50 protein-coding genes (2 of these 50 cut by a window edge) are annotated in these 57,671 nt (G+C 68.2%); 31 read left to right on the top strand and 19 right to left on the bottom strand.

What is annotated here, in order from left to right; all coding sequences use genetic code 11:
• Window positions 1–2: a 2-nt sliver of an MFS transporter gene (locus AB4Y75_RS09345; RefSeq protein WP_441435589.1), read on the bottom strand. It extends 1,255 nt beyond the left edge of the window; only 2 of the gene's 1,257 nt are visible here; the start codon is cut by the window's left edge — 2 of its three bases fall inside, at window positions 1–2; its stop codon lies beyond the left edge, outside the window.
• A gap of 157 nt (window positions 3–159) precedes the next feature.
• Between AB4Y75_RS09345 and AB4Y75_RS09340 the strand changes: the two genes are divergently transcribed.
• The 9 genes from AB4Y75_RS09340 (at window position 160) to AB4Y75_RS09300 (ending at window position 7,792) form a co-directional block, all read left to right on the top strand.
• Complete coding sequence (locus tag AB4Y75_RS09340) at window positions 160–555, top strand: hypothetical protein (RefSeq protein WP_441435588.1); 396 nt, start codon at window positions 160–162, stop codon at window positions 553–555.
• Between the two features lie 147 nt (window positions 556–702).
• Complete coding sequence (locus AB4Y75_RS09335) at window positions 703–1,323, top strand: ParB/RepB/Spo0J family partition protein (RefSeq protein ID WP_441435587.1); 621 nt, start codon at window positions 703–705, stop codon at window positions 1,321–1,323.
• Window positions 1,324–1,488: 165 nt separating this feature from the next.
• Entirely contained in the window at window positions 1,489–2,760 is a 1,272-nt protein-coding gene (locus AB4Y75_RS09330; protein WP_441435586.1) for an MFS transporter, read from the top strand.
• Window positions 2,761–2,786: 26 nt separating this feature from the next.
• On the top strand, window positions 2,787–2,972 hold the full coding sequence (locus AB4Y75_RS09325) for a hypothetical protein (protein ID WP_441435585.1): 186 nt from the start codon (window positions 2,787–2,789) through the stop codon (window positions 2,970–2,972).
• Between the two features lie 281 nt (window positions 2,973–3,253).
• Window positions 3,254–4,411 (top strand): hypothetical protein, encoded by a 1,158-nt coding sequence (locus AB4Y75_RS09320; protein ID WP_441435584.1) that lies wholly within the window; start codon window positions 3,254–3,256, stop codon window positions 4,409–4,411.
• Complete coding sequence (locus tag AB4Y75_RS09315) at window positions 4,408–4,995, top strand: hypothetical protein (protein ID WP_441435583.1); 588 nt, start codon at window positions 4,408–4,410, stop codon at window positions 4,993–4,995. The genes AB4Y75_RS09320 and AB4Y75_RS09315 overlap by 4 nt, the downstream gene beginning before the upstream one ends.
• Window positions 4,996–5,292: 297 nt before the next feature.
• Entirely contained in the window at window positions 5,293–5,748 is a 456-nt protein-coding gene (locus tag AB4Y75_RS09310) for a hypothetical protein (protein WP_441435582.1), read from the top strand.
• A gap of 471 nt (window positions 5,749–6,219) precedes the next feature.
• Window positions 6,220–6,687: a DUF4265 domain-containing protein gene (locus AB4Y75_RS09305; protein ID WP_441435581.1), complete on the top strand. Its 468-nt coding sequence runs from the start codon at window positions 6,220–6,222 to the stop codon at window positions 6,685–6,687.
• A 787-nt stretch (window positions 6,688–7,474) separates the two neighbouring features.
• Window positions 7,475–7,792 (top strand): hypothetical protein, encoded by a 318-nt coding sequence (locus AB4Y75_RS09300; RefSeq protein ID WP_441435580.1) that lies wholly within the window; start codon window positions 7,475–7,477, stop codon window positions 7,790–7,792.
• A gap of 102 nt (window positions 7,793–7,894) precedes the next feature.
• Here the strand turns inward: AB4Y75_RS09300 and trhA are convergent, their stop codons facing one another.
• A complete protein-coding gene (gene trhA, locus AB4Y75_RS09295) occupies window positions 7,895–8,590 on the bottom strand; it encodes a PAQR family membrane homeostasis protein TrhA (protein WP_441435579.1) in 696 nt (231 codons plus the stop codon).
• Window positions 8,591–8,729: 139 nt separating this feature from the next.
• Here trhA and AB4Y75_RS09290 point away from each other — a divergent pair, with 139 nt between their 5' ends.
• Window positions 8,730–9,491, top strand: a complete 762-nt coding sequence (locus tag AB4Y75_RS09290) for an isoprenyl transferase (RefSeq protein ID WP_441435578.1) — start codon at window positions 8,730–8,732, stop codon at window positions 9,489–9,491.
• Between the two features lie 102 nt (window positions 9,492–9,593).
• Here the strand turns inward: AB4Y75_RS09290 and AB4Y75_RS09285 are convergent, their stop codons facing one another.
• The gene (locus AB4Y75_RS09285; RefSeq protein WP_441435577.1) at window positions 9,594–10,196 is read right to left on the bottom strand and encodes a GNAT family N-acetyltransferase; all 603 of its coding nucleotides are present in this window, start codon (window positions 10,194–10,196) and stop codon (window positions 9,594–9,596) included.
• Window positions 10,197–10,469: 273 nt separating this feature from the next.
• Between AB4Y75_RS09285 and AB4Y75_RS09280 the strand changes: the two genes are divergently transcribed.
• Window positions 10,470–11,879: a PhoH family protein gene (locus AB4Y75_RS09280; RefSeq protein WP_441435778.1), complete on the top strand. Its 1,410-nt coding sequence runs from the start codon at window positions 10,470–10,472 to the stop codon at window positions 11,877–11,879.
• A 129-nt stretch (window positions 11,880–12,008) separates the two neighbouring features.
• On the opposite strand, the gene AB4Y75_RS09275 is transcribed toward AB4Y75_RS09280, so the two are convergent.
• Window positions 12,009–12,659 carry a GNAT family N-acetyltransferase gene (locus AB4Y75_RS09275; protein WP_441435576.1) on the bottom strand — a complete coding sequence of 217 codons (651 nt, stop codon included), beginning with the start codon at window positions 12,657–12,659 and terminating at the stop codon, window positions 12,009–12,011.
• Between the two features lie 117 nt (window positions 12,660–12,776).
• On the opposite strand from AB4Y75_RS09275, the gene AB4Y75_RS09270 reads away from it, so the two are divergent.
• Window positions 12,777–13,445: a prepilin peptidase gene (locus AB4Y75_RS09270; RefSeq protein WP_441435575.1), complete on the top strand. Its 669-nt coding sequence runs from the start codon at window positions 12,777–12,779 to the stop codon at window positions 13,443–13,445.
• Between the two features lie 110 nt (window positions 13,446–13,555).
• Here AB4Y75_RS09270 and AB4Y75_RS09265 read toward each other — a convergent pair whose 3' ends face one another.
• From AB4Y75_RS09265 to AB4Y75_RS09255, 3 genes are all read right to left on the bottom strand, one after another.
• Window positions 13,556–14,977 (bottom strand): class II fumarate hydratase, encoded by a 1,422-nt coding sequence (locus AB4Y75_RS09265; RefSeq protein WP_441435574.1) that lies wholly within the window; start codon window positions 14,975–14,977, stop codon window positions 13,556–13,558.
• Window positions 14,978–15,088: 111 nt separating this feature from the next.
• The gene (locus AB4Y75_RS09260; protein WP_441435573.1) at window positions 15,089–15,709 is read right to left on the bottom strand and encodes a carbonic anhydrase; all 621 of its coding nucleotides are present in this window, start codon (window positions 15,707–15,709) and stop codon (window positions 15,089–15,091) included.
• Window positions 15,710–15,719: 10 nt separating this feature from the next.
• Complete coding sequence (locus AB4Y75_RS09255; protein ID WP_441435572.1) at window positions 15,720–16,418, bottom strand: DUF4245 domain-containing protein; 699 nt, start codon at window positions 16,416–16,418, stop codon at window positions 15,720–15,722.
• Window positions 16,419–16,614: 196 nt separating this feature from the next.
• Between AB4Y75_RS09255 and glpX the strand changes: the two genes are divergently transcribed.
• The 3 genes from glpX to AB4Y75_RS09240 all read left to right on the top strand — a co-directional run bounded on the left by glpX (window position 16,615) and on the right by AB4Y75_RS09240 (window position 20,314).
• The gene (gene glpX / locus AB4Y75_RS09250) at window positions 16,615–17,649 is read left to right on the top strand and encodes a class II fructose-bisphosphatase (protein WP_307496213.1); all 1,035 of its coding nucleotides are present in this window, start codon (window positions 16,615–16,617) and stop codon (window positions 17,647–17,649) included.
• Between the two features lie 149 nt (window positions 17,650–17,798).
• Window positions 17,799–19,136 (top strand): variant leucine-rich repeat-containing protein, encoded by a 1,338-nt coding sequence (locus AB4Y75_RS09245; protein ID WP_441435571.1) that lies wholly within the window; start codon window positions 17,799–17,801, stop codon window positions 19,134–19,136.
• 152 nt (window positions 19,137–19,288) lie between these two features.
• Window positions 19,289–20,314, top strand: coding sequence for a lipid II:glycine glycyltransferase FemX (locus tag AB4Y75_RS09240; protein ID WP_441435570.1), 1,026 nt, complete (start codon window positions 19,289–19,291; stop codon window positions 20,312–20,314).
• Window positions 20,315–20,488: 174 nt separating this feature from the next.
• On the opposite strand, the gene manA is transcribed toward AB4Y75_RS09240, so the two are convergent.
• Genes manA through AB4Y75_RS09220 form a run of 4 tightly spaced genes read right to left on the bottom strand, consistent with a single transcriptional unit; the run spans window position 20,489 to window position 25,221 of the window.
• Window positions 20,489–21,745 carry a mannose-6-phosphate isomerase, class I gene (manA, locus tag AB4Y75_RS09235; RefSeq protein WP_441435569.1) on the bottom strand — a complete coding sequence of 419 codons (1,257 nt, stop codon included), beginning with the start codon at window positions 21,743–21,745 and terminating at the stop codon, window positions 20,489–20,491.
• Window positions 21,746–21,787: 42 nt separating this feature from the next.
• On the bottom strand, window positions 21,788–23,428 hold the full coding sequence (locus AB4Y75_RS09230) for an LCP family protein (protein WP_441435568.1): 1,641 nt from the start codon (window positions 23,426–23,428) through the stop codon (window positions 21,788–21,790).
• 7 nt (window positions 23,429–23,435) lie between these two features.
• Window positions 23,436–24,011 (bottom strand): 5-(carboxyamino)imidazole ribonucleotide mutase, encoded by a 576-nt coding sequence (gene purE, locus AB4Y75_RS09225; RefSeq protein WP_441435567.1) that lies wholly within the window; start codon window positions 24,009–24,011, stop codon window positions 23,436–23,438.
• 49 nt (window positions 24,012–24,060) lie between these two features.
• A complete protein-coding gene (locus AB4Y75_RS09220; RefSeq protein ID WP_441435566.1) occupies window positions 24,061–25,221 on the bottom strand; it encodes a 5-(carboxyamino)imidazole ribonucleotide synthase in 1,161 nt (386 codons plus the stop codon).
• 241 nt (window positions 25,222–25,462) lie between these two features.
• Here AB4Y75_RS09220 and AB4Y75_RS09215 point away from each other — a divergent pair, with 241 nt between their 5' ends.
• Window positions 25,463–25,969 (top strand): GtrA family protein, encoded by a 507-nt coding sequence (locus AB4Y75_RS09215; RefSeq protein ID WP_441435777.1) that lies wholly within the window; start codon window positions 25,463–25,465, stop codon window positions 25,967–25,969.
• A gap of 101 nt (window positions 25,970–26,070) precedes the next feature.
• Here the strand turns inward: AB4Y75_RS09215 and AB4Y75_RS09210 are convergent, their stop codons facing one another.
• A complete protein-coding gene (locus AB4Y75_RS09210; protein ID WP_441435565.1) occupies window positions 26,071–26,820 on the bottom strand; it encodes a TIGR03089 family protein in 750 nt (249 codons plus the stop codon).
• Window positions 26,821–27,040: 220 nt separating this feature from the next.
• Here AB4Y75_RS09210 and AB4Y75_RS09205 point away from each other — a divergent pair, with 220 nt between their 5' ends.
• Genes AB4Y75_RS09205 through AB4Y75_RS09195 form a run of 3 tightly spaced genes read left to right on the top strand, consistent with a single transcriptional unit; the run spans window position 27,041 to window position 33,061 of the window.
• Entirely contained in the window at window positions 27,041–27,577 is a 537-nt protein-coding gene (locus AB4Y75_RS09205; protein ID WP_441435564.1) for a WhiB family transcriptional regulator, read from the top strand.
• Between the two features lie 26 nt (window positions 27,578–27,603).
• Window positions 27,604–30,894 (top strand): glycosyltransferase, encoded by a 3,291-nt coding sequence (locus AB4Y75_RS09200; protein WP_441435563.1) that lies wholly within the window; start codon window positions 27,604–27,606, stop codon window positions 30,892–30,894.
• Entirely contained in the window at window positions 30,887–33,061 is a 2,175-nt protein-coding gene (locus tag AB4Y75_RS09195; protein WP_441435562.1) for a DUF5719 family protein, read from the top strand. The genes AB4Y75_RS09200 and AB4Y75_RS09195 overlap by 8 nt, the downstream gene beginning before the upstream one ends.
• Before the next feature lie 81 nt (window positions 33,062–33,142).
• Here AB4Y75_RS09195 and AB4Y75_RS09190 read toward each other — a convergent pair whose 3' ends face one another.
• Together AB4Y75_RS09190 and AB4Y75_RS09185 are read right to left on the bottom strand one after the other, a co-directional pair.
• Window positions 33,143–33,376: a hypothetical protein gene (locus tag AB4Y75_RS09190; RefSeq protein WP_441435561.1), complete on the bottom strand. Its 234-nt coding sequence runs from the start codon at window positions 33,374–33,376 to the stop codon at window positions 33,143–33,145.
• A gap of 439 nt (window positions 33,377–33,815) precedes the next feature.
• Entirely contained in the window at window positions 33,816–34,313 is a 498-nt protein-coding gene (locus tag AB4Y75_RS09185; protein WP_441435560.1) for a metallopeptidase family protein, read from the bottom strand.
• 68 nt (window positions 34,314–34,381) lie between these two features.
• Between AB4Y75_RS09185 and AB4Y75_RS09180 the strand changes: the two genes are divergently transcribed.
• From AB4Y75_RS09180 to AB4Y75_RS09160, 5 genes are all read left to right on the top strand, one after another.
• Window positions 34,382–34,792 (top strand): DUF3499 domain-containing protein, encoded by a 411-nt coding sequence (locus AB4Y75_RS09180; protein WP_441435559.1) that lies wholly within the window; start codon window positions 34,382–34,384, stop codon window positions 34,790–34,792.
• Between the two features lie 87 nt (window positions 34,793–34,879).
• Complete coding sequence (locus AB4Y75_RS09175; RefSeq protein ID WP_441435558.1) at window positions 34,880–35,065, top strand: Trm112 family protein; 186 nt, start codon at window positions 34,880–34,882, stop codon at window positions 35,063–35,065.
• 39 nt (window positions 35,066–35,104) lie between these two features.
• Complete coding sequence (gene ahcY / locus AB4Y75_RS09170) at window positions 35,105–36,583, top strand: adenosylhomocysteinase (protein ID WP_441435557.1); 1,479 nt, start codon at window positions 35,105–35,107, stop codon at window positions 36,581–36,583.
• A 153-nt stretch (window positions 36,584–36,736) separates the two neighbouring features.
• On the top strand, window positions 36,737–37,972 hold the full coding sequence (locus AB4Y75_RS09165; protein WP_441435556.1) for an Ig-like domain-containing protein: 1,236 nt from the start codon (window positions 36,737–36,739) through the stop codon (window positions 37,970–37,972).
• A gap of 176 nt (window positions 37,973–38,148) precedes the next feature.
• A complete protein-coding gene (locus AB4Y75_RS09160) occupies window positions 38,149–39,537 on the top strand; it encodes a TIGR01906 family membrane protein (RefSeq protein WP_441435555.1) in 1,389 nt (462 codons plus the stop codon).
• Between the two features lie 113 nt (window positions 39,538–39,650).
• On the opposite strand, the gene AB4Y75_RS09155 is transcribed toward AB4Y75_RS09160, so the two are convergent.
• Together AB4Y75_RS09155 and AB4Y75_RS09150 are read right to left on the bottom strand one after the other, a co-directional pair.
• A complete protein-coding gene (locus AB4Y75_RS09155; protein ID WP_441435776.1) occupies window positions 39,651–41,540 on the bottom strand; it encodes an AMP-dependent synthetase/ligase in 1,890 nt (629 codons plus the stop codon).
• A 50-nt stretch (window positions 41,541–41,590) separates the two neighbouring features.
• A complete protein-coding gene (locus AB4Y75_RS09150; protein WP_441435554.1) occupies window positions 41,591–43,333 on the bottom strand; it encodes a dolichyl-phosphate-mannose--protein mannosyltransferase in 1,743 nt (580 codons plus the stop codon).
• 60 nt (window positions 43,334–43,393) lie between these two features.
• Here AB4Y75_RS09150 and rsmI point away from each other — a divergent pair, with 60 nt between their 5' ends.
• Window positions 43,394–44,251 (top strand): 16S rRNA (cytidine(1402)-2'-O)-methyltransferase, encoded by an 858-nt coding sequence (gene rsmI / locus AB4Y75_RS09145; protein ID WP_441435553.1) that lies wholly within the window; start codon window positions 43,394–43,396, stop codon window positions 44,249–44,251.
• Window positions 44,252–44,473: 222 nt separating this feature from the next.
• Window positions 44,474–45,961, top strand: coding sequence for an NAD-dependent succinate-semialdehyde dehydrogenase (locus tag AB4Y75_RS09140; RefSeq protein WP_441435552.1), 1,488 nt, complete (start codon window positions 44,474–44,476; stop codon window positions 45,959–45,961).
• A 131-nt stretch (window positions 45,962–46,092) separates the two neighbouring features.
• Here the strand turns inward: AB4Y75_RS09140 and AB4Y75_RS09135 are convergent, their stop codons facing one another.
• The 3 genes from AB4Y75_RS09135 to AB4Y75_RS09125 are packed head-to-tail and all read right to left on the bottom strand — an operon-like array spanning window position 46,093 to window position 51,064.
• Window positions 46,093–48,468 carry a transglutaminase TgpA family protein gene (locus AB4Y75_RS09135; RefSeq protein WP_441435551.1) on the bottom strand — a complete coding sequence of 792 codons (2,376 nt, stop codon included), beginning with the start codon at window positions 48,466–48,468 and terminating at the stop codon, window positions 46,093–46,095.
• Window positions 48,465–49,934, bottom strand: a complete 1,470-nt coding sequence (locus tag AB4Y75_RS09130; RefSeq protein WP_441435550.1) for a DUF58 domain-containing protein — start codon at window positions 49,932–49,934, stop codon at window positions 48,465–48,467. Before AB4Y75_RS09130 ends, AB4Y75_RS09135 begins: the two co-directional genes overlap by 4 nt.
• A complete protein-coding gene (locus AB4Y75_RS09125) occupies window positions 49,931–51,064 on the bottom strand; it encodes an AAA family ATPase (RefSeq protein WP_441435549.1) in 1,134 nt (377 codons plus the stop codon). Before AB4Y75_RS09125 ends, AB4Y75_RS09130 begins: the two co-directional genes overlap by 4 nt.
• A gap of 321 nt (window positions 51,065–51,385) precedes the next feature.
• Here AB4Y75_RS09125 and AB4Y75_RS09120 point away from each other — a divergent pair, with 321 nt between their 5' ends.
• The 5 genes from AB4Y75_RS09120 to AB4Y75_RS09100 form a co-directional block, all read left to right on the top strand.
• A complete protein-coding gene (locus AB4Y75_RS09120; protein WP_441435548.1) occupies window positions 51,386–52,336 on the top strand; it encodes a TatD family hydrolase in 951 nt (316 codons plus the stop codon).
• 308 nt (window positions 52,337–52,644) lie between these two features.
• Entirely contained in the window at window positions 52,645–53,811 is a 1,167-nt protein-coding gene (locus AB4Y75_RS09115; protein ID WP_441435547.1) for a transglycosylase family protein, read from the top strand.
• A gap of 220 nt (window positions 53,812–54,031) precedes the next feature.
• Window positions 54,032–54,925, top strand: coding sequence for a 16S rRNA (adenine(1518)-N(6)/adenine(1519)-N(6))-dimethyltransferase RsmA (gene rsmA / locus AB4Y75_RS09110; RefSeq protein WP_441435546.1), 894 nt, complete (start codon window positions 54,032–54,034; stop codon window positions 54,923–54,925).
• A 2-nt stretch (window positions 54,926–54,927) separates the two neighbouring features.
• A complete protein-coding gene (locus AB4Y75_RS09105) occupies window positions 54,928–55,860 on the top strand; it encodes a 4-(cytidine 5'-diphospho)-2-C-methyl-D-erythritol kinase (protein ID WP_441435545.1) in 933 nt (310 codons plus the stop codon).
• Window positions 55,861–56,007: 147 nt separating this feature from the next.
• Window positions 56,008–57,671, top strand: partial view of an ABC-F family ATP-binding cassette domain-containing protein gene (locus AB4Y75_RS09100; protein ID WP_441435544.1) — the 5' portion only. The gene runs 196 nt beyond the window's last position; only the first 1,664 of its 1,860 coding nucleotides appear in the window; it begins with the start codon at window positions 56,008–56,010; its stop codon lies beyond the right edge, outside the window.

Here is a 57,671-nt window from a genome sequence, read left to right as displayed (position 1 = left end):
ATTTCAGACCTTCCATCGGGACGAACCTTGCCGCACATTACACGACGTCCAATTTATTTACATGTCACTCCGTAATGTATTGTCAGGCTCTTCCTGTCTCTGTAGGTTGAGGATCGAACCGATGGTTCATACCCGTTTGCTGACCTGAAGGAGTAGGACATGACCGCTGTTGCCGAACCTCTCGTGAAGCGTGAACTGATTTCGATGGCCGGATCCGTGCCGTCTCGCATGCGTGGCCGCAAGCCGATCGCGCACTCCACCGTGACGATGAAGCTGACCTCCGACGATGCCGTGGAAAAGTGCCTGCGTCAGCTCCAGGCCTCCGACGACCGTCTGGCAGCGACCCCGCAGGCTTATGACTGGTCTCCGGTCACCAACGAAACTACCGAGGGTGTCCCCGGTGGCACCGTGGAATTCGGCGTCTACTGGTACGACCAGACCTTCTTCAACGAGAAGAAGGACATCTACCTGGACAAGAAGCACGTAAGCATGTTCACCGCCTTCGACGCCGACGATTCGGCGATCGAGGTCACGCACTACGCTCGCGTGAACTGACCCGGTACTCAACAAAGAGGGGCTCCCACCGCGTGGTGGGAGCCCCTCTTGCGTTGGCGCGTCAGGTGCTAATGCTCGAGCGGTGAGTGGTCCGCGCCGGCTCGCTGAATGGCCCGGTAGACGGTTGAGCGTGCGACGCCGAAGTTCGTGAAGAACATCGGCGAGCTGGGAGTGCTCCAGCCGCCCATCGTCCACAAGTCTGAGGACGGCCTGCGCGTGGTGATGGGGCACCGCCGCACCCTCGCCGCTGTCGAGGCCAAGCTGGCGGAGATTCCCGTGCTCCTGGCGGACTCCGTGGAAGAGGCTGACCGGCTGGCCCAGCAGGTCAGCGATAACGACCTCCGCGAGGGTCTGACCGACGCCGAGCGCGGGACCGCGTTCGGGCGAATGGCCCTGCGGGGTGTCACCCCGGCGCAGATCGCCAAGCGTGCCGGGGCCGGTGACGCCGAGGCCGTGAAGCGTGCCCTGGCGGCGAAGAAGGACCCGAAGGCGGCCGAGGCACTGAACGCCGGGTATATGTCCGAGGAATCCCTCGCCATGGAAGAGCTCGACAGCGGACGAAGGAGCTACCGAACTCTTCGAGAGGACCATCGAAAGGAACTCGGGCACGCCAGCACATGCGGTCCAGTAGATCCGCGGCGCGTGCATCCGAGCGCTCCAGGTCAGGAGCGGTGGGGTGGTGTGGGTCAAGACCCGGGATGGTGTGGTGATGTGACCGGAACTGTACCCTGTGCGGCACCCCGCCGCGCTGTTAGGCTGTGCCCGTGATGAGAGTTCTCGACGTCGTAGCCGGCGAGGGTGAAATACGCGGGACGCATGACCCGTTCATGCGTCCCAACTCCTGACAACTGACTCCAGCCTGCCGACGGCAGGCCTGTCGGCATTCCCTGGGGCGGACGCCTTTTTCAGACGTCCCATCAGGAAGACTCTTTCATGCATGCACAGCACCGACGGTTGATCGCCGTCACCTTCTCTCTTCTCGGCCTCCAGGTGGGGGTGCGGGCCGTTCAATGGGCCGACGTCGCTGTCGTCCTTCGCCTCAGCCCGGAGCAGCTCGGCATCAGCGCGGGCGTCGGCGCCGCCGCCGGGATCCTTACTCTGACCACGGGCGCGTTCCTCATCGACCGGGTGGGCCGCCGTCCCCTGCTCCTGGTGGGGCTCGTGGGCGCCGGTGTCAGCTTCATCGCCAATGCCCTGGTCACGGACTACGTCCAGTTTCTCCTGGCGTGTGTGGCCTACGGGCTGCTCATCAGTTTTCTCGACCTCGCGGCCAACGCCATCGGCTCGGATTTCGAACGATTCGCCGGAGAGGAATCCATGGTCGGATTCCATTCCTGGTTCAGCCTGGCGGCTGCGGTCGGCGCGTCGCTGAGCGCCGTGGGAAGCGTGGTGGGCGCGGGCTTCCGGCCGGCTTCTGCACTCCTTGGCGTCGCCCTGATCGTCGCGGGTCTGTGGACTCTGCGGCAGGCCCTGCCGCCCGTCGCGCGGGCGGACTCCACCGACGGACGCCTTCCGGGGCCCAGCGGCGTGCGGCTTCCGGCGACGGTGCTGATCGCGGTGGAGATCGTCTTCCTGTGCTTCTTCGGCGACGGCATCCTGGAGACGTTCCTTGCCGTCCTGGTGCGGCACGAGGCCGGCACACAGGTGTGGCTCGCCGGAGTGACGATCGCGGTGTTTCACTTCTCGTCCTGGCTGGGCCGGTCGATCTCACAGCGCGCGGTGACGCGCTGGGGTGCCTGGGCGGTGCTCCTCGGCGCAGGCGCGATCTCCGCGTTGCTCACGGTGGCCTCCCTGTGGCTGACCGGAGACTGGATCGCGACGCTCGGGTTCGGTCTGGTCGGATTCGCCCTGTCGCCGATCGTGCCCCTCGGCATGTCGCTGGCGGGCCGGTCGGCGCCGGCCGGAACCGAAGGGCGAGCCATCGGTCTCACGAACGGGGTCGGCTACACCGCGTTCATCGCCAGTCCGGTCGTGGCCGGCTGGGTCGCCGAGCAGACCTCGATGCCGTGGGGAGTAGGGTTGGCGGCACTGACCATGGCCGGTGTTTCGCTGGCGGCGCTGGCCCTGCCCGGCCGGTCCGGCGTCAAGGAGAGGGGGCCGTGTCCGAGGTGCCTGAGCGGCCCGAGATCGTGTGCCTCTGCGGCTCAATGCGGTTCGCAGAGGAATTCCGGGCCGCGCAGCGGGAGCTGGGCCTCGCCGGGATGATCGTCCTGGCGCCGGTTGAGTCTGGCTTGTCCGGCGACGCCCTCAGCGAGGAACGGAAGGCGTTTCTGGGCGAGCTTCACCTCCGGAAGATCGACCTGGCGGATCGCGTCGTGGTCATCAGCCCCGGCGGCTACATCGGCGAATCGACCAAGCGCGAGATCGTCTATGCGCGAGCGGTGGGAAAGCCGGTGGCGTTCACTCATCCTGGCTGAGCGGCAGTCACGCTGATATGGACTCCTGCGTGATTTTCGATATCCAGGAGTTTACCACCGACAGCCCGGCCGGGGTGCTGCAGAGGATGTCCGTGGCGCTGGGGAGGTCCCGGCGCTCTGAGGGTACCTGGCCGGAATCGACCGGCGATTCCTTTTCGACTTGCACTGTAAAGTCTGATGGCCGTACGGTGCCATCGCATGTTCGATGTAGTGGCGAGTTTCGTCAGCCATTGCCGATGCACCCAAACTTTCGATGCGGAGCAATGAAGGGGCATTTTACGATGGCGTACGAATTGAATGTATATTCACGCTGGGCGGTCAGTGGCGATGAACTCTGCCGGATTGTCGAACGAGATGCAGCGCTGGGGGTTGGGGACGTGGCGTCCGACTTTCTGCAGGTGACTCGTGGAGTAAGCCGGCGTAGGTCGTTCTCGATTGACGGTCCAGAGAACCTCAGTACCGAGGACGTCCCCGAGGGCATCGTCGCAGTGGTATTGGGAGCGCGATTTTTGTACTCGATCCTGGCTGACGGATCGTCCTCTGCTGATGTGCAGGCCGCAATTCGATTCTCGCGGCGCCTTGCAAGGGCTACTGATGGAGCCGTGGTCGACGACCAGATGGGGGAGGTGTGGTCCCGATCTTCGTCGAGACGGGTTCAGCGGCCAGAGCGCTCAACCCGTGTATCGACCATCGATATGAGGTGGTTTGCGCTCCGCGAAAATCTGCGAGCAGACGTGGTGGACGACTTCCTGAAAATCGCTCGGCGGGAGCTTCCCGAGGCGCTCCCACGGCGATACGGAGAGTACGAGCCATTTCAGGGGAGGGCTTCCGAACCCGGCGACGACGGATTTGTGAAGGCCTGGAAGGCGGCGACAGGAAGCCTCTACTTCACTGGTTCTGGCCCCTGCGTCGGAGGGCATATTGATGAGGGTCCGCAGGCGAGATTTCCCGATAAGTTTTGGTCTGTCTCGCTGACTTTCTTGGTGGACCCGATCCTCGGATCGGGCTGGGTCGAGGCACTCCGAAGGCTATTTGTGAAAGTCGCAGAGGATCTCCCGGCTTTCTACTCTTCTGCAGAAGTGACCGGTGGGCACATCTGGTCCGGGCGTTCCCTCTCGGGGGACACCAGAACGGAACCCTGCATCGTTCCGGTGAGGCACCGCAAAGGGTGGATGGGCTTGCCCCCGAAACCGGTCTCGTGGGCCTGGCTCGGGCAACCGTTTGAGACCTACTTCGGCCAGTTGCCAACGGATCGAACCACGACGACGGGTGGCGGTATGTTCTATGCATCGACCGAGGGTCTTGCTGAGGTGCAAGACCACGTGCCTTTGAGCCGGTGGCTGCCATCTGAGTTGTTCGCTGAGTACGCGCCGAATCCCTATGGGAGCCTTCCGGTTCCGCTCATCCGCGCCAGGGAAATTCCTTCTGGCCTTGAATGATCTTTGATGTGGAGATTGCGGGAATGAGAGCTCGAAGGATGGTCCGAACCTCATGCCCTGATGAGCTCACTCTTGCCGAAACCTATCGGGTTATGCTTCGTTTCGTCGCCGATTACCGGGGTCGGGCTGGAAATGATCTGGTGACCCTGCTCGGAGGGACAGGTCCTATGGGTCACGGAGTTCCGGGCGATCCTGCATCACCTGATGATTGGAGAAACGCGATCAGGGAGGAATTCGAGTGTCTCGACGTTGGGGACATTGAGTGGCCGTCGTCTGCTGAGAACTTTCGGCCTGATGCGTACGGGCGGTGGTTTCCGTTCTGGGCGATTCCGAAAGATCGGCTCAGGGTCGATGGTGACGTTGCGTACCTGACCCTTAGGGATGCGTTCGCATTGGCGGCCGATTTTGTATGGCGTTTCGAAGATCGTCCCATGGACTATCTGGATGAGTTCATCGTGAGATCGGAGCTCGGTTCTGACGGCAGACCACTCGACCCGAAGTATGAACATGACTGGGGTGAGTCGCTGGGCGATCTGCTCGATGAATCTCCGGATGTACTCCGCCGCACCATTCGATTCTTCTGACGAGATAGCCTGGTCCCTCCCTTCAAGCGATGCTTCAAATACTGGTCGATGTGTGGTATGTGCAACAGCAAGTTCGGAGCACGTCAGATTCACGATAATTTTCCCGAAATTCTCAAGGCCCTGGGGTTGAAATAAATGAAAGATTTTGTGTCGCTTACGTGGAAGCGAAACCGAGGATGGCCGTGGCCTGAGGAATCGGCCGGGTTCGATCGGATGTACGGCAAGGACGGCTGGTGCCACTCCTGTGGCATGCCTCGTCACGAACAGACGGGGTCGTTGGTCCTGCAAAGGCGGAATATGACAGTCACCGGCGCCTGGATGCCGTATTGGACAGGTGATGTGATCTGTATGGAGGCGTCGCTTGCGGACGAGCTGTCGCGCACGTTCGACCTGGCGTTCAGGCCTGTGGAGTGGCCAAAGTCCGAGAACAGTGATGCCGTCCAACTTGTTATTCCGGCTGTGGGAGAGAAGTGGTATGACCCGAATCTCCTTGAGAAGGCTGGGGTGGAACGCCATGGTACTCAGGGCGCACTGTGCTCTGAATGTGGCCGCTGGCGTTGGATGCCGCTAGGGCGCGAGTTCCGGCCGCCTCTGTTGAAATTCGAGGGGTTGGGCGATGTCGATATTGCTGCAAGTCCTGAGTGGTTCGGCGATGGCCAGCTTTGCTTCCGGCACCTCCTATTTCGGCGTGAGCTCGCTGAGGCGATCTCCCTAGCAAGTCCGCGTGACTTCAAACTGGTGGAAGCCGAGTAGCCTCTGGTCGTCGCCCCTTGTCGAGGGACATCAGAGGATCGCCACATCACTTCCTGGAAGGTGCCTGGCACGGTGTGAGGCGCGGAGTGGATGCGGCAGCAGTCAGCAACGAAGTGTTGCCGGATGCATGCCGGATTCTCCTCGGGGACGAACGTAATGGGAGGGTGCCGTAGATACCGGTGGGGATTACTTGTGGTCGGACCCGCCGACCGTCCCAGGCGGCCCGCTCAGTGGCGCCAGGAACGCAGGGGACGAGCTTGTACCTGAATACCTGCGTTGCTGCAGGATGAGGACTGACCGACCACACGTCCATCACGCCATACCAAAATCAAGGGGAAGAAATGCTTGGCCCTAGAATGCGCAGACAACTTGTCAGTGGTGTGGCGCCTCGAAGGGAGCGAAGAACTTCCCGGTTAATGCTCCGCCTGGATTCAGAGGGACTTGGCCCCCTGAGTGGTGGGGGATCCTGCCATGATGCATAGACCAGAGCTATATAAACTTCATGACGAACCAATTTGGAGAGCTAAATCAAATTATATTATAAATGCGGCAATACCCGATTCGGAGTACTTTGAGCAGCTGTATGTGAGGAATATCGATGGAGAATCGTATGAGGTTTGCTGTATTCCATTTTTTCTCTATAACGTCTCCCTCGGGGATACTGTGACGACACGCGTCGAAGGGCCGCAGCGTTACCTCCTTAATGAGGTGACTGAACAGTCTAGCCGCTATGTTTACCGCGCATATTTCTCGGAAGAAAACCTTCCAAATCGAGGTAAATTGATGGATAGACTGCGTGATCTGGACTGCGGATATGAGTGGTTCTCCCGTAGCCTTGTCGCTATCGATTCACGCGGATCTGTTGCTCAAGAGGCCGCCAATCGACTGATGGAGCTCGAGAATCTCGGGGTTCTCATCTACGAAACCGGCCGCCTTTGAGTAGAGATACCTGGAGTATGGTTTGTCTCTCGTGTGGCTTGGTCGACAGGGGCTTTCCGTTTCGTTGGGTGGGGGCGCAGTGAGTCTGAAAACCAAGTGGGGAATGAAGCCCGGAAGGAAATCGATCAGTGACACGGATAGATAAGAGCCTGTTGAATGAGGCCTTTCAGATCCTCATTGAGCATGTCGCAGATGGGTCGCAATCGGTGGATATCGATGGAGACTACTTCTGGTCAGTGCCTCCTAGTGTTCAAGGGGACATGAACTCCGACCCCGAGCTGACTGTCGCTCAGTATTCGGAGTGTCTTGAACATCTGGAGTCTGTCGTGGAAGATCCAGAGAATGCTGTCGGTTATGCACTCGTGTGGCTTGCGGATGTGCTGAGAGCTGTCGGCGCTCGCGAAGTAGGGTGATGAATGCCTTCTGCGATCTGCCGTGCACGCTTTCCGTGCACGTCTCATGGGCGCCGCCCGACGGCGTGTCATGGACGGAGCATTTCCCGCTCCGAGCGAACTGATCAGGCAACCCATTTGGAATTCGCCTACGCACTCCCGAGGACCTGAGCCGGGGCCTCGCCGAGCCGGCCGTACGCCCCGTCCTGCAGGTCGGAGACGGTGCAGCGCAGGGGACTTGGCTGGATCTCTTCAGTGCGGCTTGGCCGCGGACGCTTTCCCACCCTGGGGAGTAGGGTTGGCGGCACTGACCATGGCCGGTGTTTCACTGGCCGCGCTGGGGCTGCCGACGAGTTCCGGCAGCAGAGGAGTAAACGCCAGCAGAGGAGGAAACCGTGTCCGAGGTGGCTGAACGGCCCGAGATCGTATGTCTCTGCGGGTCGATGCGATTCGTGGAGGAGTTCCGTGCCGCGCAGCGGGAGCTCGGCCTCGCCGGGGTGATCGTCCTGGCGCCGGTCGAGTCTGGCTTGTCCGGCGACGCCCTCAGCGAGGAGCGGAAGGCTCTCCTGGGCGCGCTTCACCTCCGCAAGATCGACCTGGCGGACCGCGTCGTGGCCATCAACCCCGGCGGCTACGTCGGCGAGTCGACGAAGCGCGAGATCGCCTACGCGCGAGCGGCGGGAAAGCCGGTGACGTTCACTCACCCTTCGTGAGTGGCTGCCCCGCTGAAGCGAGCGACTGCGGCCGACGACGCCGGGCGGCACCTGCCGGCCGCCGGGCACCGGGTGCCGCCCCCGGCGTCGTCGGCCCCCGACTCAGCTCAGAACACTGAAGAAGATCGCGATCAGGTGGCAGGTGAAACCGAGCACCGTGAAGGCGTGGAAGAGCTCGTGGAAGCCGAAGAACTGGTAGCTGAAGTTCGGGCGCTTGAGGCCGTAGAACACGGCGCCGGCGATGTAGAACGCGCCGCCGCAGCAGATCAGGATCGCGGCCGGGACGCTCGCGGCGAAGAACTGGGGGAGGAAGAGCAGCGCCGCGCAACCGAGGGCCACGTAGATGGGGACGTAGAGCCAGCGGGGCGCGTGGAGCCAGAGCAGCCGGAACGCGACGCCGGCCAGCGCGCCGCCCCAGATGAGCCAGAGGACGAGCGTCGCCGTCGGGCGGTCCAGCAGCGTCCACGCCAGCGGCGTGTAGCTGCCGGCGATGACCAGCATGATGTTCGTGTGATCGAGGCGCTTCAGGATGGCCTTGACTTTGGGGCTCCAGTTGCCGCGGTGGTAGACGGCGCTGACCGTGAAGAGCATCAGGCCCGTGAGGGCGTACACGGCGGAGACGATCTTCCGGTCCGGCGTGGGGGCGAGGCAGATCAGGATGATGCTCGCCGCCAGGGCGAGTGGGGCCGCCACCGCATGGATCCATCCCCGCCAGGCGGGTTTGATGGCCAGCATTTCGGCACGGGCCGCCAGGCGGTCGGCGGGGGACGAGGGCTGCTGTGGAGCTGCTGACTGCATGGTCCCATGCTAACTTACGCTTCCGTAGGTTACTGCCGGGTAACCTGTGAGCTGCCCCGGAGCGGCGTCCTCAGGCGGTAGCCTTGGACACGGAAGTCCCGCGGCGCGGGTACGCGCGAACGGGAAGAGGTGGGACTTGATGAGCATTCAGGATTTCCTCTACGGCATGTACGAACGCCGCCTGGAACATGGGCTGGCCAAGGACCGGATCCCGGGTCACATCGGGGTCATGGTGGACGGCAACCGGCGCTGGGCCAAGCAGTTCAACGCGCCCTCCAGCCGAGGCCACCAGGCCGGCGCGGACAAGATCCTCGAGTTCCTGCACTGGTGCCAGGAGCTCGGCGTCAAAGTGGTCACGCTGTACATGCTCTCCACGGACAACATGAGCCGCTCGTCCGAGGAGCTGGACGAACTCATGACGATCATCGCGGACACCCTGGACCGCCTGGACGAGGACGAGAACATCTCCGTCCACGCGATGGGCGCCCCGGAACTGCTCCCCGACTACCTCGCCGAACGCCTCAACCGGCTGACCCACAAGACGCCTGTCCAGGAGGCGGTGCACGTCAACGTGGCGGTCGGCTACGGCGGACGGCGTGAAATCGTCGACGCCGTGCGGTCCCTGATGAAGGACGCCGCTGGACGGGGCGAAACCCTGGAGACCCTGTCCACCTCGCTGACGGTGGAGGACATCTCGCGCTTCCTCTACACCGCGGGCCAGCCGGACCCGGATCTCGTGATCCGGACCTCGGGGGAGCAGCGTCTGTCAGGGTTCCTGATGTGGCAGAGCGCCTATAGCGAGTTCTACTTCTGTGAGGCCCTCTGGCCGGCGTTCCGCAAGGTGGACTTCCTGCGCGCCCTCCGCGACTACGCCGGACGGCAGCGCCGCTTCGGCACCTGACCGCCGTCGTCGAGTGCTCAGTTGTGTTGACTGCTCAGTTGTTGCGGGTGATTCCGCGGAACACCCGCAACAACTGAGCACACAACGACGACGGCGCGTCGCCTAGTCGCGGTAGCGCTCGCGGTACTCGGACTCGAGCATGCCGAGATGCACCTTGTCGTGGAACTCGCCCCGGTGGAAGACGGCATCACGTTCCCGGCCCTCCTCGACGAACCCCAACGACCGGTACAGCCGCAGGGCACGGTCGTTGAAGGACCAGGTGTCCAAGGCGGCTTTGTGAGCGGCCATCTCGTCGAAGACCACCCGCAGCATGACGCGCAGGGCGTCGCCACCGAAGCCCTGCCCCTGGTACCGGGGCCCGATCATGATGGACAGCCGTGCCGTCCGGACCCGGGGATTGATGCCCCACGCGGTCACATGCCCCACCAGCTCGCCGCCTTGGGACATCTCGCCACTCTGGGCCACGATGCTGAATCCTGCGGCCTGCATGGTGTCGTTCCGGCTCCACTGCTGGAACAGCTCGGTGATGCTCTCGGTGGGAAGAGGCGAGGTCATGTAGCGCTGCATCACGGCCAGTCCGGGGTCGTTCCACCAGCCCGTCAGCTCCGGGAGATCCTCGGGGAGCAGACCCCTCAACACCGTCAGCTCACCCGTGTGGAGCTCGCTCGCCCATTCCTGCATCGTCGTCACCGTCGTCATCGCCATGCTTCCAGCCTATCGGGGTGTCCTGGGCGCTCCCTCAGGCCGCCGTTCACGGAAAATTAACGTCGTGCTTGCCGTGGCGGCTGTCGCGGCCGAGCGGCCGGGGTTAGCGTGGTCCTAACGCCGGGGAACCCTCCCGGCGCCACGGGAGGCCATCCATGGAGCGAGGAATCGCACCAGCAGCGGGGAGGCCGGAACCGGCCTCCGGGCCGACCGCCTCACCTAGAGAAATCCGGGCGTGAGTCCGGGGCTGGAGTTGATGTGGCTATTTCCGATGTGACCACCGCGAACGACACGGCGCAGGGCACCGGTGCCAAGAAGAGCACCGCGAAGAAAGCTACCTCTCGCACCACGCGGGGGCGTTCCACGACCGGGACGGGCCCGGATCCGGCGCCCACGGGCCGCAGTTTCGTGATCGACACCTCCGTTCTGCTCTCCGATCCGCGGGCCCTGCTCCGTTTCGCCGAGCACGAGGTGATCGTCCCGGTGGTGGTGATCGCCGAGCTGGAGGGCAAGCGCCACGATCCGGAGCTGGGCTATTTCGCCCGCAAGGCGCTGCGGCTGCTCGATGACCTGCGCGTGGAGCACGGCAGCCTCAACCGGCCCATCCCGCTCGGGACCGACGGCGGCACGCTGCGGGTGGAACTGAACCACATCAGCGCCGAGGTGCTTCCCGCGGGCTTCCGTTCCGGTGACAACGACGCGCGCATCCTGGCCGTCGCCAAGAACCTGGCCGACGAAGGCCATGACGTCACCGTGGTGTCGAAGGACCTCCCCATGCGCGTCAAGGCGTCCGCCATGGGCCTGGCCGCCGACGAATACCGGAACGAACTCGTCAAGGACACCGGCTGGACCGGTCTCTCGGAGCTCGATGTCACCGAGGAAGAGGTCTCGACCCTCTACGGCCACGAGCCCGTGCTGATCCCGGCGGCGGCCGAGCTTCCGGTGAACACCGGCCTGGTCCTGCTCTCGCCGCGTGGCTCGGCGCTCGGCCGGGTCGGCGCCGACAAGCAGGTGCGGCTCGTCAAGGGTGACCGCGACGTCTTCGGGCTGCACGGCCGGTCCGCGGAGCAGCGCCTGGCCATCGACATGCTGATGGACCCCACGGTGGGCATCGTCTCCCTGGGCGGCCGGGCGGGCACCGGCAAGTCCGCGCTGGCCCTGTGCGCCGGCCTGGAAGCGGTCCTGGAACGTCAGGAGCACCGGAAGGTGGTGGTCTTCCGGCCGCTGTACGCCGTGGGCGGTCAGGAACTCGGGTACCTCCCCGGTTCCGAGGCGGAGAAGATGAACCCGTGGGCGCAGGCCGTGTTCGACACCCTCGGGGCCCTGGTCTCCCAGGAGGTCGTGGAGGAGGTCATGGATCGCGGCATGCTGGAGGTCCTGCCGCTCACGCACATCCGTGGACGCTCGCTGCACGATTCCTTCGTGATCGTGGACGAGGCCCAGTCCCTGGAGAAGAACGTGCTGCTGACCGTGATGAGCCGTATGGGACAGAACTCGAAGATCGTCCTGACGCACGACGTCGCGCAGCGCGACAATCTGCGCGTCGGACGGCACGACGGCATCGCCGCCGTCGTCGAGACGCTCAAGGGTCATCCGCTCTTTGCTCACATGACCCTGACCCGGAGCGAGCGCTCGCCGATCGCGGCCCTCGTCACGGAGCTGCTGGAGGGCGCGGAGATCTGATCCGGACCTCCGCTCACACACGCACCACGCGAACCGCCAGTAGACGCCCGTATGCGAAGGGTATTCGGGCATCTACTGGCGGTTCGCGTGATCCGGGAGGGCGCGACGGCGGCGGGACGGTGGGGTGGGTCAGGCCTTCAGGCCGATGTAGCGGGCGAACGCCTCGTGACCCTCGACCTCCAGTTCCCAGCTGGGACGGCGGAAGTCCGCGGCCTCCAACCGGAGCTGCTGGATCTCGGCAGGGCCCTGGGCCGTGGGCTCGCGGTGCAGGCCGTTGTCCCGGTACCCCAGGGCGTGCGAGACCCCGAGGGAGCGTTGGTTCCACACCGCGGCAGCGGATTCGGCGACCTCGGCGCCCAGGAAATCGAAGGCGTAGAACAGGATCGCCGCCCGCATCTCCTTCCCCAGGCCCTGCCCCTGGGACGCTCTCCTGATCCAGGACCCGCTCTTCACCACTTTGAAGGCTGAGAAGTCCGCGGCCATGAGCGACTGGGACCCGATCAGTTCCCCCTCGTGCCAGATGCCGAAGGCGAGTTCCCACGATTGCGGGGTGCACCGGTCACGGGCGCTCCAGTGGAACCGGGCGGTGTTGGCCGGGAGTTCCTCCGGAGGTGCCTCGGACCAGGCCACCGAGAAGGGCGAGTGGCCCGGCTCGTGGATTCCGGACCGGACCGCCTCCATCAGCTGCGGAAGTTCCTCATCGCGGATCAGACGCAGTTCCAGCCGAGGCGTCCGCAGGATCAGGCCGAAGGGCGGGAAGATCTCCTCGAGAGTCAGCATGGCGACGAGTCTAACCAACGGGGGAGCAGGCTCAGGCCGACCGGCGCCCGGACGACGGCGGCGCCCAGGCTCGCCCTGTGAATGGCACTGTCACAGCGGCCCCGTTAGAGTCGGCCCATGCTCTCGCGGATGAACCAGCTCTGGGGTCTGGGTCCGGGCTGGCCGTTCGCCGCCCTGGTCCTCCTGATCCTCGTGGTGCTCCTGTTCGGATTCGCCGCCGCGAGACTGACCTGGATCGACGTGAAAACCCATCTTCTGCCGGACCGGATCGTCCTGCCCTGGGCGGTCGTCTCCGGCGTGCTGCTGCTGGCGGCCTGTGTGTGCGCGGGAAACCTTCCCCCCGACTTCGGCTGGGTGGCCTACGCGCCGTCCGCCGACGAGGTGTTCAGCCCCGGAGGCTTCACCAGCCACGGCGAACCCGGCTCCGCGGAATGGCTCCAGTCCCTGTTCGAGCAGCGGGCGGACCTGGCCGCACCGCTCTGGGGCGTGTGGGGCCTCCGTGTGCTTGCCGGGGGCGCCCTGGCCTTCCTGTTCCACTTTCTGCTGCGCACCCTCAGCCCGGCCAGTCTCGGATTCGGGGACGTGAAGCTCGCCGGGGTGCTCGGCATGCATCTGGCCTACCTGGGCTGGTGGCCGTTGATCCTCGGCACGTTGCTGGCATTCACCCTGGCAGGGCTCACGGCCCTGGGCCTGCTGCTCTTTCGTCGGCTGGGCTGGCGCGACTCGATCCCCTTCGGGCCGTTCATGATCGCGGGAGCGGCCGTGGCCCTGGTGCTTCCCGCCTGAGGCACGAGATGACGACGACGGCGGGTGGTCACCCGTCGTCGTCGTCAGTTATTCAGCCCAGCTCAATTCAGTTCCGCGGCTGCTCAGGTCAGTCGCTGAACGGTCCTCACTCAGTACTTGCCGGTCATGGTCGTGACGTCGAGGGCCTTGTCCAGGATCTCCTCGGTGACCTTGCCTTCACCTTCGCCGACGAAGCCGAGCTGCTCGGTGGCCTGGCGGATGGTCAGGCCCTCCTTGACGGCGGTCTTGGCGATCTTGGCGGCGTTCTCGTAGCCGATGTACTTGTTCAGCGGGGTCACGATGGACGGGGAGGCCTCGGCGAGGAAGCGGGCGCGCTCCTCGTTGGCGCTGATGCCGTCGATCATCTTGTCCGCCATGACGCGGGAGGTGTTGGTGAGCAGGCGGATGGACTCCAGGAGGTTCGCGGCCATGACCGGGATGCCCACGTTCAGCTCGAAAGCGCCGTTGGTGGAGGACAGGGCGATCGTGGTGTCGTTGCCGATCACCTGGGCGGCGACCATGATGGCGGCCTCGCAGATGACGGGGTTGACCTTGCCCGGCATGATGGAGGAGCCCGGCTGCAGATCCGGGATGGCGATCTCGCCCAGGCCCGTGTTGGGGCCGGAACCCATCCAGCGCAGGTCGTTGCTGATCTTCATGATCGAGTAGGCGATGGTGCGCAGCTGGCCGGAGACCTCGATCAGTCCGTCACGGTTGGCCTGGGCCTCGAAGTGGTTGCGGGCCTCGGTGATCGGAAGGGCCGTGTCCTCGGCGAGCAGGGCGATGACGCGCTGCGGGAAGCCGTCCGGGGTGTTGATGCCGGTGCCGACGGCGGTGCCGCCCTGGGGGACCTCGGCCACGCGCGGCAGGGAGGCGTGGATGCGCTCGATGCCGTAGCGGATCTGGGCCTCGTAGCCGCCGAACTCCTGGCCGAGGGTGACCGGGGTGGCGTCCATGAGGTGGGTACGGCCGGACTTGACGATTCCCTTGAACTCCTCGGCCTTGCGGGAGAGGGAGGCGGCCAGGTAGGTCAGAGCCGGGACCAGGTCGTTCAGCAGCGCGTTGGTCGCGGCGACGTGGACCGAGGTGGGGAACACGTCGTTGGAGGACTGGGAGGCGTTGACGTGGTCGTTGGGGTGGACCACGCGGTCGCTGCCCTTGTCCGCGAAGGAACGGGTGGCGAGCTCGGCCAGAACCTCGTTCATGTTCATGTTGGAGGAGGTGCCGGAGCCGGTCTGGAAGACGTCGATCGGGAACTGATCGTCGAATTCACCGGCGGCCACACGGTCCGCGGCGTCGGCGATGGCGTCGGCGAGATCTCCATCGATCACTCCGAGTTCTTCGTTCGCGCGGGCGGCGGCCTTCTTGACCCGGGCAAGCGCTTCGATGTGCTTGCGTTCCAGGGTCTTGCCGGAAATGGGGAAGTTCTCCACGGCACGCTGGGTCTGGGCCTTGTAGAGCGCGTTCACGGGGACGCGGACCTCGCCCATGGTGTCGTGTTCGATGCGGAATTCTTCAGCAGCAGAAGTCATGACCTTACTGTATGACGCACGACGGCGGCGCTGAAACTCGTGCCGCGTCACCCGGGGCGCATGTGGCGGAGGTCATGGCCGGCCCGGGTGCCCGGGCCGGCGGGACGGGCGTCAGTCCTGGAAGTTCCCGATGCCGGAGACGAGGTCCGCGCGGCCTTCCTCCAGCCGGTAGGCCATGCCCACCACGGCGGTGCGGCCGGCGTCGATGGCCGCCTTGATGGAGGGGGAGCGTTCCACGAGCCGGTCGGCCGTCTGACGGGTGTGCTCCACCACCATGTCGTTGACCTCGTGGTCCCCGTGGCGCAGGGAGTTCAGCACCGAGGGCGTGATGCGCTCGACCAGGTTGCGGATGTAGCCGCCGGGCATGTCCCCGGAGTCCACGGCCTCCTTGGTGGCCGTCACGGCGCCGCAGTTGTCGTGGCCCAGGACCACGATCAGGGGGATGCCGAGGACGTCCACGCCGTATTCGAGAGTTCCGAGGACGGCGTCGTCCATCACCTGGCCGGCGGTGCGGATGACGAAGGCGTCACCGAGGCCGAGGTCGAAGATGATCTCAGCGGCGAGGCGGGAGTCGGAGCAGCCGAAGATCAGGGTGAAGGGATTCTGGGCGTTGACCAGGGAACTGCGTCGGCTGGCGTCCTGATTGGGGTGGGAGGACGTGCCTGAGACGAAACGGGCGTTGCCTTCGACGAGTTTCTGCCAGGCCTGCTGGGGGGTCAGATTCGAGCTCACGCCGCCTACTTTACGCGGTGGGCGAGGCGGAGGGCGCAGGCGTGACGGCAGGCGCCGCGTCGACGGCTTTCAGCACGGCGGAGGCTACGACGTCGAACTCCTTGAGGTCCGCGCGGCCGTTCAGCACCAGGGTGTAGCCGCGGTGCTCCAGGACCAGTGTCTTGGGTCCGGCGCCCTTGTCCCGCAGGGTCCAGTCCTGGCCGTCGATGGTGCGCTTGCCCGTGACCGGGGCGTTGTCCGCGATCTGCGCCACCCAGGTGGGGTTGCCCTTCCTGGTCTGGGTGAGCCCCACGAAGCCCTGTTCGGGGGACACGAATCCGATCTCCCAGGTGGGGACGCCCGACTCCGTGCCGGACTTCCAGCGCGCGTAATTCGGGTGCCAGCCGGACGGGAGCACGGGGGCGGCGGGAGTGAAGCCCGCCACGGGGGCCGCGTTGCCGGCCACGGCGGAGACGTCGATCTTCGGGTCGTAGCCGGGCTGCTTCGGCTGGGCGTTGAGCAGGATGACCGGCAGGATGCAGGCGATCGAGACCGCGAGGGCCAGGATCATGCCGATCACCGAAGCGTTGGCGCGCTTGGCGGCGTTCTTGGAGAGGACCGCCTTGAACCCCGGTTCCCCGGGCAGGGGACCCGTGCCCGATGCTTCGCCGGCTGTCTCCGGAGAGGAGTCTTCGGTGGCGGGGAGGGGGGCTTTGGGGGAATCACTCACCCCTCCATGGTCCCCCATCCCGGGCGCCCAGCGCCAAACGGCCGGGAAGCGCCACTGTGACACTGTTGCACCTGTCACATCAGGGCGTCGTAAGGTGCCCGCGGTCTATGATCGTTTCGAGGACCGAACGCCCCTCTCCCGGCGCTTTCGGAGCCCGGGTCCGATCTTTCAGCAGAACTCAACGAAGAGGTACACGGTGGCCGCAGCTTCCAGCGCTAGCAAGTATTCAACGATCTCCCCGGACCTTGCGGTCGGGAATGACGAGCCGGACCGCAACCTCGCGCTTGAGCTGGTGCGCGTGACCGAGGCCGCGGCGATCGCCGGCGGTCACTGGGTCGGCTTCGGCGACAAGAACAAGGCCGACGGCGCTGCGGTGGATGCCATGCGGTCCTTCCTCAAGACGGTCCACTTCAACGGCGTGGTGGTCATCGGCGAGGGTGAGAAGGACGAAGCCCCGATGCTGTTCAACGGTGAGCAGGTGGGTGACGGCACCGGCCCCGAGTGCGATGTGGCCGTGGATCCGATCGATGGAACCCGCCTGACCGCGCTGGGCATCAACAACGCCCTGGCCGTCCTGGCGGTGGCGGAGCGCGGGTCCATGTTCGATCCGTCCGCCGTCTTCTACATGGAGAAGCTCGTGACGGGACCGGAGGCGGCCGACATGGTCGACCTGCGTCTGCCGGTCAAGCAGAACCTTCACCTCATCGCCAAGGCCAAGGGCGTCAAGATCAACCAGGTCACCGTCTGCGTGCTGGACCGCGACCGCCACAAGCCGCTGGTGGAGGAGATCCGCGACGCGGGCGCCCGCACCAAGTTCATCCTCGACGGCGACGTGGCCGGTGCGATCGCCGCGGCCCGCACCGGGACCGGCGTCGACGCCCTGATGGGCATCGGCGGCACCCCGGAAGGCGTGGTGGCGGCGTGCGCCATCAAGTCGCTCGGCGGCGTCATCCAGGGCCGCCTCTGGCCCACCAGCGACGAGGAGAAGCAGAAGGCGATCGACGCCGGCCATGACCTGGACCGCGTGCTGACCACCAACGACCTGGTCACGAGCGACAACTGCTACTTCGCGGCGACCGGCATCACCGACGGTGACCTGCTGCGTGGCGTCCGCTACCAGAAGGACCGCGTGGTGACCCAGTCGATCGTGATGCGGTCCAAGTCGGGCACCGTCCGCCTGGTCGACGCCGAGCACCACGCCTCCAAGTGGGAGAGCTGGGCACGCCGCTAGGCCGCACGTTTCCGCGCTGCACCTGACTGCAGAGCCTGACCGCAACAGCTGACGAGGGGCCACGCCACCGGACTTCCGGGGCGTGGCCCCTCGTCGTCTCAGTGGGGACGGGTGCCGGTCCCAGCCCGCCGGGCGCATAGCATGGTGGCATGACGGGCACATACCAGGATGGGGACTGGATTGCGGCGCAGGACCCGGGCGCCCCACCCGCCCTGCTTTCAGAGATCGCTTTCCGGCGGTGGGACCTCCACCCGGTGCTGGAAGCCAACCCGGGGCTGCGCCCCGACCTCCGGCGGTGGATCGCCGAGGTCAACCCTCCTCATCTGCGGCAGTACCGCGGGCCCGGCCTTCCGCCGGGTCAGCAGCCGGGCTTGCAGCAGCCTGGTTTCCAGCAACCCGTCGGCCCTCCTCAGCCCGCGCAGTCTGCTCAGTCCGCGCCGGGGTACGCGGCTCAGGGGTACGGCCAGGAAGGATATGGCCAGGGAGGATATGGCGCCCAGGGCTACGGCCCGGGTGCACCTCGTCAGGGTGGTTACGCGCCTGCCCCCTACGGAGCGGCTGCGTACGGCCCGGGGCCGGGGAGTCCCGCAATTCAGCGTCGGAACCGGCCGGGTCCGTGGATCGCGGGGTGCGGCTGCCTCGCCCTGGTCTTCGTGCTGGTCGTGGTGGGTCTCGGGTTCGGAGGTCTGGCATCGGTCTTCTCCTCGTCCGACCGTCAGGGGAGACCTGCCGCCGGTGAGCCACCCCGTACTGTGCGTCCCTCGGCGAGCCCGGGCGCTGAGGAGCAGTTGCGGGCGTTCGACGCCGAGACGAAGAAGTTCAACCAGCTGGCCGCCACGCTCAGGAACAACCCGGTGGCGCCGATCGTCACGGATGCCAGCAGGTTCCGCGTTCTGGAGAAGCGGATCAAGGAACCCAATCTGAGCACCTTCTCGGCCAGGAGCGTGACCGCAGAGGCCGTGCAGCTGCGGCAGAAGCTGGAACAGCGGATCGCCCAGGCGAAGGCGCGCCGCGTAAACCGATCGGGGTCGGTGTCCGAAGGACTCGTGGACAGCGCGGGCAAAGGCTTCATCGACATCCGCTGGGACGCCGCCACGGCCTGCAAGAAGTCCAAGTTGCCGGAGGGCCGGACGCTGGGTTGTGTCAAGGGAGCGGATCCGCTGACGGTCCATCTGCTTCGCGAGGACGCCTTCCACGACGGGTGGAACCTGCGGATGACTGTGGTGCATGAACTCGCGCACGTCTATCAGCGGGCGGACGAATGGGATGCTGCGGATGGTCAGAGCCGAACCGACCGACTGCTGGCCCGTGGCCTGTTTCAGAAAAGCATCGAGAAGATGGCCGATTGCTACGCCCTCACCTATTACAACCAGTGGACCCTGGAGCAGAACAACTACATCTTCGGGTACGGCTACGTCTGCAACACCTCCGAGCGGCAGGCGATCCGTTCCTGGGCGGCCGCGATGAAAGCACCCATGACGAAATGATCTCCGAAATTCGTTAATTCGGTCGGCGGCAGGAGGCTTTGAATTCGGGAAACAGGTGCTGAAGTGAAGGAATTAATTTCCGCGCCGATGGATATTCCCGGCTCCTTCGAATTCGATATAGCACCCCTATAAGACCATGTAGACTGGAGACCATGGTTGACGTGAAGGTGTGCACCGAACAGGCGGCATGGGATGCCCACATCAGGGAGCACGGCGGGCACCCGCTGCAGCTCTGGGGCTGGGGGACTCTCAAGGAGCGCGGCGCCTGGCGCGCGGCCCGTTTGCAGGTGGTCGACGGCGACAAAGTCATCGGGGCGGCCCAGGTCCTCCGTCGTTCGCTGCCGTTCCCGTTCCGGTCCTTCCTCTACGTCCCCCGCGGCCCCGTGTGCGCCCCGGAGGACCGCGGCCGCGTGCTGAAGGCCCTCCGCGACTACCTGAAGAAGAACTACTCCGGCAAGGCCGTCAACATCATGATCGAGCCGGACTGGGAAGGCTCCATGCCGGCCGGCTCCGAGGAGTGGAAGCCCGCCCGCAACAAGCTCCTCCTGGGTGACACCCTGGTCCTGGATCTCACCCAGGATGAGGAGACGCTGCTGGCCGCCATGCACCAGAAGCGCCGGCAGGACATCCGTAAATTCGGGAATAAGAGTTTTGAACTCCGCGAGGTGACGGATCACGCGGGAATCGCGCGGTGCCTGGAGATTTACAAGGAAATCGCGGACCGTGCCGGATTCGAATTGCACGCCGATGATTACTATTACTCCATTTTCGATGATCTCGGTGAAGGCAGCCCGGTATATGAATTGGTGGACAGCGAGGGCGAGACCGTGGGATTCCAGTTCCTGCTGGTCACCCCCCGCGTCGCATTCGCACTCTACGGCGGGGTGAACGCCAAGGGTCGCAAGCTCCGCGCCAACGGCGGCTTCGAGTGGGAGTGCATGAAGCTCATGAAGTCCCAGGGCGTCGAGCAGTTCGACCTCAACGGTCTCCTCAATGACCGCATCAGCGACTTCAAGCGCTACTTCGCCAAGCACGAGAACCACTTCGTCGGCAGCTACGCCCTGCCGCTGTCGGTGGTGAATCCGCTCTGGGAGGTGGCTTTGCCGCAGGCGAAGAAGGTCATGAGCAAGGCCCGCGGGCTGCTCGCCAAGGTGAAGGCCACGGTCAAGGGATCCTGACCCACCTGCCGTCCCGGGCTGCACAGCCCTGAACGGAACGAAGCAGCCCTGAACGGAACGAAGGCGTGGCCCCCGCACCGGAATCCTCCCGGATTCCCCTGCGGGGGCCACGCCTTCGTCGTGCCGGACGCGTCCGGCGAGCGGTATTAACTCAGCCGGGCTTTCATCTACCGCTCACGCGGTAGGGGTGATACCCAGCCCCGTGCTGACCGCGAACGCCAGCACGACCGCGTCGTCCTCCGTGGTGTCCGCTCCCGTGACGGCGGGATGGGCCGTCACGGGGTCCTCCACGGCCGGGATGAAGGCGCTCTCGCCGCGCCGCAGGATCAGCTCGCCCTGCGGGGAGTCCAGCCGGAGCGCGCCGCGGACCACCAGGAGCACGGTTCCACCGTCCTGCCGGACCGCGACGTGCTCCGTGCCGTCTCGCAGCTCGATGCGCTGCAAGGCGAACTCGCTGAACGGGGGAGTGAAGATCTCCTGGCCCAGGAGCGTCTCCTCCCAGGGCGTGCGGGGAACCTCCGGCAAAGGGGTGAAGTCCACGGTGGCGAGGAGTTCCGGCACGTCGACGTGCTTGGGGGTCAGACCCCCGCGCAGCACATTGTCCGAGTTCGCCATGACCTCGATCCCCAGGCCCTCCAGGTAGGCGTGGACGTTACCGGCGGGCAGGTGGATGGCATCGCCCGGCGTCAGCTCCACCAGGTTGAGCAGGAGGGAGACGAGGACGCCCGGATCGCCGGGGTACTTGTCCTGAAGGCCCGCCGCGGCCTCCAGCGCGGTGCGGTGCGGATCGTCCGAAGCCAGACCCTCGACGACGGCGCGCAGCCCGGAGGACGCGGCAGCCAGCCCCGCGCCACCGGTCAGGAGGGTGGCGAAGGCGGTCCGGAGGGGCTCAGCCCCGCGCAATGCCGCGGCGATCCCCGCGGCGTAGTCCCGCGCGTCGTCGTTCGTGGATCCCTCGGCCAGCGCCTCGAAGAGCGCCACCGACTGCTCCACCGCACGGAAGCCGCAGAGCGCCCGGAACGGCGTCAGGGCCAGGATCATCTCCGGCTTGTGGTTGTCGTCCTTGTAGTTCCGGGAGGCGGAATCCCGGGGGACACCGGCCGCCTCCTCCCGGGAGAATCCTTCACGGGCCTGTTCGAGGCTCGGGTGGACCTGGAGGGACAACGGCTGGGCCGCGGCCAGAACCTTCATCAGGAAGGGGAGCCGGGGCCCGAACGCGGCCACACTCTCCGCCCCGAGGACGAGCCCGGGATCCTGGCTGATGACCTCGTCCAGCCCGCGGCCGTCCGGAACCCGGGACGGGGAGTCCGGATGGGCCCCGAGCCACAGCTCCGCCTCCGGCCCTCCCGAGGGGACTCGTCCCAGAAGCTCGGCAATGGCCGTGGTGGAACCCCAGGCATAGGGGCGCAGCTCATTGTCCAGGCGAAGCATCACGGGTGTCCTTTCAGGATCGGAAGGGGACCGGGGCGGCGGTCAGAGAGCGGCGCAATTGCCGTTCTTCGCCAGCAGCTGGTCCAGGGTCTGGTAGTCCTGGGCATCATAGAGCGAATTGAGGTACGCGGCGGTGATCGGCTGACCGTCCGGGCGTGTGGTGCTCAGCGGGAAGTCCGGCGGCAGCTCGTCCGCCAGCTGCGGCCGCACCGCGCCCTGAGCCTGTGCTCCGGCGCCGGGCACGACGGCGGAGGCCACCGACCCGTCCTCGCTCACCGTGCCGGGGAGCAGCGGCGCCGCGGCCTTGGCCGGTGAGCCGCTCGCCTTGGCGAGCAGGGCCTTGACCTTGGAATGGATGAGATCGAAGTTCGGATCCCCCAGGCTGAAGTCGGCCGGGAAGTCCGGGGGACCCACGGTCATGCGGACGGTCGGCTGGCCCTTGGCCTTGGCGGCCAGGTCCACGAAGCCGCCGAGCTGACCCTGCGGGATGTCCGTGTCCACGACGTGGGCTCCGGCCTTGGCGATCGCCTCGAACTTGGTGATCACGGTGGCCGGATCCAGCTGCTTGATCATGGCCTGCTGCACGCACTGCTGGCGCTGGACGCGGGCGAAGTCATCCACGTTCTCGCGGGACCGGGCGAACCACTGGGCCTGGAAGCCGTTGAGGGTCTGGTTGCCGGGATGGATCCAGCCGTCCGGCTTGACGTGCCGGGTGTCGCTGCCGGGCAGCATCCCGGCACTGATGGGCACCCATGCGCCCACCCTCATCTTGACTCCGCCCATGGCGTCGATGAGCTGGGCGAAGCCGTCCATGTCGATCAGGGCGTAGGCCTGGATGGTGATGCCCAGGGTGCCGGAGATGGCGTCCTTGGTGGCCTCCGCGCCGGCGTTCTTGCCGGGGTACAGATCCTTGTGGTTGGTGGTGGCGTCCGTGTAGACCGCATTGAGCAGGCAATTCAGCGGGTCCGGATCGCAATTGTTGAAACCGTCCGGGTAAATACGGTGCATGGGGGAGCTGTCCGGGAACTTCGCATACTGGAGGGACCGCGGCACCGAGATGATCGCGGAGGCACCCGTGGTGGCGTCGATGCTGATCACGGACATGCTGTCCGGACGGAGTCCTTCGCGGCCCTCGCCGGCGTCGCCGCCGAGCAGGGCGATGTTGTAGCGGCCGTCGACGGGGTCGAACGGCGGCCGGCCGGCGTCGAAGACGTCACCGAGTGCGCCGCGCGCCACGTTGATCAGATAGGCGCCGTAGCCGAGCGCCCCGCAGCTGAAGACCATCAGGACGACCAGGACCGCGGCCACCGGACCCCTCCAGCGTGGCGGCAGGATGGCCAGACGGCACAGGCGGAAGGTGTTCACCCAGACCATGGCCCAGCCGATGAGCAGCGCCACCATGACGGTCATCCAGACCACCATCAGCACGGGGTGCGTCAGGATCGAGAGCAGCAGCGCCCTGTTCAGCAGGGCGAGCAGCAGAGCCAGGAGGACGAGGGCCCAGACGGCGAAGGTGACTCGCAGCGCGATGCGCCCGAACCGGCGGTCACCGGCCACCACCTGAGCGGCCCCGGGGACCAGGAGCGTCAGGGCGATGAGGACCCAGGCGCGGCGCACCCGGTCGCCCGGCTCCGCCTCCTGAGGCCGGCGGATGGGGTCGTCCATGCGGATGCGGCTCATCATGGCGCCTCTAGGCCTGCGCCTCATCCGCTGCCGTGCCGAGGGGCACTCCGGGCGCCCCGAAGACCTCCGCGGCCTTCGCTCGCAGGGAGGCGCCCTTGGAGGACGCCACTGCGTTCAGACTCTCGGAGAAGCGGAGAAGGTCCTCGCGCAGCGACTGCGCGAATTCGCCCTCACCCGCGGCCAGCATGCGGACCGCCAGCAGGCCGGCGTTGCGTGCGCCGCCGATCGAGACGGTGGCGACCGGGACGCCCGCAGGCATCTGCACGATCGACAGGAGCGAGTCCATGCCGTCCAGGGTCTTCAGCGGGACCGGCACGCCGATGACGGGCAGAGGGGTCACGGAAGCGAGCATCCCCGGCAGATGGGCTGCTCCGCCGGCGCCGGCGATGATGATGCGCAGGCCCCGCTCGTGGGCCTGTTGGCCGTAGCGGATCATCTCAGTCGGCATACGGTGGGCGGACACGACGTCGGCTTCGAACGGCACGCCGAACTCATGCAGGGCTTCCGCCGCGGCCTCCATGACGGGCCAGTCGGAGTCCGAACCCATGACGAGTCCTACAAGGGGGGTGGTGTTGCTGCTCATGCGTGTCCGATCGTTGTCTGGGGATTCAGCGGTCAGGGTGTTGCGATGCTCAGGAGCCGGTGCCATCACGGAGGATGGCCGCCACCCGCCCGGCCTGCTCACGAAGTTCCTCGGCCTGCGAGGCGTCCGGGCCCACGATGTTCACGTGGCCGATCTTCCGGCCGGGGCGGACCGACTTGCCGTAATTGTGGATCTTGGCTCCCGGCGCGGCCGCGAGAGCGGCGGGCATGGCGGAATAGATGTCCTGGTTCGCGCCGCCGAGGAAGTTCTTCATGACGGCCACGCCGCCCAGCACATCCGTGGCGCCGAGGGGGAGATCCAGGACTGCGCGCAGATGCTGTTCGAACTGGCTGGTCACGGATCCGTCCTGGGTCCAGTGCCCCGTGTTGTGGGGACGCATGGCCAGCTCGTTGATCAGGAAGCCTGCTCCCTGGCCGGGGGTCTCGAACAGCTCGGCGGCCATCACGCCCGTCACGCCGAGTTCTGCGGCGAGGGTGAGCGCGGCGGCTTCGGCGGCCTGCGCGACGGCGGGGTCCAGGCCGGGCGCGGGAACGATCACTTCATCGCAGACGCCGTCCACCTGAATGGTGTGCGCGACCGGCCAGACCCGCTCCTCGCCACTGGGGGTGCGACCCACCAGCACGGAGAGCTCACGGGAGAAGTCCACCTTGGCCTCTGCGAGGAGCGGGGACATCGACTCGAACCAGGAGGCGCAGTCCGCTGCGTCGGCCGCGTCGTCGACGATCCGCACGCCCTTGCCGTCGTAGCCGCCGCGCGGGGTCTTCAGCACCACGGGCCAGCCGATCCGGTCGCCGAACTCGACGAGGGCGTCCACGGAGTCCACCGCGGCCCACTCGGGGTTGGGGAGGCCGAGACGGTCCACCGCAGTGCGCATCACGATCTTGTCCTGCGCGTGCACCAGGGCGTCCGGGCCGGGCTGGACGTTGACACCCTCCGCGATCAGGGCGCGCAGGTGCTCGGTGGGGACGTGCTCGTGGTCGAAGGTGATGACGTCGACGTCGCGGGCGAACGCGCGGAGGGCCTCGAGATCACGGTAATCACCGATCGGGGTGGTCTTCACCGCGGCCACCGCGGAGACGTCCGGGCCCTCGGCCAGGACGCGGAGTTCCACGCCGAGTTCGACGGCCTCCGGGGCCATCATCCGGGCCAGCTGGCCGCCACCGATCACACCAACAACAGGGAAAGTCACGCCTCTAAGCCTACCGAACACGGCCGGACCCGCCCCCAGCGTGCATTCAGCGTGACTCCGGGACTCCTCTTGATGACAGCCCTGAAAGACTCCTGACACCGGCGGGTCGTCATGTTTCCGGACGCCCTCGTCATCCGGTGGACGTTCCGGGACGGCAGAAGCCCGGCAAAGCCAACGGCGCTAAGATGTACCACTGACCCATGGGTCGTCTACCAATCGTCAGCTGGCCGTGGAGGAAAACATCGTGAACAAACTCGCCGATCGCATCCGGGGGCTCGCCTCGCTGTTCTGGCGTGAGGTGGCCAAGTTCGGTGCGGTGGGCGGGATCGCGTTCGTGATCGACAACGGCCTGACCTATTGGCTGATGCACGGCGCCATGGACGGCGCCGAGGCGAAGGCCCGTTTCGTGGGCGCCACCGTCGCCACGATCTTCTCCTGGCTGGCAAACCGGTTCTGGACGTTCCGGCACCGCCGCCAGCCGAATGTGCTGCGTGAATTCGTGATGTTCGTCATCATCAACGGCATCGGCATCGGCATCTCGACGGGCCTGACCGCGGCCGCCAAGTACTGGCTGCACATCGAGGACAAGAATCTGCTGTTCCTCGCGGGCGTCGCGGGCATCCTGGTGGCCACGGTGGTCCGCTTCTTCGCCTACCGCTTCCTGGTGTTCAACAAGGAGCTGGATGAGGAGCCCGGCTACGACCACGATCACGAGCTGATCGACGGCAGCAAGGCCGGCAAGAACTGACACCGGCGGCCACACCGGTCCGCTGAGAACCGCCTGAACGCGGTGCCCGCGCCCGCCTCCTGATCAACGGATCAGATCGCCCCACGGATCAGATCGACAGATCAGGAGGCGGGCGTTCCGCTGTCCGCGGTCACCCGCTCGGACTCCAGCAGCCGGTCCGTCACGGCGACGTCGTCGTGGACCAGGACCACCGAGCCACCCGCCAGCCAGGATCCCAGGCAGTGCGCCAGCACGGTGCCGAGGCCGTCCGCGGCGTGGACCAGGACGCGGGCACCCCGCGCCGTGGGGGTCGCGAACGCGGCCAGGCCGGCGTCGTCGTACGCCTGACCGCCGGTGACCAGGAGCGTCTCCTGGCCGGTGGGGTCCATCCAGGGGAGGAACACGTCGCCGTGGCTGCGGACCTCCGCCGCATAGTCGACGACGCCGGACGGCAGGGTCCCGGGCCAGCGCGGCGCCAGCGCGCCCAGAGAGACGGCCACCAGCTGGGTGTCGACGTCGCCCGCGCGCTCCAGCAGCGCGGCGTCCGCCGTGGCCACCAGATCCGAGCCGGAGAGCTCCTCGTCATCGGCGGGGGAGCCGGGCCGGACGGTCAGGCCCAGGTTCAGGGAGCCCAGGGCGAGCACCAATGACTTCCAATGACCCGGAAGGTCCAGCGCGATGCTGCCGCCGGGCGCCGCGTCGAGTTCGTCCTGGAGGAAGTTCGCCGTCTTGGCCACCCAATTGTCCAGGACCTTGCCGGACAGCTCGACCCGTTCGCCGTCCGGGCCGTACCAGGTGAGACGAGGAGCCCCAGGTGGGAGGCTCAGGCCGTCCCGGAAGTCCTGCAGGAGGGTCCTGATGACGAGGTCCATGGGGCTGTTCGATCCTTCCGGGAGGCGGCCGCTCACATCCCGGCGTGGCGCATCGGGAAAAAGCCAAGTGTCCTGAGTATTATCCCTGCCCGCTTGACCTCGCCCTAGTTACACGCGTGTAATTAGTAATTGCAGACCGCCAAGGCATGGTCCGGAGGTGCGCCTCAGGGCCCTCCACGTGCCATCCGGGCGGCAGCCATTCAGATCGAGGAGAGGCGCAATGGGGCAGACAGAGCGTATCCAAGACGAAAACTTCACCCCGGGTCCGGCCGCGTACCAGGCCACCCGTACCGTGCCCGAGGACTGGTTCCTGGACCCGGCCGATCCGGAACGCGCCCAGCGGTTCCGGCAGGACACCGCCCGCACCCTGGAGGATCAGGCCACCGCCTTCCTCACGGCGCATGAGCCGGCCGAGTCCGCGCCGGCCTCACCCGAAGACGAGCTGGATCCTCCGCTCGAGCTCTTCGCGCGCCCCGAGCCGAGTGGTCTCGCAGCCGCCTTCACGATCCTCCCCGGCCGCGAGGTGGGGGACGAGTCCGAGCTGAGCTGGCAGGCCGAGTCCCTGTGCGCCCAGACCGACCCCGAAGCGTTCTTCCCCGAAAAGGGCGGCTCCACACGGGACGCCAAAAAGGTGTGCGCCGCGTGCACGGTCCGGCAGCAGTGCCTGGAGTACGCCCTGGCCAACGACGAACGGTTCGGCATCTGGGGCGGTCTCTCCGAGCGTGAGCGCCGCCGACTGAGGAAGCGAGCAGTCTGATTCACCCCCAAGCACGGGTCACTGCCGTGGTGGTCTCCCACCAGGGCAGCGCCTACCTCCCCAGGACCCTGGCCGCCCTTTCCCGGCAGAGCCGTGCAGCGGATGTCTGCATCGGCGTCGACGCCGCCTCCTCGGACGGCTCCGCCCGGCTGCTGGAGGAGGCGTTCGGCAGCGATAACGTCACGATGTTCCGGCACCCCCGGCTGGGCTTCGGCGCCGCCGTCCAGGCCGGATTGGCGACGGCGGACCGGCTGAGCGCAGGCGACACCGCAGCGGCCGCCGAACAGCAGTGGGTGTGGCTGCTCCACGACGATTCGGCCCCGGCGCCGGACGCGCTGAAGCGTCTGCTCGAAGCCGTGGAGCGCTCTTCCAACGTGACCATCGCCGGCGCCAAACAGCTGGACTGGAACTCCGAGCGCAAGCTCGTGGACGCCGGTCTCGCCGTGAGCACCTGGGCCGAACGGCTCACGCTCATCGAAGCCGATGAGATGGACCAGGGCCAGTACGACCAGCTCCGCGACCGCTTCGCCGTCAACTCCGCGGGCATGCTGGTCCGCCGGGACGTGTGGGACGCGATGGGCGGTTTCGACCCGGCCCTCCCCGGCACCGGCGACGACGTGGACCTCTGCTGGCGCAACTGGCTCGCCGGGAACAACGTGGCCTTCGTGCCGCAGGCCCGGATGTATCACGTCCAGAACCGGCCCCACGCCCTCGGCACCCCGGCCGCGGCCCGCACCTCCCAGGTGTACCTCCGGCTCAAGCACACCAGCTGGTGGAAGATCCCGTTCCTGGTGCTCGGCACGCTGATCGCCTCGGTGGGCCGGTTCCTGCTGGCCGTGGCCATGAAGGACCCGGGGTACGGATTCCAGCAGCTCGCCGGGACCGTCCGCGGTGTCTCGCGCCCCGTGGCCCTCGCCAGGGGACGCAAGGTGGCGGCCCGGACACGGAAGAACCCCCGCAAGACCATCCGCCGGCTCCAGACCTTCCGTGAGGAGGTCTGGGCGCACCGGCGTTCCCTCATGGAGGCGCTCGGCGCCGACGAACTCCTGGACGCCTCCTTCAGCGCCACCGGCCTCGCCTCGGAGCCGAGCGGCGACAACCAGGACGACTTTTCGGCGCTGGCAGCCCCGAGCCGGGCTTTCGCCGGGTGGGGACTCATCGCCTCCGTCCTGATCACCACCGGGATCGCCCTGGTGGGTCTCTTCCCGGTCCTGGGTGGCACGCAGTCGGGAGGCGGCCTGCTGCCGCTGTCCGGTTCGCTGGGCGAGGTCTGGGACAACGCCACCCGCAGCTGGGTCACCCTCGAAGCCGGTTACCCGGGTCACGGCGATCCCTTCGGCCTGGTCCTGTGGATCCTCTCCGTGCTCAACGGCGGGCAGCCCACTCTCGTGGTGCAGTCCGCGCTCCTCGCCGCCATGCCGCTGGCCGCAGCGGGCGCCTGGTTCCTGGCCGCCTCCCTCACCCGGCACCGCAGGACCTGGTTCCTGGCCGCGCTGATCTGGGGCACGGCGCCCGCGCTGTTCACCAGCCTCAACCAGGGTCGCCTCGGCGCCATCCTGGTGCACGCGCTGACGCCCTGGCTCGTGCTGGCGCTCGTCCGCGCCACCGGATCGGCCCGGGACCGCCGTCTTGAGGCCCGTGCCGACGGGCTGCTGCCGCAGGGCCCGCTCAGCAGCCGGGCCGGCGTCGGCGGCGCCATCTCCTGGACCGCCGCCGCCTGGGCAGGCCTCCTCCTGGCCGCGGTGACGGCGAGTGCGCCCGTGCTCCTGCTGCCCTCCGTGGTGTCCGTGGCGCTGCTCGCTCTGCTTCTGCGCCGCCGCGGCCGGGCTCTCTGGTGGAGCCTGACCCCGCCGCTCGCCCTCTTCCTGCCGTTCGCCTTCACGGCGGTGACCCAGCCTCGCGCCTTCCTGGCCGATCCCGGCGTTCCGCTCGAGTTCGATGCCGCGCCGCTCTGGCAGCAGCTGCTCGGCCAGCCGGTCGCCGTGGACCCCCACGCCGCGATCCCCGGCCTGGCCTGGCTCCCGGGTGACGTCCCGTGGGCCCTCGTCCTGATGCTCGTCCTGGCCGGTCCGGTGCTCCTCCTCGCGGTCTGGGGCGCCCTGGTTCCCGGCCGTCGTGGCCGCACCGGAACGCTGGCTCTCCTGCTGGCCGCCCTGTTCCTGGCCGTCGGCTGGATCATCCCCGGCGTCGCGGTGTCCGTGGGTGTCGACGCCGTCGTGACCCCGTTCACCGGTCCCGCGGTCTCCGTGGCGTGCTGTGCCGTGCTGGTCTCCGCCATCGGCGGCGCGGACCGTGCACTGCAGCGCCGGAAGTCCTCTCGCAACCGCCGCGCCCCCTGGCGCGTGGGCGTCGTCTCCGTGGCGGTCGTGGTTCTGCTTGTGGGCCCGGCCCTGAGCTCTTGGACCTGGCTGGCCTCCAACCTGGGGGTCGGAACGGTCGCCGACGGTTCACACTACGGGGCCGCGAAGCTCTTCCAGACCCAGGACAAGCCCCAGATCCCCGCCACCGCGGTGGACCGTGGGCGTGGCCCGGAACAGACCCGGACCCTCGTGATCACCGAACTCGGCGACGGCAGCTACACCGCCGCCCTGGTCCGCGGTTCCGGCACCACGCTGGATGCGCTGTCCACGCTGGCGGCCGTCCACGGCATCCGCGATGATTCGGCTTCACCGGCAGCGGACGACGACGCCTCGGCGGGCATCCGCAGCGCGGTCGCCACGATCGTCGCCGGGCAAGGCGTGGACCCCCGCCCGACCCTGGAGAAGCTGGGCGCCGGCTTCGTGGTGCTCAAGGGCGCCAACGACGCCGCCGGGCTGACCGCCAGCCGCATCGACGCCGTTCCGGGCCTCGCCGCCGTAGGGCCCACCGACGCCGGCTGGCTCTGGCGCGTGCGCGCGCTCGACCAGCCGCCGCTCAAGGATTCCGACACCATCAACCGGGTACGGGTCCTCGACGGATCCGGGAAGGTGGAGAGCCAGCTTCCCAGCGGCACCGTCGGCGTGGACACCACGCTGGGTGCGGGCGCCGAAGGCCGCAAGCTGGTGCTCGCCGAGCGGAGCGATCCGAACTGGACCGCGAGCCTGGACGGCAAGCGGCTGAACCCCACCACGGCCGGCTGGCAGCAGGCGTTCGACCTGCCCGCCGCCGGCGGTCACCTGGTGGTGACGCACAGCGACCCGTGGATCCCGTGGGTCCGGGTCATCACCTGGGTGGTGTTCATCGTGACCGCCCTGCTCGCGGTGCCCATTCCCGAACGTCCCGGAAAGGTCCGCATGGTCCGGGACGAGGCAAGCCTGAGGAAGGCCGGAAATGACTGAGGACAAGGACAAGCGCGCGGAGGCCGCCCCGGAGGAGAAGCCCGTGCAGCCCGAGACGGCCACGGCTTCCGGAACCGGTTCGCCGTCGTCCGCCGCCCCGGCCGAGAAAGCCGGGGAGCAGGTCGTCGCTGAGCAGAAAGCCGGCGAGCCCGGTGTGACGAAGCCTGCGGAGCCCGCCTCTGCGGTTCCGGCGAAGACCACGGAAGCCGCCGCGAGCGACCCCGGGACCCGGGCGGATGCCAAACCGCCGGCACGCGTCGCGAAGGCGGAAGCCCGGGCCGATAAGGCGACGGCGAAAGCCGCGAAGGCCGACGCGAAGCGTGAGACGGCAGCGAAGCGCGAGGCGGCCGCGAAGAACAAGGGCAAGGCCGCCGTCGTCGCTGCGAAGGCTCCGGTGACCGGGTCTGAGTTGCCGCACGGCTCCGACCGGTCCGACGGCGCTCAGAATCCGGCACCCGTGAAGAACCCGCGGGCCGCCCGGAGGATCGCCAAAGCCATCGCCGCCGGCACCGCGGGGGTGGCGTCCATCGCCCTGCTCGGCGCGGTGGCCGCGGGCGGCACCCTGGCACCGCGGTCGGCGGGTGGACAGTTGGCCGCCGTGGCGGCCGAGGTGCCCGCGGGCGATTCCCTCTCGGTCTGCCCGGCGGCGCCCCGCCTCCTGGCGGGTGCCGGGGACGGAACGGATGCCCAGTTCAGGCCGGAATCGAGCACGGCGAGCACCGTGTTCCGCGGCCTCACCCTGAGTGACCCGAACGGCCGGATGCCCGCCAGCGGCGTGCGTTCGCTGGACGGCAAGACCCTGCAGGAACTGACCAAGGCGAGTCCCAAGACGGACGAGGGTGTGCCCGGCCTGCCGGATCTCAAGGCCGCGGCCATTCCGTCGCGCACCCCGTCAGGGCCGGAGGTGCTGCAGGTGGGCACCCTGGACGGCAAGGACTCTACCGGAGCGGCCGCGCTGTCCTACCGGGCCGGCGACGGCGACCTCCGCGGTCTGGCCGCCGTGACCTGCCAGGCGCCGAGCAGTGATCAGTGGCTGGTGGGCGCGTCCACGCTGGTGGGCCGGACGTCCGTGCTGAATCTGTCGAACCCGAGCACCACCCCGGCCACCGTGAATCTCGAACTGTACGGTGACAAGGGCCAGATCAAGGCGCCGGGCAGCCGGGGACTTTCGATCGGCGCCGGACAGACCCGATCCCTGGTGCTGGCAGGTCTGGCTCCGCAGCAGGCGGCTCTGGCCGTCCACGTGAGCAGCACCGGTGGCCCTGTCACGGCGACGGTCCAGCAGAGCGTGCTCCGCGGGCTGACCCCTGGTGGCGTCGACTACCTTGGACCCACCGGACAGCCCGGTACCCGCCAGGTCATCCCGGGCGTCTCCCTGCGGGGCGGTACGGCAGCGGCGCGACTGGGTTCGGGCTTCGAGGACGCCGCTCCCACCCTGGCGCTGGCCGTGCCGGGTGCTCAGGACGCGGTGGTCCAGGTCAGGGTTTACGGCAAGAACGGCCAGCAGGCCATGGACAAGGGCGTGGTGAACGCCCCCGCCGGTACGGTCACGCAGGTGCCTCTCTCCGGTCTGCCCGACGGTGATTACACCATCGCTGTGAGCGCCGACGTTTCCGTGACCGCCGCGGTCCGGGCGACGCGGGGGACCGTCGCGAAGGACCCCACCGACTTCGCCTGGGTGCCGGCGTCGGCGCCTCTGAGCACGGATCAGGTCATGACCGTCCCGGTCGGAGCCACGAGCAGCCTGCAGTTCGGTGCTCCCTCGGGACGTGCGGAAATCAGCTACCGCGCCATCACGGCCGACGGCGCCATCCAGCCCGCGGCCAAGGCGACTCTGGCCGCCGGCACGACGGCGACCGTGGACGTGCCCGCGAAGGCGGGGGGAGCGGACGTGGTCGGCTACCTGTTCTCCGCGTCCGGCGATCCCGCCTACGCCGCCCTGGTGCAGACCGAGGACAAAGGCCCGGGCCTCAGCGTGCTCTCGGTGCCCAGTTGTAGCGGACTCACACCCCCGACAGCGTACTCACGAGGCACTGAGGACCCTATGGTCCGTCGACAGGTTTGTGGCTCGCGGGGAACCCGCGTCCGAGGGAAACCGCTCCCAGGAAGTCTGCGCGTGGTTCGAGGTGACCCCAGTGCAGGTCGTGGGCAATGCCTGTGTTCCTGATCGATGCCGGCTTTTGGGGCAGATCGACCCTCTCCACTAGTCAGACCGAAACATCGCTGTTGAATTAGAAGGTGGCGGCCATCAACCAAAGATTTGACGGCCGCTGCCATGCCGGAATTCACCCACGATCATGAAATCACCTGGGTCACCGTGTCGATGCGCTACACGTTCCGGCTCGGTGACTTCCTGCGCTGAGCCCATTTGATAAAGGTCCAGAGAGCGCCGATGAAGAACACCGATGCTGCAATGGCGCGCCACCACTCGAATGGCTGCCACAGGCCGAATATCAGAGCCCATCCAACGAATATTGCGCACTGCCACAGAGTAGATACTCCGTTTTTCATCGTCTGGCCCTCTCTTCTCAACATCAGGAGGCTGCGTTCCAGACTCCAGCGTAGCTAGAGATCGTCATGCCAATCCCTGCCGGCGTCCGCCCTGCGACCTCACGAGGGCCAGGGCGGCAAGAAGCGCAGCTTTTTGACTTCGGACAACATCATTCCATTTCCCCTGAAACGGAACATGGTGAATCCAACGTAACGAAGCGTGAAGCCGGATATCGACGATGTGCACGTGACAAATCCCGGCTCTTTGTGATCTTGAAAACCCCAGCTGCAATAGAGTGCGACGCTTGGTGTGGACGGCCCGCGTGGATCTGAGAGCCACACCCCCGACAGCGTACTCACGAGGCGCGCAGACCCACGAGGCGCCCGGACCTGCGTCGGCCCTCAGAGGCCCGCAGATGTCCCGGTGGACGTCAGAGCCCCCGGTGGTAGTACGGGTCGAGCGTCTCGGGGGCCACGCCCAGCAATTGCGCGGTGTGTTCCACCACCACATCGTGAACCAGATCCGGCAGATGTTCCTTGACGGGGCAGTTCTGCTCGACCACCCGGCGGTACACCGTCACGCGCGGCGCGAGGTCGCCGCGGGCCGGGGAGCTCAGGCCCAGGGGAGCGGGGAGTCCGCTGGCGAGCAGTTCCTCGAGGCCGGGCGGGATCTCCTCCACGGCGAACAGCACGCCATCCAGAAGATGCCCCTGCAGATCGTGGAGCCGCTGCGCGGTGTCCAGCACCAGGTCGTCGAATCGCTCCGCCCGGTTCCTGTGCCCGGGCAGCGTCGGCAGGATCATGTCCCCGCGCTGGCCGCGTCCGTGACGGTTCCTGCGGCGGTGCCGGAAGTCGCGGGTGGCCGTGGGAACCTCCTCCGCCTCCGGGAAGGAGAACGTCGCCGAGGGTTCGATGGGTCCGGACTGCATAGATCGACTCTAGACCCGCTTCCGCCCTTGCGCCGAAAACAGGCTGCCAGACGGTAATCTGGTCCGTTGTGGGTGCCATGAGGATGTGTTCGCGTTCGGCCTGCCGTGAGTCCGCGGTGGCCACTTTGACGTACGTTTACTCGGACTCCACCGCCGTCCTCGGGCCGCTGGCCGTCTACCCCGAGCCCCACAGCTACGACCTGTGCGTGCACCACGCCGACCGCCTGACCGTGCCCCGCGGCTGGGAAGTCCTGCGGATCTCGCTGCCCGCGTCCGTGGAGACCGAGCGCCGCGCCACCCGTCCGGAGAGCGATGAGCTGTCCGCCCTGGCCGACGCCGTGCGCGAGGAGCGCCAGGCGGCAGGCGAGACCGACACGGACACCGGCATCCCTCAGCGTCTCCGCCCGCCGCTTCTGGAACCCCCGGCGGGAGCCGAGGGCACCCGTCGCGGTCACTTGCGGGCTCTGCGCGAACCCTGACGGTACCGCTGCCCGCCGACGACGGCGGTAGGCTGGAAGGTGGTCACGCCGCCCTGGATTCCCGGGGCCCGATGTTTGGAGCCTTCCATGCCTTCGCTGAGCCCAGAACTGCTGAGCATCCTCCGCTGCCCCGAGACCGGCGCACCGCTGCGCCAGGACGGCGATGAACTCGTCGCAGGCACCGGGGACGCCGCCATCCGCTATCCCGTGGAGGACGGTATCCCGCTGCTGCTGCCCGCCTCCCTGCGTGACGCCTCCCGCACCGCCAACTGAGCCCCCGGCCCCTCACACCAGATCGGAAACCAGAGCAACATGACGTTCGATTACAAGATCGCTGACATCTCCCTGGCCGAAGCGGGACGCCACCAGATCCGCCTGGCCGAGCACGAGATGCCGGGCCTCATGGCGCTGCGCCGCGAGTTCGGCGAGAGCCAGCCGCTCAAGGGCGCGCGGATCGCAGGTTCGCTGCACATGACCGTCCAGACCGCCGTGCTGATCGAGACCCTCACGGCGCTGGGCGCCGAGGTCCGTTGGGCCTCCTGCAACATCTTCTCCACCCAGGACGAGGCCGCCGCCGCCATCGTCGTGGGCAAGGGGACCCCGGAGGACCCGCAGGGCGTCCCGGTCTTCGCCTGGAAGGGCGAGACGCTGGAGGAGTACTGGTGGACCGCCGAGCAGATCCTCACCTGGCCGGGCGCGGACCAGAACCCCGACCTCGGACCGAACATGATCCTGGACGACGGCGGTGACGCCACCCTCCTCCTGCACAAGGGCGTGGAGTTCGAGGCCGCCGGGGCCGTCCCGGGCGCCACCGAGGAGGACCCGGAGGAGTACCGCATCATCCTGGACGTGCTCCGCGCGGACCTCGCCGCCGATCCGCAGAAGTGGACCCGGATCGCGTCCCGCATCCAGGGTGTCACCGAAGAGACCACCACGGGCGTGCACCGCCTGTACCAGCTGGCCGAACAGGGCCGGCTGCTGTTCCCGGCCATCAACGTCAACGACTCGGTGACCAAGAGCAAGTTCGACAACAAGTACGGCATCCGCCACTCCCTGCCGGACGGCATCAACCGGGCCACCGACGTGCTGATGGGCGGCAAGGTCGCCGTCGTCTGCGGTTACGGCGACGTCGGCAAGGGCGCCGCCGAGGCGCTGCGCGGCCAGGGCTCCCGCGTGATCGTGACGGAGATCGACCCGATCTGCGCCCTGCAGGCCGCGATGGACGGTTACCAGGTGGCGCGCCTGGAGAACGTCCTTTCCGAGGGCGACATCTTCATCACGACCACGGGTAACAAGGACGTCATCATGGCCGCCGACATGGCCGCCATGAAGGACAAGGCGATCGTGGGCAACATCGGCCACTTCGACAACGAGATCGACATGGCCGGCCTCGCCAAGGTGCCGGGCGTCAAGCGCGTGGAGATCAAGCCCCAGGTGCACGAGTGGGTCTTCGACGAGGGCACCGACAAGCAGCGCTCCATCATCGTGCTGTCGGAGGGCCGGCTGCTGAACCTGGGCAACGCCACGGGCCACCCGTCCTTCGTCATGAGCAACTCGTTCAGCAACCAGACGATCGCCCAGATCGAGCTCTGGACCAAGCACGAGCAGGAGGGCGAGGAGAAGGAGTACCGGAACCAGGTCTACGTCCTGCCGAAGATCCTCGACGAGAAGGTCGCCCGTCTGCACCTGGACGCCCTGGGTGTGGAGCTGACCGAGCTGTCCAAGGAGCAGGCCGAATACCTCGATGTGGACGTGGCCGGCCCGTACAAGCCCGGCCACTACCGCTACTGAGCGCTCCTGAGCCGCTGAACCCGGTGCCCCGGAGGCGCCGGGTTCAGGCTTTTCCCTGGTGACCGGGGATAAAATGGTCTCAACCGATTTGCCACGAAGAGCAGGGAACTGTGCCGGGGATCCGTCCCCGGCACGGTCCGTTGAGGGAACACCATGAAACCGAGCACCCGCAAGAGCCGGGCCGTCAAGATCGCCGCGCTGTCCGCAGCCGGGGCTGTCATCGTCCTGGGCGGGATCGGCGCCGCCACGGCGCCGCAATGGCTCGGCGCTGTGAACTCCTCACCGGCAGGGTCCTCCCAGGCGCCCACCACACAGGCTCCTCCGGCCAAGCCCGTCCAGCTGACCGTGGCCCCCCTCAACGGCGCCAAGGAAGTGAATCCCGTGACGGCGCCCGTCGTGAAGGCCGTCAACGGCACCGTGAAGGACGTCCGGCTGACCCCGGCCAAGGGCGCGGCCGTCAAGGGGGAGTACGACGCCGGGAACGCCCAGTGGAAGGCCTCGGAGAAGTTGGCCTTCGACACCACCTACACCCTGAGCTACACCGCGGTGGACGAGGCGGGCGGCGAGACCCGGAAGTCCAGCACCTTCACCACCGTGGTCACCAAGAACGAGGCCAACACCACGCTGGTGGTCGGCACCCTGGGCGATCAGATCGGCGCAGGCCAGCCCATCCAGCTCACCTTCTCCGAGCCCGTCCTGGATGCCAACAAGGCCGGTGTGCAGAAGGCCGTCAAGGTGACCTCCAGCGCCGGGCAGAAGGTCAAGTGGCACTGGTACTCGGACACCATGGCGCGCATCCGCCCGGAGTCCTACTGGAAGTCCGGCAGCACGGTGACCCTGGACCAGCAGCTCTTCGGCGTGCCCTTCGGCAACGGCCAGATCGGCAGCTTCAGCAAGACGACCACGTTCAAGGTCGGCCCGCAGCGCGTGGCCGTCATGGACGGCGCGGCGCACACCATGCGGGTGTACCAGGACGGCCAGCTCGTGTACTCGGCGGACGCCGGCATGGGCGGACCGGAGATGCCGTCCCCCTCGGGCTCGGCGATCATCCTGGAGCAGCAGCGGGTCTCGCACTTCCGCGCCGAGAGCATCGGACTCAAGCCCGGTGATCCGCTCTACTACGCGCCCACGGACGTGAACTACGCCAACCGCCTCACCTGGAGCGGCGTGTACGTCCACGAGACGCTGCCCGGCGGGACCCAGTTCATCGGCAACACCAACATCTCCCACGGCTGCGTGGGGCTGCTGCCGAAGGACGCCGCCTGGTTCTTCGAGCACATGAAGCCCGGGGATGTGGTGCAGTTCAAGAACACGGCCGGCCCGCCCATCCGTGCGGATGAGGGGTTCGGCGACTGGAACATCCCCTGGGCGCAGTACGGCAACGCCTGAGCGGTGCGGGACGGTCTCTGAACAGGTGCTGATAACGCTCCGGCAACAATCCGGCCGCTGATCTGGGACCACGCCGCACGCTTCCGTCCGCCGGTCCGTGTTGACGGCTATTGTCACAGGGAGAATCAAATGCCCGTTGCAGCCTGGTGCCCAGGCCGGACGAGAAGTGGATGACCGTGAGCGACAAAAAGCCCAATGACCCCGCGTGGGACAGCACCCACGATTCCGACGAACCCGCTTTCGAATGGATGAAGGGCTCGACGGCGGCGGACGCCTCCGAGGATGCGGAGACGACTCCGCGCGACCCGTCGTCCGGGAACGCCGGGAAGACCGCGACTCCTTCCGTGGAAAGCCTGAAGGAACCGGCCGCCTGGGATCCTGACGTCACGGCCGCGAAGGCCGCAGCGCAGACGTCCGGACCGCAGGGAGCCGGCTCGGACGATGAGGCGGACGGGAAGGCCGTGCCCGAGGAATCCGGGCCGGCCGCGGACCGGCCGTCCGTCCAGGGCGAGACCGCCCGCACCGAGGCGTTCGGCGTCACGACCGCTGAGACCGGACCGGGTGACGGCGACACTGCCGCCCCGGTCGAGACCGACACCGCCGTGACCGACGCCGCCGTGACCGACGCTGCGTCGTCCACCACGGACGATTCCGAGGCGTCCGAGGCGGCTTCGGCCGAGGACTCAGAGGCTGCCGACTCCGAGGCGGTTCCCGCCGCGGCCGCCGGAACTCCGGCCACCGTGATCCAGGAACGGCTTCCCACCAGCGCGCTCACCGTGCGCGCGCCGGACGAGGAGGTGCAGAAGCGCCAGGCCGCCCGTGACGCCGCACTGGCCGCGAAACCCGTGGGCCCGCGCGTCGTGAAGGTGCTCAGCGCGATCTTCCTGCCGCTGCTGCTCGTGATCGCCGCCGTCCGTGTGGTGGCCACCCCGCTGTTCCTCTGGGTCGAGTACTTCCGGCCCGGCTTCCCGGCCGACGGGTACGGCTTCAGCCAGGAGGACCGCCTCACCTACGGCTCATACGCCGTCGACTACCTGAGCAACTTCGCGGGCCCCCGGTACCTCGGAGACCTGGTGACGGCCAGTGGCACCAAGCTGTTCCGCGACCCTGAGATCTCCCATATGGCCGACGTCAAGATGGTCACCATGACCACCTGGGGTGTGGGTGCGCTGCTCGCGGTGCTGGCCCTGATCGCGATCTGGTACCTGGGCCGGCGCCGCGACGGTTCGCTGCGGCACGCGTTCTTCTCGGCCTCCGTGGTGACCCTCGTGATCATCGTCGCGCTGGGCGTGGTGGGCTTCCTGGGCTGGGACAGCTTCTTCACCGGCTTCCACGAGCTCTTCTTCGCGAACGGCAACTGGACGTTCTCCCTGCAGGACACCCTGATCCGCCTCTTCCCGGGGCAGTTCTGGATCGACTCGGCCGTCACGATCGCCGGCCTGGTCTTCCTCACGGCCCTGGTGACGCTGATCTGCACCTGGCCCACCAAGCGTCGCCGCGACGCCCGCAAGGCCGTCATCGCCGGTCGTCTGGCGGCCCAGCAGGCCGCCGTCGCGGGGGAGTGAACCTCGCTTCGCTGAGCGGATGAAATGCTCACGGAGAACGCACTGACAACGGAAGAGCCCGCCCCTTCCGGGGCGGGCTCTTCCGTTGTCACCGGGCCGGGGGTGCTGCCCGCTCAGCCGCGGTAGAGCTGGTCGATCTGCGAGGCGAAGTCCGACATGACGGCGTTGCGCCGGAGCTTGAGGGACGGGGTCAGGTGACCGGAGTCCACGGACAGCTCGGCGTCCAGGATGGCGAACTTGCGGATGCTCTCCGCCTTGGAGACCTGGGTGTTCGCCTCATCCACGGACCGCTGCAGGGCCTCGAGGACCTCGGGGAGCTGCGCGGCCTCCGCCGGGGTCAGACCCGGGCGGGCGTGCTGGCGCCCCCAGGCCTCCACGGCCTCCGGGTCGAGCCCGATGAGGGCGGAGACGAACGGGCGTCCCTCGCCCAGCACCACCACGTGTTCCACGAGAGGGTTCTGGCGGATGGTCTCCTCGAGTGGCTCGGGTGCCACGTTCTTGCCGCCCGCCGTCACGATCAGGTCCTTCTTGCGGCCGGTGATCGTCAGGAATCCGTCCTGGTCCAGGGTGCCCAGATCGCCGGTGGCGAACCAGCCGTCCACGAAGGCGTCGAAGTCAGCCTGGGGGTTATTGTGGTAGCCCTTGAACACGCCGATGCCCTTGATGAGGACCTCGCCGTCGTCGGCGATCCGGATCGACGTGCCGGGGACGGGCCGCCCCACGGTGCCCAGCCGGTTCCGGCCCGGACGGTTCACCGCGGCCGGCGCCGTGGTCTCCGTGAGGCCGTAGCCCTCCAGGATCGGCACACCGGCTCCCAGGAAGAACTCCGACTCGTGCCGGTTCAGCGCGCTGGCCCCGGACACCGTGTGAGTGATGTGCCCGCCGAAGGCCGCGCGGACCCGAGGATAGAGGAGACGGTCGAACAGCAGGTGGCGCAGGCGCAGCACCAGGCCGGGGCCGTCCCCGAGACCTTGCTCGTGCCGCTGCGTGGCCTGGGCGTACTCCACAGCGGTGCTGAGGGCGCTGGCGAACAGCTTCCCCTTCCCGGACTCCTCGGCCTTCTGCCGGGCGCCGGCCACGACCTTCTCGAAGATGCGTGGCACGGCCAGCAGGAAGGTGGGCTTGAGGGTCTGCATGTCGGCCATGAGCTCGGAGGCGGAGCTGCTGTGACCCACCAGGATCCCGGCGTGGAGGCAGATGACCTGCACAGCGCGGGCCAGCACATGCGCCAGCGGCAGGAACATGAGCGTCCGGGCGCCGGGCGCCAGCGTGAAGGCGCCGAGTGCCGGGACGATGTTCTCGGCCACGAGGGCGAAGTTCGCGTGGCTGATCTCGCAGCCCTTCGGCTTGCCCGTGGTGCCGGAGGTGTAGACGATCGACGCTGTGTCGGCGAGCGACGCGGCCGTGCGGTGCCGCTCGAGCTCCGCCTCCGTGACCCCGGTGCCGGCGTTGGCGACGCTGACCATGTTCGGCACGGCGCCGCCCTGGTCCATGCGGATCACCTGGAGGGGTGCGCTTCCCAGCAGCTCCGAGCCCTCGGCGACCGCGGTGACCAGATCGGCCTTCGCCGCGTCCTCCACGAAGACCCGCCGGGCCCCGGAATCCTCCAGGATCCACTCCACCTGGCTGGCGGAGGAGGTTTCGTAGATGGGCACCGTGATGCCCCCGGCGTACCAGATGGCGAAATCGGCCAGGGTCCATTCGAAGCGCGTGCGGCTCATGACCGCCACGGGGTCACCGGGCTGCAGACCGCCCGCGATCAGCCCCTTGGCGAGCGCCTTCACGCGGGTGAGGAATCCCTCGGCGGTGAGCAGGGTCCAGCCGGGCAGTTCGTCCCCGCCGTTCTGCGCACGGCCGGTGGAGGCCGCCGAGGCGGACGACGACGGCGCGCGCAGAGCGTAGACGGGACGGTCCGGCGTCGCGGTGGCGCGGGCCAGCAGCACGTCCGTGACGTTCGACGCCGGGTCCAGCTCGGAGAGCAACGGCTCGGTGTACTCGGTGATGGTGCTCATGACGGGTGTTCCAGTTCCTGTCGTCTCGGATCCGGGGGTTCTCAGATCCAGGAGGGCATCCACATGCGCAGACGCCAGTCGTTGTACGTGATGGTCTCAGCGGTCCAGATGGGGTAGAAGAAGGCGGAGAGCAGGAGCACCGCCGCGAGGAAGAACGCCACCACCAGGAACCCCGAACGGCGGCGCCACGGCGGATCCCCCTGACGGCCCAGGATGAGGCCCAGGGCGTAGCAGAGGGCCAGGATCAGGAAGGGCTCGAAGGAGACGGCGTAGAAGAAGAAGGTGGTCCGCTCCGGGTACATGAACCAGGGGAGGTAGCCGCCGGCCATGCCCGCCAGGATGGCCCCGGCGCGCCAGTCACGGCGTCCGGCCCAGTAGAAGAGCACCACCAGCAGTGCGATCGCGGCGCCCCACCAGATCAGCGGATTGCCGACGCTCAGGATGGCTTCGGAGCACTTCTGCTGCGTCCCGGACCCGCATTGCGGTGACTGGTAGTAGAACGAGGTGGGCCGGCCCAGGACGAGCCACGTCCAGGAATTGGCCTTGTACGGGTGGTCCGAGCTCAGCCCCTGGTGGAAGGTGTACGCCTGTACGTGGAAATCCCAGAGCGAGCGGAGCGCCGGGGGGAGCCACTGCACGCCCTTGCCGGGATTCTGTTCCGCCCAGTGCCGGTTGAACGCGTTGTCGCTGAGGAACCAGCCGGTCCAGGTGGAGAGGTAGACCGCCGTGGCCGTGCCGAGATAGAGGAAGAACGCGGGCACGCCGTCCCGGATGATCCCGGCCACGGCCCAGTTCCGGATCCCGGCCACTCTGCGGGCGTTCATGTCCCAGAGCACCATGAGGAGGCCGAACACGGCCACGAAGAAGAGCCCGGACCACTTGATCCCGACGGCGGCGCCCATGGAGGCGGAGGCTGCCAGGCGCCACCAGCGGAAGCCGAGTCCCGGGCCCCAGCGCAGCGCGGCTTCGGAGGGGACGCCGTCCGGGGACGCTGTGGCGAGGGCGGACAGCCGGGCCGCGAGCCGCCGTCGTCCGTCGCCGCGGTCCAGCAGCAGGAAGGCGAAGGCGAGCAGCACCCAGAACTCGATGAAGATGTCCAGGATGCCGATCCGGGACATGACCAGATGGGTCCCGTCCACCGCTGTCAGGAGGCCGGCGATGGTGCCCAGGGTGACGGAGTTGAAGAGTTTCTGCGCCACCAGGGCCAGGATCAGGATGGACAGGGTCCCCACGACGGCGGACGAGAACCGCCAGCCGAAGGTGTCGCCCTGGCCGAAGAGGTCCATGCCCCAGGCGATCATCCACTTGCCGAGGGGCGGATGGACCACGTACTCGCCGGTGTCGAGGATTTGGCTGGGATCGCCCTGGTTGAACGCCGTATTGGCGTCCTTGGCCCAGTTGCGTTCGAAGCCGGACTGCAGCAGAGAGTAGGCGTCCTTGACGTAATACGTCTCGTCGAAGACCAGGGAACGGGGTTCGCCCAGACGGACGAAGCGCAGCACGCCACCCAGAACCGCGGTCAGGACCGGCCCGAGCCAGAACCAGAGACGCAGGGTCGGTGAGAGGTCGCGCCACGACTGCACGGGACCGAGGAGCCGTTCCAGCAGGCTCTCCCGGGTGAACGCCGTGCGGGGGTCCAGGACCCAGGAAGGCTTGCCCTGTGCCAGAGGGCGCTTCCGGACCGAGGCCGGAGTCCTGCCGTGCCGGGGGCCCTCGGGGGACACCGCAGCCGGGGATGCGCTGGCGGAGCCGCCGTCCAGCGCGGCCTCTTCGGTCTGGGTCACGTAGTCATGCTACCGGGCGGTGCCCCTGGGAGGATCGCTCTGGGCGGTAGGCTGGACGGCATGGCTGAGCGAGCGGTGCAGGGTGAAGGGCGTGTGGTCCTGGCGGCCACACCGATCGGCAACCTCGGGGATGCCTCGCCCCGGCTCCGGGAACTCCTGGAGACCGCCGACGTCGTCGCGGCCGAGGACACCCGTCGTCTGCACCGCCTGGTCCAGGGCCTCGGCCTGACCATCTCCGGCCGGGTCATCAGCTACCACGAGCACAACGAGCGCGAACGGGCCGAGGAACTCCTCGAATTCGTCGCGGAGGGGCAGACCATCCTGGTGGTCTCCGACGCCGGGATGCCCGCGGTCTCGGACCCCGGATTCCGGCTGGTCTCCGCCGCCGTCGACGCCGGAGTGCTGGTCACCGCGGTCCCCGGACCGTCCGCCGTGCTCACCGCACTCGCCCTGTCGGGCCTGCCCACCGACCGCTTCACCTTCGAGGGCTTCCTGCCCCGCAAGACCGGTGAACGCCTGGGTGCGCTCCGCGAACTGGCCCAGGAACGCCGCACGATGGTGTTCTTCGAGGCGCCGCACCGGCTGGAGGTCATGCTGACCGCTCTGCGGGACGTGTTCGGGACGGAGCGCCGCGCCGCCGTGTGCCGAGAACTCACCAAGACCTATGAAGAGGTGATCCGGGGGTCCCTGGAGGAGCTCGTCGCCTGGGCGGGGTCCGGCGAGGTCCGGGGCGAGATCGCCGTGGTGGTCGGGGGAGCGGGCGAACCCGAGCCGAGCCGGCCCGACGACCACATCGAGGCGGTGGCCGCCCTGACCGCCGAGGGCATGCGCCTGAAGGAGGCCGTCGCCGTCGTGGCCGAGTCGCAGGGTGTGAGCAAACGCGAGCTGTACCAGGCGGTCCTCGCCGCGCGGAGCTGACCCGCACTCTCGCGAGAAGCCAGTTGAGCACGGTGTCCGGCGCCGGGACTGTGCTCAACTGGCTTCTCGCGGCAAGGGGAGTTGTGCACTTGCACAGCGAACCGCGGGATCGCTAGTGCACACCCGCGTAGACGTGCGTCACAACGCGGCGATAACTTGGCTGGGAAGGGTCTTCACGGAAGACCCACAGCCCCAGTACCCCCAAGCACGAAGGAGTCGGACATGACTTCCGCGATCACCGCCGAGCGCGAGGCAGAGCTGCTCGCCAAGGTCCCCACCGGCCTGTTCATCAACGGTGAATGGCGTGCAGCCTCCACCGGCAAGACCTTCGACGTCGAAGATCCGGCCACCGGCAAGGTGCTCCTGAGCATCGCCGACGGCACCAGCGAGGACGCCATGGCCGCCCTCGACGCCGCCGACGCCGTGCAGGCCGAATGGGCCCGCACCGCTCCGCGTGAGCGCGCCGAGATCCTGCGCCGCGCCTTCGACCTCGTGACCGAGCGTGCCGATGACTTCGCCCTCCTCATGACCCTCGAGATGGGCAAGCCCCTGGCCGAGGCCCGCGGCGAGGTCACCTACGGCGCCGAGTTCCTGCGCTGGTTCTCCGAGGAGACCGTCCGCGACTACGGCCGCTACCTCACCACCCCCGAGGGCAAGAACAAGATCCTCGTGCAGCGCAAGCCCGTGGGCCCCTGCCTGCTCATCACCCCCTGGAACTTCCCGCTGGCCATGGCCACCCGCAAGATCGCCCCGGCCATCGCCGCCGGCTGCACCATGGTGATCAAGCCCGCCAAGTTCACCCCGCTGACCACTCAGCTCTTCGTGGCCACCCTGGTCGAGGCCGGCGTTCCGGCCGGCGTCGTGAACGTGGTCTCCTCCTCCAGCGCCTCCTCCATCTCCGGCCCGATCATGAAGGACTCCCGCCTCCGCAAGGTGTCCTTCACGGGCTCCACCGCCGTGGGCAAGCGCCTCATCGCCGACGCTGCCAACAACGTGCTCCGCACCTCCATGGAACTCGGCGGCAACGCCCCGTTCCTGGTCTTCGAGGACGCCGATCTGGATAAGGCCGTCGAGGGCGCCATGGCCGCCAAGATGCGCAACATGGGCGAGGCCTGCACCGCTGCCAACCGCTTCCTGGTCCACGAGTCCGTGGCCGAGGAGTTCACCGCGAAGTTCTCCGCCGCCATGGCAGCCCTGAACACGGGCCGTGGCACCGAGACGGAGACCAACGTCGGCCCGCTGATCGACTCCGGCGCCCGCGACGACGTCCACGCCCTGGTGACCGCCGCCGTCGAGGCCGGTGCGACCGTCGAGACCGGTGGCGCTCCAGTGGAGGGCGATGGCTACTTCTACGCCCCCACGGTCCTCAGCAACGTGCCGAACGACGCCGACATCCTCCTCAACGAGATCTTCGGCCCGGTCGCCCCGGTGACCACCTTCTCCTCCGAGGAGCAGGCCATCAAGCTGGCCAATGCGAGCGAGTACGGCCTGGCCTCGTACGTCTACACCCGCGATTACGCGCGGATGTTCCGCGTGGCGGAGCAGATCGAGTTCGGCATGGTCGGCTTCAACGCCGGTGTCATCTCGAACGCGGCCGCTCCGTTCGGTGGCGTGAAGCAGTCCGGTCTGGGCCGCGAGGGCGGCGCCGAAGGCATCGCCGAGTACACCACCACCCAGTACATCGGCATCGCCGACCCGTACGCCAACTGATCCACGGCACCGCCGCACCTTCGCAACCGACGGCAGTGCCCCAGGTCCCACCGGGACCGCCACGGCGCCCTCCGCCGCCCTCCGGGGCAGCGGACGGGCGCCGTCGCGTTCACGGGCATGAGCGGCGGTGCTCAGTGCCGCCGTCCGCCGCGCCACAACGACGGCGGCGCCCAGCGGGCGCGCCACCTCGCGAGGCGTCCCTCGCGGTCGCCCAGGGACCGTTCGAAGGCGGTGACCCGCTCCCGGGCGGCCTTCGCCGAGGCGTCCGCCTCGCCGTCGTCGTCCGGGTGGTCGCCGTACCGGGCGGATTCGTAGTCCCGCACCAGCTCCCGGACGGCCACGCGGCCCGGTTCCGGGAGGCCGTCCTCCAGCCGGGCGGCGAAGGCCCGGGGTGTCTCGGAATCCCGGGCCGGCACCCCGTGGTCCTGGGCCGTGGCCAGCAGCTCCTCCATGGCCCCGATCCTCACCCCGGTGCCGCTCTGCGCGGGTGAGAGCCGCCGTCTCCTCTGCAGGCCGCGCAGCGCCTGGGGGAGGACCGACGCCACACCCAGGACCACGACGGCGGACGCCGCCCAGAGCAGATGGCCCCAGTCGAGGGATTCCCACCAGGAGGCCGTGGCCCGGGGCGCCGCCTGAGGAGCCGGGGCGCTGGAGGCCGAAGCGGTGGGCAGTGGCGTGGACGCCGCGGTGTTCGTGGCCCGGGGCCGGAGCGCTTCGGGGTCGGACTCGGGGACGTTGATGGCCGACGGGTCGAAGGCGTAGCCCGGCACGATGCCGCGGGACGGCGTCGGCTCGAACGGGATCCAGCCCGAGCCGTCCAGGTAGATCTCGGGCCAGGCGTGCGCGTCCTGCGCCGCCACCGAGTACTCGGTCCGCGCGGGTCCGCCCTGCTCACCGGCCTGAGTGACTCCCGTGGCCCGGCCGGGCGCGAAGCCCACCGCCACTCGGCTCGGCAGGCCGATCGCACGGGCCATGACCGCCATGGCCGTCGAATAGTGGATGCAGTACCCGCTCTTCGCCTCCAGGAATTTGGCCAGGACCTCCATGCCGGTCCCGTCGTAGCCGTGTTCCGCTGGGGCCGTGACCGAGTAGGTGAAGGAGGGTCCGCGCAGGAATCGCTGCAGGGCCACGGCCTTGTCGAACGGCGTGGTGGCGTCACGGGTGATCTGCCGGGCGGTGTCCTGGATGACGCGGGGCATGGACGCGGGCAGTTCCCGGAACTTCTCCATGACCTGTGGGGCGGAGTAGACCGGCTGACGGAGTTCCTCGGCCGTCCAGTCCTGGTTGAAGGAACGCACCGTGTAGACCTCGCCGGCGCTCGTGGAATTCCCGCTCCGGCTCCGGACCGTGAGGTTGTTGGGATCGTAACCCCAGTCGCCGTTGGTCCCCAGGACGCTCGCCGCGGGCATGACCATCGGAAGGTAGGGGCCCGTGAAGTCGTGGGTGCTGATGACCGTGGTGAAGAAGAGGGGCCCGGTGGAACCGGACGGGGTCCTGGGCTCCTGGCCGAGGTCGATCTGCTGCACCGCACCGAGGTAGCCGCCGTTGTACTTCTCCGGCTCCCAGCGGTCCCCGGAGAACGAGTCGATGGTGGTCAGCCGCAGATAAGGCGGGGTGGATGCATCGGTGAAGTAGCTGATGACGGTGCCCGTGCCCTGCTGCCGGAGGTTGCTGCTGAGGGAGAGCACCGGGTTCAGACCGTTGCTCTTGCCCAGTGAACCGAGCCGCGATCCTTGCGGGAAGAGTCCCTCGGTGAAGCCCGGCAGCAGCGCAGGGACGAAGAGCGCCAGCGCGACGGCGGCGGAACCGAGCACCGTGGCACGCCCCAGACCGCGGGAGGCGTTGTTCTGGGCGGCGCCGCGTGCTTTCACCGCAGGATTCTCCGCCTCTTCGGCCGCACGCAGCGTCCGGCGGGAGACGGCGAGCAGAAGGGCGAAGAAGAAAGCCGTCAGGGCGAAGCACCAGGCTCCCACGCTGGTGTAGTTCAGCAGCGCGGGGACCAGCAGCACGGCCAGTGCCGGCCCGGCGGCGGCGATCGGATTCCTGGCGCGTACCACGATCCAGTCGGTGAGGACCAGCAGGAGGCCGAGACATGCGGACACCAGATAGGTGATCCCGGGGCCCGGATTCACCGGAGCGAACTCGTGCTGCACCGTGTTCTGAGCCTCGGCCATGAGGTTCCAGAATCCTCCCCAGGCCGCGGCGCTCGGCAGGACGCCGAGGATCGCCGCGTCACCCAGGAACTGCGCATTGAGCACGAGGCCGAGCGCCACCACGCCGGTCGCATAGGGGAGCCAGGTGCTGCGGGTGAAGAATCGCGGGACGGACAGCCCGACCCCGGTCACCAGCAGGGTGACCAGCACGGGAAGGAACCAGGACCACCCGTAGATGACCCCGGACAACCCGGAGCCGGCTGCGGCCAGCAGGGCGAAAACGCAGGCCGTGACCGGCAGGAGGATTCCGCCGAGGCGGCCGGCGGCCGGGGCGCGTTCCGTCGTCGTGGTCATGACTTGTCGCCGCCTGACGCCCGGCTCAGCGCGGCATCCGGTGGCGCCTGGCTGCCGCCGCCCGGGGGACCGGCCCAGCGCTCCAGCAGGCGGGCGGCGGAGTCGCCGGGCGACGCCCACAGCACCCGCCAGCCTGCGGTCTCCAGGAGGTCCCGGACATCGCCGCCCGGACTCACGGGCCAGCAGCTGATCACGGTCGCCTGCGGCGTTCCCCGGGAACCGGCCCAGGAGGCGGCGGTCCCGGCGCCGTTCAGCATGCCACTGACCAGGTTCCCGGCGTCCTCGAGCCCGAGCCGCCCCGTGAACGCCACCAACAGGCCTCCGGTTCCGCTGAGCGCCAGAGGAGCGGACGGCTCGGTCAGTTCCAGGGCGGCCAGGCATTCCGGCAGCAGTTCGGGCGCTTCCGCGGCGCCCATCACCTCCAGCTCCGGGTGCGGGGCGCTGCGGGAGCGCTGGAAGGCGGGTTCTCCGGCATGGTCCTGGAGCCGCAGTTCGTGACCCAGACCCGCCAGTCCCAGTGCCACCGAGAGGAACGTGCGCAGCTGCCATTCGAAGGACGCGGTGGTGCGCAGCGAGGCGGCCGCCCCCGGGACGGGGAACGGCGCCAGATCGCCGCCCGTGTGGACAGCGGCGCGCTGGTCCAGCATCAGGGTGATGCGGGGGAGCGCCCCGCCTTCCTCGTGCCGGACCATGAGTTCCCCGCGCCGCGCCGTCGAGGGCCAATGGACGCGTCGCAGCGCGTCGCCGTGCCGGTACTCCCGGACCATCACGTCGTTCTCACTGGCGCTCGCCACCCAGCTGGTCGTCTGACTCCCACCGACTCCGATCCCGGCGTGGCCCCGCAGCAGGTCCAGAAGGCCGGGGGAGAGCTCGCCGGGCCTGGGTGTCACCAGAAGCTCCGTGCCCGGGTCCACGGTGTGCCGCTGCCAGGCGAGGTCGAAAGGATCGCGGAACTCCGCCGTCACTCCGCCCACGGGGAACACGCCGCGGTGCGGAGGCGCGAGCCGGTACTCGTAGGCGGACACGGACCCTCCCCGGGCGGACCGGGACGGATAGCGGAACCGGGGCGATCCGCCCAGTCGTTCGGGCAGTTGCTCCACCATGGTCGACTCGACCATCGCACCCGTGCCCGGCAGTCGGCTCCAGCGGTCCCGCCAGCCCTGGCGGACCGGCCCGGACGACGGCCCGGCGGAGGGACTGATGAATAGGTGCACGGTCGTCGTCGTGCCCTCCTGGACGGGGGCGGGGTGGAATTCGCGCCGCACCCGGAAGCGCTCGTGGCGGGTGCGCACCCCGAGCACGGCCAGGACCGGGAGGGCGAGCAGGAACACCGCGAGGGTGAGGAGATCGCGGCGTCCCAGGATCCACGCTCCCACCAGGCAGAGCAGCGCCACCAGCACGAAGCCCAGCCCCCGGCGGGTCAGGAACCTCGTGGGGGACAGCCTGCTCAGCGGCCGGACGGTCATGGCACCCGGGCCTGGTCCCCCGGAGGCGGGAAGCCCGCGGAACTCAGGGGTGTCCCGCCGGAACCGGCCGAGGCGGCGCGTCGGGCGGCCGCACGGGAGCCGGCCGTGTCCACGGGGAGACGCTCCATGATCCCGGACAGGATGCTCGCGGCGTCCTTGCCGTTCAGCACGGCGCGGCGGTCCACCAGCAGGCGATGGGCCAGGATGTCCTGCGCGACGACGGCGACATCGTCCGGGAGCACGAAGTCCTGTCCGGAGAGGGCCGCGTGAGCCTTGGCCGCGCGGAGCACGTGCAGCAGGGCGCGGGGGCTGGCTCCGAGAACGATGTCCGGGTGGCTGCGCGTGGCCTGGCCCAGATCCACCACGTACTCCTTGACCGGACCGGAGACGTGCACGGCCTGGACGGTGGCGATCATGCGGCGCAGCAGCGCGGTGTCGACCACGGGCCGCAGATCGTTCAGCGGCGAACGGCCCTGATGGGCCTCCAGCATGTCGAGCTCGGCGGCTCGGTCCGGATAACCCATGGAGATGCGGGCCATGAAGCGGTCCCGCTGGGCCTCCGGAAGGGGGAAGGTGCCCTCCATCTCCACAGGGTTCTGGGTGGCGAGCACCATGAACGGCGAACCCAGCGGGTACACCTGGCCGTCCACGCTCACCTGGCTCTCCTCCATGCATTCGAGCAGCGCCGACTGGGTCTTGGCGGAGGCGCGGTTGATCTCGTCACCGATCACCAGATTGGCGAACACCGGGCCCGGCCGGAACTCGAACTCCCCGCTGGCCTGGTTATACATGGACACACCGGTCACGTCGGACGGCAGCAGATCCGGGGTGAACTGGATGCGGGAGACGCTGCCGTGGATGGCCCGCGCCAGGGTCTTGGCCAGCATGGTCTTGCCGACGCCGGGGACGTCCTCCAGGAGCAGGTGTCCCTGGGCGAGGAGCACCATGAGGGCGGTCCGGGCCGTCTCCTGCTTGCCGTCGATCACCCCGTTGACCGCATCCAGGATGGCCCGTGCCGCCGAGGAGAAGACGTCGGCCGGCAGGGGCTGCGGGGCAGGCGCGGCGGAGCCGGGCACGGCGGACGTGCCCCCTCCCGGGCCTTCGCCCTCGATGAAACCCGGATCTGACACGATCGACCTCCCATTCGCCCGGCGCGAGCCCCCAAAGCCGAGTCTGACGTGGTGTAACGTGGCTCACTTTTCACCCAGCCTACTCATCGGCGCCGCTCCGTCATAGGGTGTCGGGCGATGGCCGCCGTGGGTCCTCTGATCGATTGCTCCATGGAATGCCGCTTTCCGCAGTTTCCGGCCCGGAACGGCATCCTGTGGAGGGCCCACGGCGGCGAGGGGCCCCGGCCGAGGCACGAGGCTGGGGAGCCGCTGGGGACGGTCGATGAGTGGTGGGCGCGGGTCCGTCGAGTCCTGGGTGCGGGTGCGTACTACGCTGGAAACATGTGTGCTCCCGAGACCCCGTTCGCCTACCGCCGGCCCGAGGAGGCCCCGGAGCAGGGGCAGGAGGGCTCTGTGGATTCGGTCCGTTCCGCCAAGGATGAGGCGGGCCGGAAGCGGAAGCTGGAGTACCCGCCGGCCCCTGAGCCGCTCCGGGTTCCCGTCATGGACAACCACACCCACTTGAATTTCCGGGACGGCCTGGTGGAGGTCTCGGTCAAGGACGCCCTCGACGCGGCCGAAGCCGTGGGCGTCAAAGCCGCCGTGCAGGTGGCCTGCGATCTGGAATCGGCCCGCTTCACGGTCCGCGCCCTGGACGAGGACCGGCGTCTGCTGGGGGCGCTGGCGATCCATCCGAACGACGCGCCGCTCTACGCGGCCCGCGGGGAGCTGGAAGACGCCCTGCGGGAGATCGAGGACCTCGCGGCCCACCCCCGCGTGCGGGGCATCGGCGAGACGGGCCTGGATTACTTCCGCACCCAGGGCGAGGAGGAGCAGGCCATTCAGCACTACTCGTTCCGCCGCCACATCGACATCGCCCGCAGGCTCGGGCTCACCCTGCAGATCCACGACCGGGACGCCCATGACGACGTGGTCCGCATCCTGCTCGAGGAGGAGCAGCCGCCGCGGGTGGTCTTCCACTGCTTCTCCGGCGATGAGGCGCTCGCGGCCATCTGCAACGAGCACGGCTGGTACATGTCGTTCGCCGGGCCGGTGGGTTTCAAGGCGAACGAGCATCTGCGCGGGGCTCTGAGGACGGCCCGCCGGGACCTCATCATGGTGGAGACCGACTCGCCCTTCCTGACCCCTCACCCGTACCGCGGACGGCCCAACGCGAGTTACATGATCCCCTACACGATGCGGTCCATGGCCGAGACTTTGGACGCGGATCTCGAGGAATTGTGCGCCGACGTCGCGCGCAACACCGAGGCCGCGTACGGCAGCTGGGACTGAGCCGCTAACCGTCCGCTGAGCTGGGCGGATACGCCCGGCCCGGGCGCGAGGGCCGAGGACGCACCGTACCGGATCACCGGTTTCTGCGCGACTTCGCGTGTCGCGCACGGCATTCCGGGCTTGGCTGTTTTATAACGCTTCGGTTACAGTGGATGTCAGATAGCCGGGGTCGGGGAAGGCCTGCGGACGAAAACACTTCGTTGTGAACCATGGACACCCGTGTGCCGGAAGGCCCTGGGCGTCCATCAGGCCTTGCCTTGCGAGGCGCCCGTTCCCCGTGCCCGGACGCACCAGTAGTTTGGGTAGTAGTGAACAAAATCTTCGCAACCGACGGAAAGATCAGTCCCGTCAAGGTGGGCATTCAGCTCGCGGTGGTCCTGGCCCTCGTCGGCGGGCTCCTCGCCTTCGTGGTCAACAACAAAACCGTGAAAATCAACCTCGACGGCCGTGTCAGCTCCGTCCAGACCTTCGGCGGCAACGTCGAGCAGGTCGTGAAGAGCGCCAACATCGACATCGCCGACAAGGACAAGGTCAGCCCCGCGCTGAACAGCGGTGTGCAGGACGGCACCGAGGTCCGGATCAACCGCTCCAAGTCGGTGTCCGTGGTCCTGAACGGGGCCGCCCGTGAGATCGACACTCACGAGAGCACGGTCGCCGGCCTGGTGAAGGAACTCGGCGTGAAGGACACCTCCCGCGTGTCGCTCCCCGCGGATGCGACCCTGGAGGTCAAGGGCACCAGCCTCACCATCTCCACCCCCAAGAAGGTCAACCTGATCGTCCGCGGCAAGGGCAGCAAGCTGACCACCACCGCGGCCACGGTCGCCGACGTTCTCAAGGAAGCCAAGGTCGTCCTCGGCAAGAACGACGTCTCGGCCCTGCCGGCCACCACCCCGGTGACCGCGAACATGACCGTCAAGGTCAGCAACATCGACAAGAGCCGCACGGCCACGGTGAAGGAAGAGATCCCCTTCGACGTCGTGAAGACCGATTCCGCCCAGCTCGACAAGGGCGTGGAGAAGGTCACCACCGAAGGCGTCGCCGGTTCGGTCGAGAAGACCTTCCGCCTCGTGATCGTCGACGGCAAGGAAGCCACGCGCACCCTGGTCACCAGCAAGGTCGTGGCAGAGCCCGTGACCAAGCGGGTCCAGGTCGGCACCAAGGAAGCCCCCGCGGCTCCCGCCGCTCCCGCCGCCCCGGCCGGCGCCAACACCGGCGCGGCCGCCCCGGCTGCCGTGAACTCCGGCATGTGGGACCGCATCGCCCAGTGTGAATCGACCGGCAACTGGTCCATCAACACCGGCAACGGCTACTACGGCGGCCTGCAGTTCGACATCCAGACCTGGCTCGGAGCCGGTGGCGGCGCCTATGCCCCGAACGCCAGCCTGGCCACTCGTGAGCAGCAGATCGACATCGCCAACCGGGTCTACGCCGAGCGCGGGCTGTCCCCGTGGGGCTGCGGCTGGGCTGCCGGATAAGCGGCGCTCCTTTCACCAGCTGAACGACGGCGGCCGGTGACCTCCCTGCGGAGGTCGCCGGCCGCCGTCGTCGTGTCCGGTGTGAATCCGCTACATCTGATAGCGGATTCACACCGCCGATAGCGGACTCAGCTCGGTGGGACCCCGGTCCGTGGACCCGGCCGGTCCGCGACGGCCCGCCTGCGGTGGGCTGTGACCGCCGGGTCGGTAGGATTGTCGGGTGAGTGATGCACCCCAGAACCCCGACGCCGTGACGAACCCCACCCCGTTGCTGGGCGCCGCGGACATCCGCCGTCTGGCCGAGGAGCTCGGCGTCCGGCCCACCAAGACCCTGGGGCAGAACTTCGTGATCGACGGCAACACCATCCGCCGGATCGTGGCCGCCGCCGAACTCGATCCCTCCGAGACCGTCCTGGAGGTCGGCCCGGGACTCGGCAGCCTCACCCTGGGCCTCCTGGACGCCGCCGAGCGCGTCGTGGCCGTGGAGATCGACCCGGTTCTGGCAAGCCGCCTGCCCACCACCGTGGAGGAGTTCCGCCCGGGTTCAGGGGAGCGGTTCACCCTGATCAACCAGGACGCCCTCAAGGTCACCGAGCTGCCGCATCAGCCCACCGCGGTGGTCGCCAATCTGCCCTACAACGTGGCGGTGCCGGTGGTCCTGCATCTTCTGGAGCACTTCCCGACGCTCCGGCACGGCCTGGTCATGGTCCAGGACGAGGTGGCGGACCGTCTGGCCGCCGGACCCGGCTCCAAGATCTACGGCGTGCCGTCGGTGAAGGGCGCCTGGTACGGCACCATGCGCAAGGCCGGGGTGATCGGCATGAACGTCTTCTGGCCCGCGCCCAAAATCCATTCGGGGCTGGTCGCCTTCGAACGCCACGAGCAGGCGCTTGCCTCCCGCGCCAGCCGCGAAGAGGTGTTCGCCGTGATCGACGCGGCGTTCGCCCAGCGCCGGAAGACCCTCCGTGCGGCCCTGTCCGGCTGGGCCGGGAGTGGCGCCGAGGCCGAGCGCTATCTCCGCCTGGCCGGGGTGGATCCGAGCGCACGCGGCGAGGTCCTGGACATCGGCGCGTTCACGCGCATCGCCGAGGCCCGGATCCCTCTGGAGGCCTGAGGATGGTCCGCGGCAGCTCCGTGACGGCGTCCGCGCCGGGGAAGATCAACGTCTCGCTCCACGTCGGCCCGCTCCGGGAGGACGGCTACCATTCGCTGGCGAGCGTCTTCCTCGCGGTGTCCCTGCGGGAGGAGGTCCGCGCCTCGCTTCTGGACGAGCCCGGCATTCAGGTGGTCCTCTCGCCGGAGAGCACCCTGGACGTGGACCCGGAGACCATCCCCCTGGACGGCCGGAACCTGGTCCACCGTGCGGCCGCGCTCCTGGCGTCCCATTGCGGGCTGGAACCTGCGGTCCGGCTGGAGATCGTGAAGCGTGTGCCCGTGGCCGGTGGCATGGCCGGCGGTTCCGCCGACGCGGCAGCCGCTCTCGTGGCCTGCAACGCCCTGTGGGAGTGCGGCCTGAGCCGGGAGGAGCTGGCCGCGCTGGGCAGCCGGCTCGGGGCGGATGTGCCGTTCTGCCTGCTCGGCGGGGCCGCCGTCGGGCTCGGCATCGGGGACGAACTCACCACGGCACTGGTCCATGGCGAACTCCACTGGGTGGTGGTTCCGGCTTCCTTCGGCCTCTCCACCCCCGAAGTGTTCCGCCGCCTGGACGCTCTCCGCGAAGCCGAGGGCTTCGCCGCGCCGGAGCCGGATTCCGTGGATGCCGCCATCCTGGCCGCGCTGCGCGTCCCGGACAGCCACACGCTCTCCACGCTCATGGTCAACGACCTCCAGCGGGCCGCCCTGGACCTGGCGCCGGAGCTGCGGGACGTCCTCGGCATGGGGGAGTCCCTGGGGGCCCTGGCGGGGATCGTGTCCGGCTCCGGCCCCACGGTCGCGTTCCTCTGCGAGGACACGACGGCGGCACGGGCACTGGCGGTCGGCTTCGGTCATCGGGGCCTGGACTCGTTCGTGCTCACCGCGCCGTCGCCGGGCGCTTACGTGCACCATTGACCACCCATGGCCACCCGAGCGTGGCCCGATGAACCCGGCAGGCCGCCGCTCTGCCTACGATAGTAAGGTTCAGCGCGCCGTGACGGCGGGTCCTGCGGATCCCCACGGCACGACCTCCTGAACCCGGCAAACCGACGAAAGCAGCACATGGCACATCTTCTGGGCGGCGAGAACCTCGCCGTGTCCTTCGGCACCCGCACCGTTCTGGACGGCGTCACGGTGGGACTCGAGGACGGCGACCGGATCGGGATCGTGGGCCGCAACGGCGACGGCAAGTCCACGCTCATGCGGTTCCTGGCGCAGCGTGCCCAGCCCGACGACGGCCGCGTCACCCAGCGCCGCGATCTCACGGTCGGCTACCTGGACCAGCAGGACGTCCTGGACGGGGACCACACCGTGGGCCAGGCGATCGTGGGCGACATGGCGGACCACGAGTGGGCCGCCGATCCGAAGATCCGCGAGATCATGGGCGGCCTGGTGGGGGACGTGGACTGGGATTCGAACGTCCACAGCCTGTCGGGCGGCCAGAAGCGCCGCGTGGCGCTGGCGAAGCTCCTGATCGGCGACCACGACGTCATCATGCTGGACGAGCCCACCAACCACCTCGACGTCGAGGGCGTGGCCTGGCTGGCCCGTCACCTCAAGAACCGCTGGCGCGCCAACGAGGGCGCGTTCCTGGTGGTCACCCACGACCGCTGGTTCCTGGACGAGATCTGCACCAAGACCTGGGAGGTCCACGACGGGGTGGTGGATCCGTTCGAGGGCGGCTACGCGGCCTACGTCCTGGCGCGCGCCGAGCGCGACCGGATGGCGTCCGTCGTGGAGGCCAAGCGCCAGCAGCTCGTGAAGAAGGAACTCGCGTGGCTGCGCCGCGGCGCACCGGCGCGCACGTCCAAGCCGAAGTTCCGGATCGAGGCGGCGAACGCGCTGATCGAGGACGTTCCCGCGCCGCGCGACACCCTGGCCCTGAACAAGATGGCCACGGCCCGCCTGGGCAAGGACGTCATCGACCTGGAGAACGTCACCCTGGACCGCCGTCCGGCCCCGGGCGAGGCCGCGGACCCGAACGGCGCCCCGCTGTTCGACAACATCACCCTGCGCCTGGCCCCCGGGGAGCGCGTGGGCCTGGTCGGCGTGAACGGCGCCGGGAAGTCCACGCTCCTGCGGCTGCTCTCCGGAGAGATCGCACCCACCAGCGGCAAGGTCAAGCGCGGCAAGACCGTGGTCCCGGCCGTGCTCAGCCAGGAGGTCCACGAACTGCGCGAGGTGGACGACCTGCGCGTGGTCGAGCTGATCGAACGCGAGAAGCGATCCTTCAGCGTCGGCGGCAAGGACCTGACCGCCGGGCAACTGGTCGAGCAGCTCGGCTTCACCAACGCCCGGCAATGGACTCCCATCCGCGACCTCTCCGGCGGCGAGCGGCGCCGGCTCCAGCTCCTGCGCCTCCTGGTGGGGGAGCCCAATGTGCTCATGCTCGATGAGCCCACCAACGACCTGGACACGGACACCCTCGCCGCGGTGGAGGACGTCCTGGACGGCTGGCCCGGGACGCTCGTGGTCGTGAGCCACGACCGGTATCTGCTCGAGCGCGTGACCGATCACCAGATCGCTCTGCTGGGCGACGGCAAGGTCCGCGGACTCCCGCGCGGCGTGGATCAGTATCTGGAGCTGCGCGAGGCGGCACTGGCCGGTTCGTCCTCCAAGGGGAGCGGCCCGACGGCGGCCGGCGGCTCCGGCGCGGGTGGCGCCCAGGGCGGCGGCGCGCCGTCGTCGGGAGCCAGCGAGGCGGAGAAGCGCGAGGCCCGCAAGAA

The sequence above is a fragment of the Arthrobacter sp. RAF14 genome (assembly GCF_052114185.1).
GTDB lineage: Bacteria > Actinomycetota > Actinomycetes > Actinomycetales > Micrococcaceae > Arthrobacter_E.
Note: the sequence above shows the minus strand (reverse complement) of the source record. Positions and strands in the feature narration are given on the sequence as shown.

Bases quoted from the DNA above. Each gene is read 5' to 3' on its own strand.
- AB4Y75_RS09290 (WP_441435578.1), top strand. From the start codon at position 8,730: ATGAGCATTCAGGATTTCCTCTACGGCATGTACGAACGCCGCCTGGAA.
- AB4Y75_RS09305 (WP_441435581.1), top strand. From the start codon at position 6,220: ATGATGCATAGACCAGAGCTATATAAACTTCATGACGAACCAATTTGG.
- AB4Y75_RS09315 (WP_441435583.1), top strand. From the start codon at position 4,408: ATGATCTTTGATGTGGAGATTGCGGGAATGAGAGCTCGAAGGATGGTC.
- AB4Y75_RS09285 (WP_441435577.1), bottom strand. From the start codon at position 10,196: ATGGCGATGACGACGGTGACGACGATGCAGGAATGGGCGAGCGAGCTC.
- AB4Y75_RS09265 (WP_441435574.1), bottom strand. From the start codon at position 14,977: ATGACTTCTGCTGCTGAAGAATTCCGCATCGAACACGACACCATGGGC.
- AB4Y75_RS09120 (WP_441435548.1), top strand. From the start codon at position 51,386: ATGTGTGCTCCCGAGACCCCGTTCGCCTACCGCCGGCCCGAGGAGGCC.
- AB4Y75_RS09340 (WP_441435588.1), top strand. From the start codon at position 160: ATGACCGCTGTTGCCGAACCTCTCGTGAAGCGTGAACTGATTTCGATG.
- AB4Y75_RS09205 (WP_441435564.1), top strand. From the start codon at position 27,041: ATGGGGCAGACAGAGCGTATCCAAGACGAAAACTTCACCCCGGGTCCG.
- AB4Y75_RS09330 (WP_441435586.1), top strand. From the start codon at position 1,489: ATGCATGCACAGCACCGACGGTTGATCGCCGTCACCTTCTCTCTTCTC.
- AB4Y75_RS09310 (WP_441435582.1), top strand. From the start codon at position 5,293: ATGACAGTCACCGGCGCCTGGATGCCGTATTGGACAGGTGATGTGATC.
- AB4Y75_RS09105 (WP_441435545.1), top strand. From the start codon at position 54,928: ATGGTCCGCGGCAGCTCCGTGACGGCGTCCGCGCCGGGGAAGATCAAC.
- AB4Y75_RS09240 (WP_441435570.1), top strand. From the start codon at position 19,289: ATGGTTGACGTGAAGGTGTGCACCGAACAGGCGGCATGGGATGCCCAC.
- purE (WP_441435567.1), bottom strand. From the start codon at position 24,011: ATGAGCAGCAACACCACCCCCCTTGTAGGACTCGTCATGGGTTCGGAC.
- rsmI (WP_441435553.1), top strand. From the start codon at position 43,394: ATGGCTGAGCGAGCGGTGCAGGGTGAAGGGCGTGTGGTCCTGGCGGCC.
- trhA (WP_441435579.1), bottom strand. From the start codon at position 8,590: ATGCAGTCAGCAGCTCCACAGCAGCCCTCGTCCCCCGCCGACCGCCTG.
- ahcY (WP_441435557.1), top strand. From the start codon at position 35,105: ATGACGTTCGATTACAAGATCGCTGACATCTCCCTGGCCGAAGCGGGA.
- AB4Y75_RS09175 (WP_441435558.1), top strand. From the start codon at position 34,880: ATGCCTTCGCTGAGCCCAGAACTGCTGAGCATCCTCCGCTGCCCCGAG.
- AB4Y75_RS09320 (WP_441435584.1), top strand. From the start codon at position 3,254: ATGGCGTACGAATTGAATGTATATTCACGCTGGGCGGTCAGTGGCGAT.
- AB4Y75_RS09270 (WP_441435575.1), top strand. From the start codon at position 12,777: ATGCTCTCGCGGATGAACCAGCTCTGGGGTCTGGGTCCGGGCTGGCCG.
- AB4Y75_RS09135 (WP_441435551.1), bottom strand. From the start codon at position 48,468: ATGACCACGACGACGGAACGCGCCCCGGCCGCCGGCCGCCTCGGCGGA.
- AB4Y75_RS09140 (WP_441435552.1), top strand. From the start codon at position 44,474: ATGACTTCCGCGATCACCGCCGAGCGCGAGGCAGAGCTGCTCGCCAAG.
- AB4Y75_RS09230 (WP_441435568.1), bottom strand. From the start codon at position 23,428: ATGATGAGCCGCATCCGCATGGACGACCCCATCCGCCGGCCTCAGGAG.
- AB4Y75_RS09210 (WP_441435565.1), bottom strand. From the start codon at position 26,820: ATGGACCTCGTCATCAGGACCCTCCTGCAGGACTTCCGGGACGGCCTG.
- AB4Y75_RS09245 (WP_441435571.1), top strand. From the start codon at position 17,799: ATGACGGGCACATACCAGGATGGGGACTGGATTGCGGCGCAGGACCCG.
- AB4Y75_RS09275 (WP_441435576.1), bottom strand. From the start codon at position 12,659: ATGCTGACTCTCGAGGAGATCTTCCCGCCCTTCGGCCTGATCCTGCGG.
- AB4Y75_RS09185 (WP_441435560.1), bottom strand. From the start codon at position 34,313: ATGCAGTCCGGACCCATCGAACCCTCGGCGACGTTCTCCTTCCCGGAG.
- AB4Y75_RS09165 (WP_441435556.1), top strand. From the start codon at position 36,737: ATGAAACCGAGCACCCGCAAGAGCCGGGCCGTCAAGATCGCCGCGCTG.
- manA (WP_441435569.1), bottom strand. From the start codon at position 21,745: ATGCTTCGCCTGGACAATGAGCTGCGCCCCTATGCCTGGGGTTCCACC.
- AB4Y75_RS09195 (WP_441435562.1), top strand. From the start codon at position 30,887: ATGACTGAGGACAAGGACAAGCGCGCGGAGGCCGCCCCGGAGGAGAAG.
- AB4Y75_RS09130 (WP_441435550.1), bottom strand. From the start codon at position 49,934: ATGACCGTCCGGCCGCTGAGCAGGCTGTCCCCCACGAGGTTCCTGACC.